This is a genomic window from Serratia sp. CY31944 (assembly GCF_052169175.1).
In the GTDB taxonomy this organism is placed as follows: domain Bacteria; phylum Pseudomonadota; class Gammaproteobacteria; order Enterobacterales; family Enterobacteriaceae; genus Serratia; species Serratia sarumanii.
Genome location: NZ_JBJNLG010000021.1, coordinates 1 through 56,720 on the forward strand (window position 1 = coordinate 1; position 56,720 = coordinate 56,720).

At 60.6% G+C, this 56,720-nt stretch carries 54 protein-coding genes (1 of these 54 running past the window's edge); 28 read left to right on the forward strand and 26 right to left on the reverse strand.

Annotated features, from left to right (window positions below):
- Positions 1–1,158, forward strand: a 1,158-nt coding sequence (locus ACJ8IN_RS19690) for an ATP-binding cassette domain-containing protein (protein ID WP_442519517.1), incomplete at its 5' end; no start/stop codon positions are given.
- A gap of 77 nt (positions 1,159–1,235) precedes the next feature.
- Here ACJ8IN_RS19690 and ACJ8IN_RS19695 read toward each other — a convergent pair.
- Both ACJ8IN_RS19695 and pepT read right to left on the reverse strand, forming a co-directional pair.
- Positions 1,236–2,324, reverse strand: coding sequence for a malate/lactate/ureidoglycolate dehydrogenase (locus ACJ8IN_RS19695; RefSeq protein WP_308325672.1), 1,089 nt, complete (start codon positions 2,322–2,324; stop codon positions 1,236–1,238).
- 90 nt (positions 2,325–2,414) lie between these two features.
- Positions 2,415–3,644 (reverse strand): peptidase T, encoded by a 1,230-nt coding sequence (gene pepT / locus ACJ8IN_RS19700; RefSeq protein WP_004941154.1) that lies wholly within the window; start codon positions 3,642–3,644, stop codon positions 2,415–2,417.
- Between the two features lie 57 nt (positions 3,645–3,701).
- Between pepT and ACJ8IN_RS19705 the strand changes: the two genes are divergently transcribed.
- From ACJ8IN_RS19705 to ACJ8IN_RS19730, 6 genes are all read left to right on the forward strand, one after another.
- The gene (locus ACJ8IN_RS19705; RefSeq protein WP_101456414.1) at positions 3,702–3,974 is read left to right on the forward strand and encodes a hypothetical protein; all 273 of its coding nucleotides are present in this window, start codon (positions 3,702–3,704) and stop codon (positions 3,972–3,974) included.
- A gap of 25 nt (positions 3,975–3,999) precedes the next feature.
- Positions 4,000–5,115 carry a spermidine/putrescine ABC transporter ATP-binding protein PotA gene (gene potA, locus ACJ8IN_RS19710; RefSeq protein WP_033653862.1) on the forward strand — a complete coding sequence of 372 codons (1,116 nt, stop codon included), beginning with the start codon at positions 4,000–4,002 and terminating at the stop codon, positions 5,113–5,115.
- Positions 5,099–5,959, forward strand: coding sequence for a spermidine/putrescine ABC transporter permease PotB (gene potB / locus ACJ8IN_RS19715; protein WP_033646379.1), 861 nt, complete (start codon positions 5,099–5,101; stop codon positions 5,957–5,959). The genes potA and potB overlap by 17 nt, the downstream gene beginning before the upstream one ends.
- Positions 5,956–6,738: a spermidine/putrescine ABC transporter permease PotC gene (potC, locus tag ACJ8IN_RS19720; RefSeq protein ID WP_033638190.1), complete on the forward strand. Its 783-nt coding sequence runs from the start codon at positions 5,956–5,958 to the stop codon at positions 6,736–6,738. The genes potB and potC overlap by 4 nt, the downstream gene beginning before the upstream one ends.
- Positions 6,739–6,956: 218 nt before the next feature.
- Positions 6,957–8,516 (forward strand): PTS transporter subunit EIIC, encoded by a 1,560-nt coding sequence (locus ACJ8IN_RS19725; protein ID WP_033638189.1) that lies wholly within the window; start codon positions 6,957–6,959, stop codon positions 8,514–8,516.
- 24 nt (positions 8,517–8,540) lie between these two features.
- Positions 8,541–9,926, forward strand: a complete 1,386-nt coding sequence (locus ACJ8IN_RS19730; protein WP_033646380.1) for a family 4 glycosyl hydrolase — start codon at positions 8,541–8,543, stop codon at positions 9,924–9,926.
- Between the two features lie 17 nt (positions 9,927–9,943).
- On the opposite strand, the gene ACJ8IN_RS19735 is transcribed toward ACJ8IN_RS19730, so the two are convergent.
- Entirely contained in the window at positions 9,944–10,645 is a 702-nt protein-coding gene (locus ACJ8IN_RS19735) for a MurR/RpiR family transcriptional regulator (RefSeq protein WP_033638186.1), read from the reverse strand.
- On the opposite strand from ACJ8IN_RS19735, the gene ACJ8IN_RS19740 reads away from it, so the two are divergent.
- Entirely contained in the window at positions 10,635–10,952 is a 318-nt protein-coding gene (locus ACJ8IN_RS19740) for a hypothetical protein (protein WP_146042026.1), read from the forward strand. The genes ACJ8IN_RS19735 and ACJ8IN_RS19740 overlap by 11 nt on opposite strands.
- Positions 10,882–11,925, forward strand: coding sequence for a spermidine/putrescine ABC transporter substrate-binding protein PotD (gene potD, locus ACJ8IN_RS19745; protein ID WP_033638184.1), 1,044 nt, complete (start codon positions 10,882–10,884; stop codon positions 11,923–11,925). The genes ACJ8IN_RS19740 and potD overlap by 71 nt, the downstream gene beginning before the upstream one ends.
- Positions 11,926–11,973: 48 nt before the next feature.
- Here the strand turns inward: potD and cobB are convergent, their stop codons facing one another.
- The 5 genes from cobB to lolC are packed head-to-tail and all read right to left on the reverse strand — an operon-like array spanning position 11,974 to position 16,942.
- Entirely contained in the window at positions 11,974–12,810 is an 837-nt protein-coding gene (gene cobB, locus ACJ8IN_RS19750; protein ID WP_033638183.1) for a Sir2 family NAD+-dependent deacetylase, read from the reverse strand.
- A gap of 11 nt (positions 12,811–12,821) precedes the next feature.
- Positions 12,822–13,742: an N-acetylglucosamine kinase gene (nagK, locus tag ACJ8IN_RS19755; protein WP_041034741.1), complete on the reverse strand. Its 921-nt coding sequence runs from the start codon at positions 13,740–13,742 to the stop codon at positions 12,822–12,824.
- A 53-nt stretch (positions 13,743–13,795) separates the two neighbouring features.
- Positions 13,796–15,043, reverse strand: coding sequence for a lipoprotein-releasing ABC transporter permease subunit LolE (lolE, locus tag ACJ8IN_RS19760; RefSeq protein ID WP_047567953.1), 1,248 nt, complete (start codon positions 15,041–15,043; stop codon positions 13,796–13,798).
- Complete coding sequence (gene lolD, locus ACJ8IN_RS19765; protein ID WP_033638178.1) at positions 15,043–15,747, reverse strand: lipoprotein-releasing ABC transporter ATP-binding protein LolD; 705 nt, start codon at positions 15,745–15,747, stop codon at positions 15,043–15,045. The genes lolE and lolD overlap by 1 nt, the downstream gene beginning before the upstream one ends.
- Entirely contained in the window at positions 15,740–16,942 is a 1,203-nt protein-coding gene (gene lolC, locus ACJ8IN_RS19770; RefSeq protein WP_047567957.1) for a lipoprotein-releasing ABC transporter permease subunit LolC, read from the reverse strand. Before lolC ends, lolD begins: the two co-directional genes overlap by 8 nt.
- A 38-nt stretch (positions 16,943–16,980) precedes the next feature.
- Between lolC and ACJ8IN_RS19775 the strand changes: the two genes are divergently transcribed.
- From ACJ8IN_RS19775 to dauA, 4 genes are all read left to right on the forward strand, one after another.
- Entirely contained in the window at positions 16,981–17,229 is a 249-nt protein-coding gene (locus tag ACJ8IN_RS19775; RefSeq protein WP_047567959.1) for a hypothetical protein, read from the forward strand.
- A 22-nt stretch (positions 17,230–17,251) separates the two neighbouring features.
- Entirely contained in the window at positions 17,252–20,725 is a 3,474-nt protein-coding gene (mfd, locus tag ACJ8IN_RS19780) for a transcription-repair coupling factor (RefSeq protein WP_308325671.1), read from the forward strand.
- 138 nt (positions 20,726–20,863) lie between these two features.
- On the forward strand, positions 20,864–21,349 hold the full coding sequence (locus ACJ8IN_RS19785; protein ID WP_060424983.1) for a heme-degrading domain-containing protein: 486 nt from the start codon (positions 20,864–20,866) through the stop codon (positions 21,347–21,349).
- Between the two features lie 232 nt (positions 21,350–21,581).
- Complete coding sequence (gene dauA, locus ACJ8IN_RS19790) at positions 21,582–23,270, forward strand: C4-dicarboxylic acid transporter DauA (protein WP_049211444.1); 1,689 nt, start codon at positions 21,582–21,584, stop codon at positions 23,268–23,270.
- A 48-nt stretch (positions 23,271–23,318) separates the two neighbouring features.
- On the opposite strand, the gene kdsA is transcribed toward dauA, so the two are convergent.
- Genes kdsA through hemA form a run of 6 tightly spaced genes read right to left on the reverse strand, consistent with a single transcriptional unit; the run spans position 23,319 to position 28,693 of the window.
- Positions 23,319–24,173 carry a 3-deoxy-8-phosphooctulonate synthase gene (gene kdsA / locus ACJ8IN_RS19795; RefSeq protein WP_004941087.1) on the reverse strand — a complete coding sequence of 285 codons (855 nt, stop codon included), beginning with the start codon at positions 24,171–24,173 and terminating at the stop codon, positions 23,319–23,321.
- Positions 24,174–24,231: 58 nt separating this feature from the next.
- Entirely contained in the window at positions 24,232–25,041 is an 810-nt protein-coding gene (gene sirB1 / locus ACJ8IN_RS19800; protein WP_060424985.1) for an invasion regulator SirB1, read from the reverse strand.
- Positions 25,038–25,439 (reverse strand): SirB2 family protein, encoded by a 402-nt coding sequence (locus tag ACJ8IN_RS19805; RefSeq protein ID WP_170310367.1) that lies wholly within the window; start codon positions 25,437–25,439, stop codon positions 25,038–25,040. Before ACJ8IN_RS19805 ends, sirB1 begins: the two co-directional genes overlap by 4 nt.
- A gap of 41 nt (positions 25,440–25,480) precedes the next feature.
- Positions 25,481–26,314, reverse strand: coding sequence for a peptide chain release factor N(5)-glutamine methyltransferase (gene prmC / locus ACJ8IN_RS19810; protein ID WP_033646390.1), 834 nt, complete (start codon positions 26,312–26,314; stop codon positions 25,481–25,483).
- Complete coding sequence (gene prfA, locus ACJ8IN_RS19815) at positions 26,314–27,399, reverse strand: peptide chain release factor 1 (RefSeq protein WP_033638166.1); 1,086 nt, start codon at positions 27,397–27,399, stop codon at positions 26,314–26,316. Before prfA ends, prmC begins: the two co-directional genes overlap by 1 nt.
- A gap of 31 nt (positions 27,400–27,430) precedes the next feature.
- Positions 27,431–28,693, reverse strand: a complete 1,263-nt coding sequence (hemA, locus tag ACJ8IN_RS19820) for a glutamyl-tRNA reductase (RefSeq protein ID WP_308325669.1) — start codon at positions 28,691–28,693, stop codon at positions 27,431–27,433.
- A gap of 469 nt (positions 28,694–29,162) precedes the next feature.
- On the opposite strand from hemA, the gene lolB reads away from it, so the two are divergent.
- The 3 genes from lolB (at position 29,163) to prs (ending at position 31,771) form a co-directional block, all read left to right on the forward strand.
- Positions 29,163–29,786, forward strand: a complete 624-nt coding sequence (lolB, locus tag ACJ8IN_RS19825; RefSeq protein WP_047567968.1) for a lipoprotein insertase outer membrane protein LolB — start codon at positions 29,163–29,165, stop codon at positions 29,784–29,786.
- Positions 29,783–30,649, forward strand: a complete 867-nt coding sequence (gene ispE, locus ACJ8IN_RS19830) for a 4-(cytidine 5'-diphospho)-2-C-methyl-D-erythritol kinase (protein WP_047567969.1) — start codon at positions 29,783–29,785, stop codon at positions 30,647–30,649. Before lolB ends, ispE begins: the two co-directional genes overlap by 4 nt.
- Positions 30,650–30,823: 174 nt before the next feature.
- Positions 30,824–31,771, forward strand: coding sequence for a ribose-phosphate diphosphokinase (gene prs / locus ACJ8IN_RS19835; RefSeq protein WP_004941061.1), 948 nt, complete (start codon positions 30,824–30,826; stop codon positions 31,769–31,771).
- A gap of 185 nt (positions 31,772–31,956) precedes the next feature.
- Here the strand turns inward: prs and ychH are convergent, their stop codons facing one another.
- Positions 31,957–32,235 carry a stress-induced protein YchH gene (gene ychH, locus ACJ8IN_RS19840; RefSeq protein ID WP_025302491.1) on the reverse strand — a complete coding sequence of 93 codons (279 nt, stop codon included), beginning with the start codon at positions 32,233–32,235 and terminating at the stop codon, positions 31,957–31,959.
- 301 nt (positions 32,236–32,536) lie between these two features.
- On the opposite strand from ychH, the gene pth reads away from it, so the two are divergent.
- Positions 32,537–33,127 carry an aminoacyl-tRNA hydrolase gene (gene pth, locus ACJ8IN_RS19845; RefSeq protein WP_004941053.1) on the forward strand — a complete coding sequence of 197 codons (591 nt, stop codon included), beginning with the start codon at positions 32,537–32,539 and terminating at the stop codon, positions 33,125–33,127.
- A 37-nt stretch (positions 33,128–33,164) separates the two neighbouring features.
- Here pth and ACJ8IN_RS19850 read toward each other — a convergent pair whose 3' ends face one another.
- Positions 33,165–34,694, reverse strand: coding sequence for a SulP family inorganic anion transporter (locus tag ACJ8IN_RS19850; RefSeq protein ID WP_033653847.1), 1,530 nt, complete (start codon positions 34,692–34,694; stop codon positions 33,165–33,167).
- A gap of 334 nt (positions 34,695–35,028) precedes the next feature.
- On the opposite strand from ACJ8IN_RS19850, the gene ychF reads away from it, so the two are divergent.
- Complete coding sequence (gene ychF / locus ACJ8IN_RS19855; RefSeq protein WP_033646394.1) at positions 35,029–36,120, forward strand: redox-regulated ATPase YchF; 1,092 nt, start codon at positions 35,029–35,031, stop codon at positions 36,118–36,120.
- A 128-nt stretch (positions 36,121–36,248) separates the two neighbouring features.
- Here ychF and ACJ8IN_RS19860 read toward each other — a convergent pair whose 3' ends face one another.
- Entirely contained in the window at positions 36,249–37,193 is a 945-nt protein-coding gene (locus ACJ8IN_RS19860) for an amidohydrolase family protein (RefSeq protein WP_047567976.1), read from the reverse strand.
- A 181-nt stretch (positions 37,194–37,374) separates the two neighbouring features.
- Between ACJ8IN_RS19860 and ACJ8IN_RS19865 the strand changes: the two genes are divergently transcribed.
- Positions 37,375–38,256, forward strand: a complete 882-nt coding sequence (locus ACJ8IN_RS19865; RefSeq protein WP_047567978.1) for a LysR family transcriptional regulator — start codon at positions 37,375–37,377, stop codon at positions 38,254–38,256.
- Between the two features lie 3 nt (positions 38,257–38,259).
- Here the strand turns inward: ACJ8IN_RS19865 and ACJ8IN_RS19870 are convergent, their stop codons facing one another.
- Positions 38,260–38,595: a tautomerase family protein gene (locus tag ACJ8IN_RS19870; RefSeq protein ID WP_230200399.1), complete on the reverse strand. Its 336-nt coding sequence runs from the start codon at positions 38,593–38,595 to the stop codon at positions 38,260–38,262.
- A 187-nt stretch (positions 38,596–38,782) separates the two neighbouring features.
- Here ACJ8IN_RS19870 and ACJ8IN_RS19875 point away from each other — a divergent pair, with 187 nt between their 5' ends.
- On the forward strand, positions 38,783–39,253 hold the full coding sequence (locus tag ACJ8IN_RS19875; RefSeq protein WP_202394097.1) for a winged helix-turn-helix transcriptional regulator: 471 nt from the start codon (positions 38,783–38,785) through the stop codon (positions 39,251–39,253).
- 7 nt (positions 39,254–39,260) lie between these two features.
- Here ACJ8IN_RS19875 and ACJ8IN_RS19880 read toward each other — a convergent pair whose 3' ends face one another.
- Positions 39,261–39,944, reverse strand: coding sequence for a helix-turn-helix transcriptional regulator (locus ACJ8IN_RS19880; RefSeq protein WP_230200400.1), 684 nt, complete (start codon positions 39,942–39,944; stop codon positions 39,261–39,263).
- 375 nt (positions 39,945–40,319) lie between these two features.
- Here ACJ8IN_RS19880 and ACJ8IN_RS19885 point away from each other — a divergent pair, with 375 nt between their 5' ends.
- From ACJ8IN_RS19885 to ACJ8IN_RS19910, 6 genes are read left to right on the forward strand one after another with little or no spacing between them, the layout of a single operon-like run.
- Positions 40,320–40,853: a fimbrial protein gene (locus ACJ8IN_RS19885; protein ID WP_015377562.1), complete on the forward strand. Its 534-nt coding sequence runs from the start codon at positions 40,320–40,322 to the stop codon at positions 40,851–40,853.
- Positions 40,854–40,912: 59 nt separating this feature from the next.
- A complete protein-coding gene (locus tag ACJ8IN_RS19890; protein ID WP_223182005.1) occupies positions 40,913–41,665 on the forward strand; it encodes a fimbrial biogenesis chaperone in 753 nt (250 codons plus the stop codon).
- A gap of 20 nt (positions 41,666–41,685) precedes the next feature.
- Positions 41,686–44,220, forward strand: coding sequence for a fimbria/pilus outer membrane usher protein (locus tag ACJ8IN_RS19895; RefSeq protein WP_308325668.1), 2,535 nt, complete (start codon positions 41,686–41,688; stop codon positions 44,218–44,220).
- Between the two features lie 28 nt (positions 44,221–44,248).
- Positions 44,249–45,589, forward strand: coding sequence for a fimbrial protein (locus ACJ8IN_RS19900; protein WP_161765114.1), 1,341 nt, complete (start codon positions 44,249–44,251; stop codon positions 45,587–45,589).
- Positions 45,589–46,338: a fimbrial biogenesis chaperone gene (locus ACJ8IN_RS19905; protein WP_161765116.1), complete on the forward strand. Its 750-nt coding sequence runs from the start codon at positions 45,589–45,591 to the stop codon at positions 46,336–46,338. Before ACJ8IN_RS19900 ends, ACJ8IN_RS19905 begins: the two co-directional genes overlap by 1 nt.
- A 44-nt stretch (positions 46,339–46,382) precedes the next feature.
- Positions 46,383–47,249, forward strand: a complete 867-nt coding sequence (locus ACJ8IN_RS19910) for a hypothetical protein (RefSeq protein ID WP_033638145.1) — start codon at positions 46,383–46,385, stop codon at positions 47,247–47,249.
- Positions 47,250–47,254: 5 nt separating this feature from the next.
- Here ACJ8IN_RS19910 and ACJ8IN_RS19915 read toward each other — a convergent pair whose 3' ends face one another.
- From ACJ8IN_RS19915 to ebgR, 7 genes are all read right to left on the reverse strand, one after another.
- Entirely contained in the window at positions 47,255–47,848 is a 594-nt protein-coding gene (locus ACJ8IN_RS19915) for an ATP-dependent Clp protease proteolytic subunit (protein WP_033638144.1), read from the reverse strand.
- Between the two features lie 43 nt (positions 47,849–47,891).
- Positions 47,892–48,221 (reverse strand): SRPBCC family protein, encoded by a 330-nt coding sequence (locus ACJ8IN_RS19920; RefSeq protein WP_033646406.1) that lies wholly within the window; start codon positions 48,219–48,221, stop codon positions 47,892–47,894.
- On the reverse strand, positions 48,218–48,532 hold the full coding sequence (locus tag ACJ8IN_RS19925; RefSeq protein WP_161765118.1) for an ArsR/SmtB family transcription factor: 315 nt from the start codon (positions 48,530–48,532) through the stop codon (positions 48,218–48,220). The genes ACJ8IN_RS19920 and ACJ8IN_RS19925 overlap by 4 nt, the downstream gene beginning before the upstream one ends.
- A gap of 102 nt (positions 48,533–48,634) precedes the next feature.
- Positions 48,635–50,137 carry an amino acid permease gene (locus ACJ8IN_RS19930; RefSeq protein WP_041034703.1) on the reverse strand — a complete coding sequence of 501 codons (1,503 nt, stop codon included), beginning with the start codon at positions 50,135–50,137 and terminating at the stop codon, positions 48,635–48,637.
- A 58-nt stretch (positions 50,138–50,195) separates the two neighbouring features.
- Positions 50,196–50,648: a beta-galactosidase subunit beta gene (locus ACJ8IN_RS19935; RefSeq protein ID WP_033646409.1), complete on the reverse strand. Its 453-nt coding sequence runs from the start codon at positions 50,646–50,648 to the stop codon at positions 50,196–50,198.
- A complete protein-coding gene (gene ebgA, locus ACJ8IN_RS19940) occupies positions 50,645–53,734 on the reverse strand; it encodes a beta-galactosidase subunit alpha (protein WP_308325667.1) in 3,090 nt (1,029 codons plus the stop codon). Before ebgA ends, ACJ8IN_RS19935 begins: the two co-directional genes overlap by 4 nt.
- Positions 53,735–53,900: 166 nt before the next feature.
- Positions 53,901–54,881 (reverse strand): transcriptional regulator EbgR, encoded by a 981-nt coding sequence (ebgR, locus tag ACJ8IN_RS19945; RefSeq protein ID WP_033646411.1) that lies wholly within the window; start codon positions 54,879–54,881, stop codon positions 53,901–53,903.
- 337 nt (positions 54,882–55,218) lie between these two features.
- On the opposite strand from ebgR, the gene ygjJ reads away from it, so the two are divergent.
- Both ygjJ and ygjK read left to right on the forward strand, forming a co-directional pair.
- The gene (gene ygjJ / locus ACJ8IN_RS19950) at positions 55,219–56,289 is read left to right on the forward strand and encodes a protein YgjJ (protein WP_047568003.1); all 1,071 of its coding nucleotides are present in this window, start codon (positions 55,219–55,221) and stop codon (positions 56,287–56,289) included.
- Between the two features lie 17 nt (positions 56,290–56,306).
- Positions 56,307–56,720 carry the 5' end (the start) of an alpha-glucosidase gene (gene ygjK, locus ACJ8IN_RS19955; RefSeq protein WP_308325666.1) on the forward strand. 1,962 nt of this gene lie beyond the right edge of the window, so 414 of the gene's 2,376 nt are visible here — the first part of the coding sequence; its start codon is at positions 56,307–56,309; its stop codon lies off the right edge, out of view.

Sequence of the window (56,720 nt, forward strand, 5' to 3'; positions counted from 1 at the left end):
GTAAAAAAATACAGCATCATCACTGACAGCGTTAAGAACATGGAGGCTGCCAGAGTTTGCAATACATATGATTTTTTATTTAACAGATACAAAACACTCCTTAACAAGATTGAAGATAAGCATGAGGCATTACTCAAAACAGACTTCAAACTCTTACTTATTGAAGCATTACTAAGTATCTTTTTCTTCGGCTCATCGTTTTTACTTTCTCTTTATTTTGTTATAAGCAAGGGGATTACCTTAGGTCACTTTGTCATGATAGCCTCTTACATCATGTTATTGGCGACTCCCTTAGAGAACATCGGTTCCATGTATACGGCGATGCAAAAGTCCACAGCATCCTTATATACATTTATTACATCAATCAAGCCGCCGACAACTCAAAACTCACACACCACCGATTTACAAGACACGGCAGCTTCGATCACGCTAAGAGATGTGCAATATTCATATGATAAAAACGGGACATATGCCATTAAAAATATGAACATTGAATTCTCGCACGCTGGCTTTTTCACTTTAACGGGACCTAGCGGAGCAGGAAAAAGCACGTTAGCAAAATTGATTTCAGGTGAACTGGAACCTGATGCGGGAAGGATATATTTAAACAGCAGTGAAATAAATGCACTCTCAATTAAGCAGCGGGCTGAAATAATTTTCCACGTCGCTCAAAATGACTATATATTTATGGATACACTCCGATTTAACCTGCAAATTGCGTGCCCAGATGCCTCTGATGAAAAACTCCTTATGGCTTTGAAGCACGCACAGCTCAATGACCTTCCACTTAATAACTCAACCTCGTTATTGGATCTCAGAATTGGCGACAATGGCATGACATTATCCGGAGGGCAGCGCCAGCGATTATCTTTGGCTCGACTGTTTTTACGTCAACCTAAAATCATCATTTTGGATGAAGTGACTTCATCTCTTGATATCATTAATGAAAGAGAGGTACTGGAAAACATCAAAGCCGCTTATCCATCTTCTATCGTGATTAATATCAGCCATCGACGTTCCACCTTCGATTACTCAGATGAAATCATCGTGCTGGATCAACAAGGCATTGCAGATAGGGGGGAGCTGTCCTCATTGGCTGATAGAAACATCTATATTCAATCCATTCTGCATAAAAATACATTGGACGCCGCTGTCTGAAAGAATCAATACCAAACGCCCCGACAGCATCAGTAGCGTAACCAGGCTCGTCATCCAATGTACCAATCATAAAGTTTTTATCCCTGGCGCGCCTGCGCGCGGTAATCCGCCAGTTCCCCCGCCGTCATGCCCGCCTGCTCCGCCGCCGCGCAAATCTGCCGCCAGGTATTGGCGTCTATCGGTATGCCCTGCTCCAGCCGCGCCGCGCGGTTGGCCTCTTCCCATTCTCCCGGCACCGCGATCGGCTGTTCGCCGTTCGGCGGCGAAGCCTTCACCCAACCGATAAACGCTTCGGCCTCGGCCTGCATTTGCGGGGCGTCGAAGGCAAGAGGATCGAGGATCAGGGTGGTCATGCAGTTGAAGATGGCGTCGCTGTCGGCTTTCAGCGTGGCGGCGTGGGTGGTGCGGCCGCCGGAGAGCGCGCCGCCGAGGATTTCGCACATCGCCGCCAGCGCATAGCCTTTGTGCAAGCCGAACGGCAGCAGCGAACCGAACGGCGCTTCGTGCATCACCTTCGGCTCGGTGGTGGGCTGCCCGTGTTCGTCGATCAGATAGCCCGGCGCCACCGACAGCCCTTTGTTATAGGCCACCCGGGTTTTGCCGAAGGCGATACCGCTGGTGGCGAAATCCAACAGCAGCGGCGTGCGGCCCGGCCGCGGGAAAATGGCGCAGAACGGGTTGGTGCCGAAGCGGCGATCGCTGCCGCCGAACGGCGCCACCATCGGATCGCCCACCACGTTGACGAAGTGAATCGAGATGAAACCGGCGCGGGCGCACTGCTCCGCCCAATGGCCGATGCGGCCGATATGGTGTGCGTTGTGCAGCGCCACCGCCGCCAGCCCCAGCTTGCCGGCGCGTTCGATGCCCAGCGCCATTGCTTCGCTGGCCACCACCTGACCGAAACCGCGCGCACCGTCGAGCGTCAGCACCGCGCCGGCGTCGCGCACCACTTCGGCGTGCTGATTGAGCTGCAATTGCCCCTGCGCCAACGACGCCATGTAGCTGGGGATCATGCCGACGCCGTGCGAGTCGTGCCCGGCCAGATTGGCCTGCACCAGATGATCGGCCACCAGCTCGGCTTCGCGCGCCGTACTGCCGGCCTGGCGCCAAATCGCCTGAACGAACTGCGCCAAATGCGGGCTGGCGATACGGTATTCGGTGCTCATCATGCGGTCCTTATGCGTGGGAAATGAGCTTCCACACTATGAGCAACGCCTTGTTGCGGCAAGCGATTATGCCGATCGCAAGCGTCCCGTTTACCGCGCCCGCTCGGCGGCCAGCGCCGCGATGCGCATGATCACCGCCACCGCTTGCTCCATGCCTTCCAGCGTCACGAACTCGTGCTTGCCGTGGTAGTTGTAGCCGCCGGTGAACAGGTTCGGGCACGGCAGGCCGCGGAACGACAGCTGCGCGCCGTCGGTGCCGCCGCGGATCGGCTTCATCACCGGTTCGATGTCGCAGTCGCGCATCGCCTGCTGCGCCAGCGCAATCACGTGCGGGTGCTCCGCCACCTGTTCGCGCATGTTGTAATAGCTGTCTTCGATGCTCACTTCGATATAGCAATCGCGCGGCAGGCCTTTGCCGACCTCGCGGGCGATGTCCACCATCTTGCGCTTGCGCGCCTCGAACCCTTCGCGCTCGAAGTCGCGCAGGATATAGTGCATTTCGGCGCGCTCTACGCTGCCCTTGATGCTGCTGAGGTGATAAAAGCCCTGGTAGCCTTCGGTGGTCTCCGGCGCTTCGTCCGCCGGCAGCGCCTGATGAATGCGGGTGGCCAGCGACAGCGCGTTGACCATCACGCCCTTGGCGCTGCCGGGGTGCACGCTGTTGCCGAGGATTTTGATCGTCACCGAGGCGGCGTTGAAGTTCTCGCACTCCAGCTCGCCGACGCCGCCGCCGTCCACGGTATAAGCCCATTCGGCATTGAAGGCCGCCACGTCGAACAGCTGCGCCCCCTTGCCTACCTCCTCGTCCGGGGTGAAGGCTACGCGGATGTCGCCGTGCGGGATTTTGCGCGCGCGCAGGCGCACCATGGCGGTGAGGATCTCGGCGATGCCGGCCTTGTCGTCGGCGCCCAGCAGCGTTTTGCCGTCGGTGGTGATCAGGGTCTGCCCCAGCATCTGGTGCAGGATCGGGAACATCACCGGCGACAGCACTTCATCGCCGATGCCGAGCGCGATGTCGCCGCCGCGATAGTTCTCGACGATCTGCGGATTGACGTGTTTGCCGCTGAAATCCGGCGAGGTATCCAAATGGGCGATAAAACCGACCGCCGGCACCGGCCAGGCGACGTTGCCCGGCCAGGTGCCCATCACGCAGCCGTGTTCGCTGAGCGACACCCGCTCGAAGCCGAGCGCGATCATTTCCTGCTGCAACGCGCGCGCCAGCTTCAACTGCCCGTCGGTGCTCGGCACATGCTTTACGTTCGCTTTGGACTGGGTGTCGAAAGAGACGTAGTTGAAAAAGCGGTCAAGTAATTTGTCCATGGTAGCGGCCCCTCAGAATATCGCGTTTCATTATGCGGAACCGATCAGGATCAAATATTGCGTCAGGTCATTTTTAACCAGAATTCGCCAATATCATTAATCTTTGTGATGATTTCTGAGGGAAATAACACTGTCATCACAGGGTCATTTGTCGCTATCATGATGAAAAACGCGGCATCTGGGCCGGATCGGCTTTCAATTCCGGCATTCAGCGTCTATCATGCGCGCTCGAAAAATTTCCATTGGCGCAACTGGTTTGAGCTTCATTTGATCAGCGGGCATCCCGCAAGCTCCGGCAGTCTTTTCCAGTTGCGGTTCTATCTGCATTAGCCCACGGGATAGAGTAATACGATAAATGACTGAGACATCCTCTCGAGCACCCCTTGTTGAACTGCATGCCCTGAGCAAAGCGTTCGATGGCAAAACCATCATTGCCGATCTCGAACTGACGATTAACCACGGCGAATTCCTCACCATTCTCGGCCCCTCCGGCTGTGGCAAAACCACGGTGCTGCGCCTGATCGCCGGTCTGGAAGACGCCGATTTGGGCCGCATCGTGCTCGACGGCCAGGACATCACCGCCATTCCGGCCGAGCATCGCCACGTCAACACCGTGTTTCAGAGCTATGCGCTGTTTCCGCACATGTCGGTGTTCGACAACGTCGCCTTCGGCCTGCGCATGCAAAAGGTGCCGGCGGCGGAACTGACGCCGCGCGTCGAAGAGGCGCTGCGCATGGTGCAGCTGGATGCCTTCGCCCAGCGGCGGCCGGGCCAGCTCTCCGGCGGCCAACAGCAGCGCGTGGCCATCGCCCGCGCGGTGGTCAACAAGCCGAAGGTGCTGCTGCTGGACGAATCGCTGTCGGCACTGGACTATAAGCTGCGCAAACAGATGCAGAACGAGCTGAAGGCGCTGCAGCGCAAGCTGGGCATCACCTTCGTGTTCGTCACCCACGATCAGGAAGAAGCGCTGACCATGTCGGATCGCATCGTGGTGATGCGCGAAGGCCGCATCGAGCAGGACGGCACGCCGCGCGAGATCTACGAAGAGCCGAAGAACCTATTCGTCGCCAGCTTTATCGGCGAGATCAACATTTTCGACGCGGTGGTCTTGCAGCGCCTCGATCCGCAGCGGGTGCGCGCCAACGTCGAGGGCCGCGAGTGCGACATCTACGCCGATCTGCCGGTCGAGCCGGGCCAAAAGCTGAAGGTGCTGCTGCGCCCGGAAGACCTGCGGGTGGAAGAAGTGAACGACAGCGCGCAGCACGACGGGCTGATCGGCTACGTGCGCGAGCGCAACTACAAAGGCATGACGCTGGAATCGGTGGTCGAGCTGGAGAGCGGTAAAACGGTGATGGTCAGCGAGTTCTTCAACGAAGACGATCCGGACGTCGATCACTCGCTCAATCAGAAGATGGCGGTGACCTGGGTTGAAAGCTGGGAGGTGGTGCTGGCCGATGAAGAAATCGCGTAAAGTCTTCCAGAATGTGGTGATCGTCGGCGTCGTCGCCTGGCTGCTGCTGTTCGTGTTCATGCCGAACCTGATGATCATCGCCACCAGCTTCCTGACCCGCGACGACGCCAATCTGGTGCAGATGGTGTTCACGCTGGACAACTACCGGCGCTTGTTCGATCCGTTGTATGCCCAGGTGCTGCTGCACTCGCTGAACATGGCGCTGATCGCCACCCTGTGCTGCCTGGCGATCGGCTACCCGTTCGCCTTTATCCTGGCGCGGTTGCCGCAGAAGGTGCGGCCGCTGCTGCTGTTTCTGCTGATCGTGCCCTTCTGGACCAATTCGCTGATCCGCATCTACGGCCTGAAGCTGTTTCTCAGCACCCGCGGCTATCTCAACGACGCGCTGCTGTGGATCGGCGTCATCGACAAGCCGCTGCGCATCATGTACACCTCGGAAGCGGTGATCCTCGGCCTGGTGTATATCCTGCTGCCGTTTATGGTGATGCCGCTCTACTCCAGCATCGAAAAGCTCGATAAGTCCTGCCTGGAGGCGGCGCGCGATCTCGGCGCCGGCAAGCTGCAGACCTTTATCCGCATCATCGTACCGCTGACCATGCCGGGCATTATCGCCGGCTGCCTGCTGGTGGTGCTGCCGGCGATGGGGCTGTTCTTCGTCGCCGATCTGATGGGCGGCGCCAAGAATCTGCTGATCGGCAACGTGATTAAAAGCCAGTTCCTCAATATCCGCGACTGGCCGTTCGGCGCGGCCACCAGCATCTGCCTGACGCTGGTGATGGGGCTGTTGCTGCTGGTCTATTACCGGGCCGCCCGCCTGCTGAACAAGAAGGAGGATCTGGCATGATCGGACGTCTGCTGCGCGGCGGCTTTATGGCGCTGGTATACGCTTATCTGTATATCCCGATCGTCATCCTGATCGTCAACTCCTTCAACGCCTCGCGCTTCGGCATCAGTTGGCAAGGAGCCACCACCCAGTGGTACAGCACGCTGCTCAACAACGACAGCCTGCTGCAGGCCGCCGGCCATTCGCTGACCATGGCGGTGCTCTCCGCTACCTTCGCTACGCTGATCGGCTCGCTGACCGCGGTGGCGCTGTACCGCTACCGCTTCCGCGGCAAGCCGTTCGTCGGCGGCATGCTGTTCGTGGTGATGATGTCACCGGACATCGTGATGGCCATCTCGTTGCTGGTGCTGTTCATGCTGCTGGGCATTTCGCTCGGCTTCTGGTCGCTGCTGTTCTCGCACATCACCTTCTGCCTGCCGTTCGTGGTGGTGACCGTCTACGCGCGCCTGAAAGGCTTCGACGTGAAGATGCTGGAGGCCGCGCGCGATCTCGGCGCAAGCGAGTTCACCATTCTGCGCAAGATCATCCTGCCGCTGGCGATGCCGGCGGTGGCGGCCGGCTGGCTGCTGAGCTTCACCCTGTCGATGGACGACGTGGTCGTCTCCTCCTTCGTTACCGGCCCGAGCTACGAGATCTTGCCGCTGAAGATCTATTCGATGGTGAAAGTCGGCGTCTCGCCGGAGGTCAACGCGCTGGCCACCATTTTGCTGCTGCTGTCGCTGGTGCTGGTGATCGCCAGCCAGTGGGTGATGCGCGATCGCGCGCCCAAGGCCGAATAATCCTCCCCGCCGGGCGCTGCGGCGCCCGGTTGTGATCCCCTTCACAACCGGCACCGGTTGTCACTCCCTGACCATCGGTGCCTATTTCCGCCCCGCCGATTGCAGCGGCGAAAACTTCCCCCTATAACTGAACCCAGGCAAGGTGCCTTATTTTTTTCTCGCTTCCAGGGAGTTTATTCAGCAACGTCGTCATCCATTAAAATATAAAAGGAACTGCCATGAAAGGTATTATCGATAATATCTTAAGCAAGCTGCAGCTTTTCTCCAAAGCCATGATGGGGCCGATATTTTTCCTGCCAGTGATCGGTCTGATTCTGGCGCTCAGTTCTATTCTCACCAATGCCACACTTATCAATGAACATTCCGCCGTGTTCTCTATCGGTAAAATGATCGGCGATACCTTCTGGCCGTTATTCGGCAATCTCGGGCTGATTTTCTGCATCGGCATCACCTACGGCCTGGCCAAAGACAAAAAAAGCGAAGCGGCGCTGGTTGCGGTGATGTGCTTTATCATGTTCCTCGGCGCCAATTCGTCTTATCTGCAGCTCAGCGGCCACGTCGCGGCCAAGATCAACGGCGAATATTACGGCACCGGGCAGACGGAACTGCTGGGCTTTACCGTGGTGGATATGGGCATTTTTCTCGGTCTTATCCTCGGCGTCACCATCGCCTGGGTGCACAACCGCCTGTGCAACGTCGAGCTCAACGGCGTGTTCTCGGTCTACGGCGGCGCCAAACTGGTGCTGATCGCCATGACGCCGATCATCATGCTGTACGCCGTCGCCTTCAGCTACCTGTGGCCGGCCATCTCACAGGGCCTGATCGCGCTGACCGGCTTTATGAAAAGCTCCGGCTCGCTCGGGGTTTTCGTCTACGGCTTCTTCGAAAAATTCCTCATCCCCACCGGGCTGCACCACTTTATCTGGTCGCCGTTCCAGCTCACCAGCATCGGCGGTTCGATCGTGCAGGACGGCCAGACCGTCTCCGGCTCGCAGGCAATTTTCCTGGCCTATATGCGCGACCCGAGCATCTCGCCGCTGATGAACGAGGCGCTGCGCTTCTCGCAGCAAGGGATGGTGACCATCTTCGGCCTGTCGGGCGCGGCATTGGCTTTCTATCACACCGCCAAACCGGAAAAGAAAATGCTGGCCAAGGCGATTCTGATCCCGGCCATCACCACCTCGATCCTGGTCGGCATCACCGAGCCGATAGAGTTCACCTTCCTGTTTATCTCTCCGCTGCTGTGGGTGATCCACGCCGTGTTGACCGCGCTGTCGCAGGTGGCCTGCAACCTGTTCCAGGTGCGCCCCTGGGGCGCCAGCGGGCTGGTCGAGTTCCTGGCCTACAACCTGCCGCTGCCGGTCTCCCTCACCCGCTGGCCGCTGTATGTGGTCATCGGCCTGGTGCAGTTTGCGGTGTATTACCTGGTGTTCAAAACGCTGGTGCTGAAGCTCAATCTGAAGACGCCGGGCCGCGAAGATGATCAGGACGTCAAACTCTATTCCAAACAGGATTACCGGAACCGCAAAAATAACCCGGACGAGCTGAGCGGCATCATTATTCGCGCGCTGGGCGGCAAGGAAAACATTATTTCCGTCGACAACTGCTTCACCCGGCTGCGGGTGGAATTAAAGGATATGGCGCGGGTGGATGAAGCCGCGTTGAAAAGCACCGGCGCCAAAGGCGTGGTGAAGAATCGCCGTGAAGTGCAGGTGATTTACGGCGTCACGGTCGGCAAGGTCAAAAATCAGGTAGAGAAATATTTAGCGGCACTCTAACGCTTTATTAATGGGAGATATCGAATGAAATTAACCGTTCTCGGCGGCGGCGGCGTGCGTTCCCCGTTCCTCGCAAAATCCATCGCCTATAACGCCCATCGCATCGGCATTACCGAAGTGGTGTTTATGGATACCGATGAGCGCCATCTGGCGATCTACGGCGCCCTCGCGCAGGGCGTATTCCAGCGCATTCGCGGCGACATTGCTTTCAGCCTCAGCAGCGATGCGCGCCAGGCGCTGCAAGGCGCCGACTACATCATCACTACCCTGCGCATCGGCGGCGAGGAAGGCCGCATCCATGACGAGCGCATCGCGCTCAATCACCAGTTGCTTGGGCAAGAAACCACCGGCGCCGGCGGCTTCGCCATGGCGATGCGTTCGATTCCGGCGATCCTCGACTATTGCCGCCTGATCGAGCAGCTTTCCTCGCCGGACGCGGTGTTGTTCAACTTCACCAATCCTTCCGGCATGGTGACCGAGGCGATCATCAAATCCGGCTTCCAGCGCCGGGTCTACGGCATCTGCGACGCCCCCAGCGAGTTCATCCGCGAACTGGCCGAGCTGCTGGACTGCCGCGAAGACCAGCTGAGCGTCGACTGCTTCGGCCTCAATCACCTTTCCTGGTTCCGCAATGCGCGCGTCAACGGCGAGCCGGTCACGGAACGGCTGCTGGCGGATCCGCGCCTGTATCGCGAAACCTGCATGAAATACTTCTCGCCGGAGCTGGTGGCGCTGTCGGACAACCTGATGCTCAACGAGTATCTCTACTATTACTACTACCGTGAGCAGGCGATCGCCGCCATCGTCGAGGGCGGCGAGACCCGCGGCGAACAAATCGCGGCGATCAACCGCCAAATGCTGTCGGCGTTGGGCGAGCTGGACATCCCCCGTCAGTTGGAGCATGCTTTCTCTGTCTATTTCAGCCATTACCTGCAGCGCGAAAATTCCTATATGCAGCGCGAGTCCAGCCAGGGCAAGGTGAAAACGCGTGAGATGCTGACGCTGCAACAGTTTATCGAACAGCCGGACAGCGGCGGCTATGCCGGGGTGGCGATCGATATTCTGGAGGCGGTCAACAGCGGCCGGCAAAAACGCGTGGTGGTATCGATGCAAAACCGCGACACGCTCGATTTTCTGCACCCGGAAGACGTGATCGAAATCAGCTGCGAATTGAGCAGCGCCGGCATTCAGCCGGTCAAAATGCGCGATATTCCCGACACCCAGAAGAACCTGATTTCGCAGGTGAAAGAGTACGAACGGCTGGCGGTGGCGGCGATCCTGACCGGTAACCGCCAGTTGGCCATCAAGGCGCTGATGGTGCACCCGCTGGTCAACTCCTACTCGCTGGCGAAAACGCTGGTGGAGGAGTACCTGCAGGCTCACCGTCAGTATGCCGGGCACTGGCGCTAAACGGCGCGGCGCGGCCGTCAGCGGCCGCGTCGTTCAAACCAGGCGGTGATCACATTCTCGAATCCCAACAGACAGTGGCCGAAAAACGGATTGGGATAGTAGATATCGTGATCGTATTTTTGCCGGTCCTCAAACAGAAAGGTCATGTCGGCCTGCTGCGCCAGCGGGCTGTCGCCGTCGCCGCAGAAGGCCGCCAACAGGATGCGGTTACGCTTCACCGCCTCGCTCCAGCTCAGCGCCGAGCCGCTGTTGCCCGACTTTGAAATCACGATCACCATATCGAAGCGAAAGCGCGTCTCACGGTCAAGAATGTCGAAATCCGGCCACAGCGACAGGTAACTGTCTACGCCCAGCGTCATAAACTTGTTGTACATATACTGCGCCACCAATTGCGAAAAACCGCTGCCGTGGATCAGGATTTTGCCGCTGTCGAGCAGATCGAGAAACTGCGCCGGCGGTGCCGCTGGCGTAGCGCGCTCCGCCTGATAGGCCGGCGCCATCGTCAGGTTGAATTTGATGAAATAGACCAGTTCGAGATAGCCGCGAAAGCCCAGCTTTTTAGCCAGCCGCACCAGCGTCGAGGGGGAACTGTAGCAGCGTGCGGACACCGCGCGGATGCCGTCGTCGATGCAGGCGTCCGGATTATCGAGAATGCAGTGCAAAATCGTCAGATCCGTCTTGCTGAGCTCCGCCTGGCTGAAGACCTGTTTGAAATTCATCGCCGCCCTCGTTTATTCGCCAAAATTATTGTTTCGCACGCGCTTCACCGCCTGTCCAGCGCGAGACAATCAAATTGTGATGCGCTTTAAGCCGCCAAACCCCTTGATTTGCCTGCGGGATAACCGCCTTTACCCACCCCGCCCCTCCCCCTATAATGGCCCCTTTCTGGGGTATGGCGCGGCCGAAAACGGCGGCTCATACGGGTTCGGCTCACTACTGCTGAAGGATACGCTGCATGAAAAAGTGGTCACATCTGCTCGCAGCCGGGATGATGGCGCTGAGTATCTGCTCTGCAAACGCCTCTGACGGCAAAACACTGTACTTCTATAACTGGACTGAATACGTCCCGCCGGGGCTACTGGAGCAGTTCACCAAGGAAACCGGCATCAAGGTGATTTATTCCACCTATGAATCCAACGAAAGCATGTACGCCAAGCTGAAGACCTATAAAGACGGCGCGTACGATCTGGTGGTGCCTTCCACGTACTTCATCGCCAAGATGAGCAAGGAAGGCATGCTGCAAAAAATCGACAAGAGCAAGCTCAGCCACTTCAAGGATCTCGATCCTACCCTGCTGAACAAGCCGTTCGATCCCAACAACGACTACTCCATCCCCTACATCTGGGGCGCTACCGCCATCGGCGTCAACAGCGACGAGCAGGATCCCTCTACCGTTACCGCCTGGGCCGATCTGTGGCAGCCGCAGTACAAGGGCCGCCTGCTGCTGACCGACGACGCGCGCGAAGTGTTCCAGATGGCGCTGCTCAAGCTGGGCTATTCCGGCAACACCACCGACCCGAAAGAGATCGAAGCCGCCTATCACGAACTGCAGAAATTGATGCCGAACGTGCTGGCCTTCAACTCCGACAACCCGGGCAACCCGTTTATGGAAGGGGAAGTCAACGTCGGTATGGTGTGGAACGGTTCGGCCTTCGTGGCGCGCCAGGCCGGCACGCCGCTGGAGATCGTCTGGCCGAAGGAAGGCGGGATCTTCTGGATGGACAGCCTGGCCATTCCGGCCAACGCGCGCAACGTCGAGGGGGCGCTGAAGCTGATAGACTTCCTGCTGCGGCCGGAAATCGCGGTGCAGGTGGCGGAAACCATCGGTTACCCGACGCCGAACCTGGCGGCGAAGAAACTGCTGTCGCCGGAGATCGCCAACGACAAGTCACTCTACCCGGACAAGGCGGTGATTGAGCACGGCGAGTGGCAAAACGACGTCGGCGACGCCAGCACGCTGTATGAAAGCTACTTCCAAAAGCTGAAAGCCGGGCGCTAATACGCCCCGCCATCCCATCAGGGCGCGCAGTGCGCCCTGATGCCTTTCTCAGGGCCTGTCGGCCCGCGCCACCTTGCCCACCAGGAACTTGTGCACAAAGCGCGGCACCACTTCGCTGGCCAGGCCATAGTGCTTCTCGTCGAACTGGCTCTCCACCTGGCTTGGCTCCAGGTTCAGCTCCATCGCGTAGGCGCCGCCCAGCCGCGCCTCATGCACGAAGCCGGCCGCCGGGTAGACATGGCCGGAGGTGCCGATGGCGACGAAGAAATCGGCCTTGCTCAGCGCCTGGTAAATGTCGTCCATGCCCAGCGGCATCTCGCCGAACCATACCACGTGCGGCCGCAGCGGCGCCGGGAACTGGCAGCAGTGGCAACGGTCGTCAACGCTGAGATCGCCGGGCCATTCGAACACCTGCCCCGACTGGGTGCAGCGCACCTTCAGCAGTTCGCCGTGCATGTGCAGCACCCGCTTGCTGCCGGCGCGCTCATGCAGGTTATCGATATTTTGCGTGACCAGCAGGAAGTTTTCCCCCAGCCACTCTTCCAGATCAGCCAGCGCGCGGTGCGCGGCGTTCGGGGCGATCTCCTCCGTCTGCAGCTGGCGGCGGCGTTCGTTGTAAAACGCCTGCACCAGCGCCGGATCGCGCTGAAAACCTTCCGGCGTGGCGACGTCCTCCACCCGGTGCTCTTCCCATAGCCCATCCGCGGCGCGGAAGGTGCGAATGCCCGACTCGGCCGAAATGCCGGCCCCGGTCAACACCACCACAAACGGCTTTTTCAGCTCGGCCGCCGCCATGGTGTCACGGTGAAAAATGCGTGAACGAAAGCGCTGATGCAGCACATGCTTACTCTTGCGAAACTGACACAGCCGATGGCGAGTGTGCATTAACTCTCTCCTTACTTTTCCCTGTTTACCAAATTGAGGAACGCTGCGCCGCGCACGCCGCCGGCGTCGCCATAGCGCGCCTTCTCGATGCGCGGCAGCCGGGCCACCCGCAGCAGGTGCGCCGGCAACCGCTGCGGCAACGCCTGGTAAATGGCGTCGAAGTTCGACAGCCCGCCGCCGATCACCACCAGGTGCGGATCCAGCACCGTCAGCAGGTTGCCCAGGCAGATCGCCAGCACGTCCATAAAGCGGTCGACGTGAGCCACCGCCTGCGCCTCACCCGCCTGATAATGCGCAATGATCTCGGTGGCGGGCAAGTGCCGGCCATAGAAATGGGCGTACATCCATTCGAAACCGCGGCCCGATATGTAATTTTCAATGCAACCCTGATGGCCGCACCCGCAGGCGACGCGAGGCACATCACGCCCCAAGACCTCGAGCGCGTCCACCGGCAGGCGCAAATGGCCGAACTCGCCGGCGATATAGTTGCGCCCAGGCACCGTCTTGCCGTCGACGATCAGCCCCCCGCCTACGCCGGTGCCGAGGATGATGCCCAGCACCGTCGGGTAGCGGCGAAACTCGTCGTCCCAGGCCTCCGACAGCGCAAAGCAGTTGGCGTCGTTGTCGACGCGCACCTCGCGCCCGATCAGCGCCGCCAGATCGCGCGGCAACGGCCGCCCCATCGCCGCCGGCACGTTGGCGGTAAACAGCGTGCCGTCATCGTCGTTGGGCAGGCCCGGAATGCCGATGCCGACGCTGCCGCGCCGGCCACAGAACGCATCCGCCTCGAGGGTCAGATCGCCCAGCGTGGCCAGCAGTTGCCGGTAGTCTTCACGCGGCGTCGGCACCCGTTTTTGCCAAATGCGCTGCAGGTTGTCGTCGAATACCCCCAGCTCAATCTTGGTGCCGCCCATATCGAAACCGTAGTACATAACCCATCCCCAGGCTAAAAAAACGGGGCGGCATCGCTGCCTCCCCGTAGGTTTTATTGTCCGCTGAGCACCCGCGCCGGATCGATGCGGCTGGCGCGCCTCGCCGGATACCAACTGGCCAACAGGCTCAGCACGATGGCGGTCGCCAGCACGATCAGCACATCCAGCCAGTGCAGCTCGGAAGGCAGAAAATCGATGAAGTAGATATCGCCCGACAGGAAGGAGTGGCCGACCAGTTTCTCGATGCCCCGGATAATGTTGGTCAGCTGCAGCGAGGCGATCACCCCGATCACCACGCCGCTCAGGCTGCCCAGCAGCCCGGCCAGCAGCCCGTACCAGATGAAGATGGCGCGGATAAAGCCGTCTTTGGCGCCCAGGGTGCGCAGCACCGCGATGTCGGCGCTTTTGTCTTTCACCGCCATCACCAGCGTGGAAACGATGTTGAAGCAGGCCACGCCGATCACCAGCACCATCGCCAGGTACATGATGGCGCGGATCATCTGGATATCGCGGTACATGTAGCCGTACTTGCCGATCCAGCTCTTGATGTAAATGTAGGCGTTGGTCACTTCGCCGGCGTCGCGCACCAGTTTGTTGGCGGCAAACACGTCGTTCATCTTGAGGGCGATACCCGTGACGCTGTCACCCATGTCGAGATACTGCTGCGCATCGGCCAGCGGCACCAGCGCCAGGCTGTGATCGAGCTGGCCGCTGAGCTGCAAAATGCCGGTCACGTGCAGACGGATGCGCTTCGGCTGCAGCAGCTTCATGTCCGGGTCGCTGTTGGGGATCATCACCGTCACATAGGCGCCTTGCTTCACGCCCAGCGCGTCGGCCACGCCCTTGCCGAGGATCACCTGCTGTTCGCCGGCCTTGAAGTTGGCCCAGGCATCACCCTGCACATACTGCGGCAGCGCGCTCAGCCGGCTCTCCTGCTGCGGATCCACGCCTTTGACTTCCACCGCGCGCAGCTGCGCGCCGTTCTCCATCAGGCCGGTAAAGTTGATGTACGGCGCGGCGGCCACAATGCCCGGCACCTTCTCCACCCGCTGCAGAATCGACGGCCAGCCGCTGAACGGCTGATTGACCGGCTCGAGCTCGCCGTGCGGCACCACCGCCAGAATGCGGTTTTTCAGCTCGCGCTCAAAGCCGTTCATCGCGCTCAGGCCGACGATCAACACCGCCACCCCCAGCGCGATGCCGATGGTGGAGATGACCGAAATCAGCGACACCATGCCGCCGCGTTTACGGCCGCGGCTGAAACGCAGGGCCGTCAGGAAGGACAGTGAGGCTCCCGCCATTACTCGGCCCCCATCAGGGTCAGCTGCGCCTGCAGGTGGCCGTCGGCCATTTCCAGCTGGCGGCTCAGGCGCTTGGCCAGTTGCAGATCGTGCGTCACCACCAGAAAAGCGGTGCCCTGACGCACGTTCAGCTCGCCCAGCAGATCGAAGATGCTGTCCGCGGTGCGTTTGTCCAGGTTGCCGGTCGGTTCGTCCGCCAGCACCAGCGCCGGATTATTGACCAGCGCGCGCGCGATCGCCACGCGCTGACGCTCGCCGCCGGAAAGCTCGGACGGGCGGTGCTTGCTGCGTTTTTCCAGCCCGACCGCCGCCAGCATCTCCCGCGCCTTCTCCTGCGCCTGCGCCGGCTTGGCGCCGCCGATCAGCAGCGGCATGGCGGCGTTTTCCAGCGCGGTGAAGTCCGGCAGCAGATGGTGAAACTGATAGATGAAGCCGAGCTGGCGGTTGCGCAGCTCGGCCTTGGCCGCCGAAGACATGGCGTTCAGCGATGCGCCCTTGAAGATCACCTCGCCGGAGGTCGGCGAGTCCAGTCCACCCAGCAGGTGCAACAGGGTACTCTTGCCGGAACCCGAGCTGCCGACGATCGCCATCATCTCGCCCTGCTGCATGGCAAAGCTGACGTTGCGCAGCACGTCGGTGTGCAGATTGCCTTCCTGATAGGTCTTGCACAGGTTGTCACACTGCAGCAAAAGATGGTTACTCATAACGTAAAGCCTCAGCGGGTTGTACGGCGGCAGCGCGCCATGAAGGATAAAGCGTGGACAACAGGGAAACCGCCATCGCCACCACGGCGATGATCGTCACCTGCAGCGGATCGACCGCCACCGGCAGCGAAGCGCCGTCGATCAGGGCGCCGAGGATCGGCATCAGGTTATTCAGGTTGGTGGCCAGCAGCACGCCGAGCAGCGTGCCGAGCAGCGAGCCGATGATGCCGGCGCTGGCGCCCTGCACCATAAACACCGACATGATCTGGCGGCGGGTCAGCCCCTGGGTCTGCAGAATGGCGACCTCGCCCTGCTTCTCCATCACCAGCAGGCCGAGCGAGGTAATGATGTTAAACGCCGCCACCGCCACGATCAGGCTGAGCAACAGCCCCATCATGTTCTTCTCCATGCGCACCGCCTGGAACAGCTCGCCCTTGCGATCGCGCCAGTCTTTCCAGATCGTGCCCGCCGGCAACGGCTGTTGGCTGAGGGTATCGACCGCCAGCGGCTGTTGCAGGAACAGGCGCCAGCCGGTGATGTTGCCGGCCGGGTAGCGCATCAGGCGCGAAGCGTCCTGTTGGTTGACCAGCAGCTGATAGCCGTCCACCTCGCTGTTGGCATGGAAGGTGCCGATGAGGGTGAACAGGCGCTGGCTGGGAATGCGGCCCATCGGCGTGAACTGGCTGGCGCTCGGCACCATCACGCGCAGCGAATCGCCGCGTTTGACGCCGAGTTGCCCCGCCAGCTGTTCGCCGATGATGATGTTGTATTGGCCCGGCTGCAGCTGCTGCTGCTTGACGTTGACCAGATACGGGGTCAGCGGATCGGCCTCGTCGGGATTGACGCCGAGCATCACCCCGACCGCCACGCTGCGGGCGCTTTGCAGCACCACGTCACCGGTGGTCAGCGGCGCAACGCGCGTGACGCCCTGCAGCTTCTGCACCTCGGAGGCCGGCAGCTGCTGCGGGTTGACCGATCCTTGCGGGCTGGTGATCAACGCCTGCGGCATCAGGCCGAGGATGTTGTTCTCCAGATCCTTTTCGAATCCGTTCATCACCGACAGCACGGTGACCAACGCCATCACCCCCAGCGTAATGCCGATGGTGGAAAGCCAGGAAACAAACCGCCCGAAGCGGTCTGAGGCTCGCCCGCGCATGTAGCGCAGGCCAATGAATAACGCGACAGGTTGATACATGAAATCCGTTTGATAGCCGTGGCTTAAGCAAAGTGATCATGGATGATAAAGGCTCTCCCTCGTTTAGGGAACACCCGACGGCCTTTTATTGCGTGGCGCAGAGGAGAACGGCGGCGGCAGATGAGCGCAATATTGCCCCGTTGCCGCAAAAAGCCGACGGCGTCAACCGGTTAAATAATCGGCAAAAAAGCGATGAGCAGCGCTTTTTGCTGTGTCAGTTTGCCGGCCGCTGGGCTACTATAAACAGCATAAAGGCGCTGGGTTATCCGTGCCGGAACGCCCTCTAACACATTGATTAAAGATACCTGAATGAGCACTTCCGATAGCCGTAACCGTTCCTCATCCCCTCGTTATTCTCTGCCCGATCGCGCAGGCGATCTGCGCCAGCTGGGGCAACTGACCGGCGCGGCCTGCGCCGTGGAGTGCGCCGAGATCGTCGAACGTCACCCTGGCCCGGTGATGCTGATCGCGCCGGACATGCAAAACGCCCTGCGGCTGCGCGACGAGATCCAGCAGTTCACCGACCAGATGGTGACCACGCTGTCCGACTGGGAAACCCTGCCGTATGACAGCTTCTCGCCGCATCAGGAAATCATCTCGGATCGTTTGTCGAGCCTGTATCATCTGCCGACCATGGCGCGCGGCGTGATCATTTTGCCGGTCAATACCCTGATGCAGCGCGTCTGCCCGCACGAGTTCCTGCACGGCCACGCGCTGGTGATGAAGAAAGGCCAGCGCCTGTCGCGCGACAAGCTGCGCGCGCAGCTGGAACAGGCCGGCTATCGCAGCGTCGATCAGGTGATGGAACACGGCGAATTCGCCACCCGCGGCGCGCTGCTCGATCTTTACCCGATGGGCAGCGATGAGCCTTACCGCATCGACTTTTTCGATGACGAAATCGACAGCCTGCGCATCTTCGACGTCGATACCCAGCGCACGCTGAGCGAAGTCGAGGCCATCAATCTGTTGCCGGCCCACGAGTTCCCCACCGACAAGAACGCCATCGAGCTGTTCCGCAGCCAGTGGCGCGAGCAGTTTGAGGTGCGCCGCGACGCCGAACACATCTATCAGCAGGTCAGCAAAAGCGCCTGGCCGGCCGGCATCGAATACTGGCAGCCGCTGTTCTTCAGCCAGCCGCTGCCGTCGCTGTTCAGCTACCTGCCGGCCAACACGCTGATCGTCAATACCGGCGATCTGGAGGGCGCCGCCGAGCGCTTCTGGCAAGACGTCAACCAGCGTTACGAAAGCCGCCGCGTCGATCCGATGCGCCCGCTGCTGGCGCCGGATACGCTGTGGCTGCGCGTCGACGCGCTGTTCGGCGAGCTGAAGGCCTGGCCGCGCATCGCGCTGAAAACCGATGAGCTGCCGGCCAAGGCCGGCAATACCAATCTGGACTACCATGCCCTGCCCGATCTGGCGGTGCAGGCGCAGCATAAATCCCCGCTGGATAACCTGCGGCGCTTTATCGAAGGCTTCGACGGCAGCGTAATTTTCTCCGTCGAGAGCGAGGGGCGGCGTGAAACGCTGCAGGATCTGCTCGGCCGCATCAAGCTGGCGCCGGCGCTGATTCAGCGCCTCGATCAGGCGGAAACGGTGGGCCGTTACATGATGGTCGGCGCCGCCGAACACGGCTTCCTCGACGGCCTGCGCCGGCGGGCGCTGATCTGCGAAAGCGATCTGCTTGGCGAGCGCGTCAGCCGCCGCCGGCAGGACAACCGGCGCACCATCAACACCGATACCTTGATCCGCAACCTGGCGGAGCTGCATCCCGGCCAGCCGGTGGTGCACCTGGAGCACGGCGTCGGCCGCTACGTCGGCCTGACCACGCTGGAGGCCGGCGGCATCAAGGCCGAATACCTGATCCTCTCCTACGCCGGTGAGGACAAGCTGTACGTGCCGGTTTCTTCGCTGCATCTGATCAGCCGCTACGCCGGCGGCGCGGACGAAAACGCGCCGCTGCACAAACTGGGCGGCGACGCCTGGACGCGCGCGCGGCAGAAAGCGGCCGAGCGGGTGCGCGACGTGGCGGCGGAGCTGCTGGATATCTACGCCCAGCGCGCCGCCAAGGCCGGTTTCGCCTTCAAACACAACCGCGAACAGTATCAGCTGTTCTGCCAGAGCTTCCCGTTCGAAACCACGCCGGATCAGGAACAGGCGATCAATGCCGTATTGAGCGACATGTGTCAGCCGCTGGCGATGGATCGCCTGGTGTGCGGCGACGTCGGCTTCGGCAAAACCGAAGTGGCGATGCGCGCCGCCTTCCTGGCGGTGGAAAACGGCAAGCAGGTGGCGGTGCTGGTGCCGACCACCCTGCTGGCGCAGCAACACTTCGACAACTTCCGCGATCGCTTCGCCACCTGGCCGATCCGCATCGAGATGATGTCGCGCTTCCGCAGCGCCAAAGAGCAGCAGCAGGTGCTGGACGACGCGGCAGAAGGCAAAGTGGACATCATCATCGGCACCCACAAGCTGTTGCAGAGCGATCTGCGCTGGAAAGACCTGGGGCTGCTGATCGTCGATGAAGAACACCGCTTCGGCGTGCGCCATAAAGAACGTATCAAGGCGATGCGCGCCAACGTCGATATCCTGACGCTGACCGCCACGCCGATCCCGCGCACCCTGAACATGGCGATGAGCGGCATACGCGATCTGTCGATCATCGCCACCCCGCCGGCGCGCCGGTTGGCGGTGAAGACCTTCGTGCGCGAATACGACAGCCTGGTGGTGCGCGAGGCGATCCTGCGCGAAGTGCTGCGCGGCGGCCAGGTTTACTACCTCTACAACGACGTCGAAAACATCGAGAAAGCGGCGCAGCGCCTGGCGGAGCTGGTGCCGGAAGCGCGCATCGCCATCGGCCACGGCCAGATGCGCGAGCGCGATCTGGAACGGGTGATGAACGATTTCCACCACCAGCGCTTCAACGTGCTGGTGTGCACCACCATCATCGAAACCGGCATCGATATTCCCAGCGCCAACACCATCATCATCGAGCGCGCCGATCGCTTCGGCCTGGCGCAGCTGCACCAGCTGCGCGGCCGCGTCGGGCGCTCGCACCACCAGGCTTACGCCTATCTGTTGACGCCAAACCCGAAAGCCATGGGCGCCGACGCCCATAAACGGCTAGAGGCCATCGCGTCGCTGGAAGATCTCGGCGCCGGTTTCGCGCTGGCGACCCACGATCTGGAGATCCGCGGCGCCGGCGAACTGCTGGGCGAAGACCAGAGCGGCCAGATGACCACCGTCGGCTTCTCGCTCTACATGGAGCTGCTGGAAAGCGCCGTCGATGCGTTGAAAAACGGCCGCGAACCGTCGCTGGAAGATCTCACCAGCAGCCAGACCGAGGTGGAACTGCGCATGCCGACGCTGCTGCCGGAAGATTTCATTCCCGACGTCAATACCCGCCTGTCGCTGTACAAGCGCATCGCCAGCGCGAAGAGCGACGGCGAGCTGGATGAGCTGAAAGTCGAGCTGATCGACCGCTTCGGTCAGTTGCCGGACGCGGCGCGCAACCTGTTGCAGTGCGCGGCGCTGCGCCTGCATGCGCAGAAGCTGGGCATCAAACGCATAGAGAGCAACGAGCGCGGCGGCTTTATCGAGTTCGGCGACAACAACCGCGTCGATCCCGGTTATCTGATCGGCCTGTTGCAAGGCAATCCGCAGGTTTACCGCCTGGACGGCCCGAGCAAGCTGAAGTTCACGCTCGATCTGGCCGATCGCCAAAAACGCCTGACGTTCACCGAAGAGCTGCTGGACGCCTTCCGCGAACACACGCTGGCGGCCTGAAGCCACGCGCCCCGCTCGCCGGGGCGCACGCTCCCATCCCCGGCAGCGGCCGGGCGGTTCTATCTTATCGCCAAGCCTTCTATCCCTCCCCAGGCGCTTCAGGCTACTCTGTGCCCTGTGTTATCGGGGGAGAACCGCATGAATATCGACGATGAACTGCAGGCGCTCAGCGAACAGGAAGCGACGCTGGCCTTTACCCATTTTGATGCCGCCACCGCCTGGGAACTGGGCGCGGCGCTGAAAACCGCCGCCGAGCGGCGCGGCCTGAGCATCGCCATCGAGATCCAACTGGCCGGGCAAACGCTGTTTTATTACGCCATGCCGGGCGCCACGCCGGACATTGCCGACTGGGTGCGGCGCAAGCGTAATCTGGTGAATCATTTTCACAAAAGCTCTTACGCCATCGGCCTGCGCCTGCAGCAGCGGCAAACGTCGCTGGAGGAACGCTACGGGCTGAACGTGCGCGACTATTCGGTGCACGGCGGCGCCTTCCCGCTCACTCTGACCGGCCTCGGCTGCGTCGGCAGCATCAGCATTTCCGGCGCGCCGCAGAAGGAAGATCACCAGCTGCTGGTAAGCACTTTAGCCCACTTTCTCGGCTTATCCCTGCCCGTACTCCACTAGCCGTTAAAACCTTGATTATTCCTTTCCTTTTCAGCCGCAGAATCTGCGGCTGACTTATCTGTTATTCGCATTTAGCGCCAAACAAAAGGGCGACTCTCCGATTTCCTGCGCCAAATTGACACAGGTCTGGTAATCCGCTGAACAAAAGGCGTATGGTATCTGTCACGTGACAAGACGGACCTCATCGGGCCCGCCATTCCTTTCACTTTTGAAGATTTGGTACGCACCGTAGATGAAAACGCATGAAATAAACAAAATTCGCCCCTTCAGCGCGCTGATAGACGCCTGCTGGCGGGAACCTTATAGCCTGGCGCGGTTGCTGAAAGACGCTATCGCCGGGGTGACGGTCGGCATTATCGCCATCCCGCTGGCGATGGCGCTGGCGATCGCCAGCGGCGTGCCGCCGCAGTACGGCCTGTATACCGCCGCCATCGCCGGCATCGTCATCGCCGTCAGCGGCGGTTCGCGCTACAGCGTCTCCGGCCCCACCGCCGCCTTCGTGGTGATCCTGTATCCGGTTTCGCAGCAGTTCGGCCTGGCCGGCCTGCTGGTCGCCACGCTGATCTCCGGAGTATTTCTGCTGCTGATGGGGCTGGCGCGCCTGGGCCGGCTGATCGAGTACATTCCGCTGCCGGTGACGCTCGGCTTTACCTCCGGCATCGCCATCACCATCGCCACCATGCAGATCAAGGACTTCTTCGGCCTGCAGCTGGCGCACACGCCGGAAAATTACGTCGGCAAACTGCACGCCCTGCTGCAGGCGCTGCCAACGCTGGATTTCGGCGATACCCTGATCGGCGCGGTGACGCTCCTGATCCTGATCTTCTGGCCCAAGCTCGGCCTGCGGGTGCCTGGCCACCTGCCGGCGCTGCTGGCGGGCACCGCGCTAATGGGGCTGCTGGCGCTGTTTGATCACCCGGTGGCGACCATCGGCTCGCGCTTCAGCTATCTGCTGGCCGACGGCAGCAGCGGACAGGGCATCCCGCCGATCCTGCCGCAGTTGCTGCTGCCCTGGGATCTGCCGGGCGGCGGCGGGCAGCCGTTCACCCTGAGCTGGCAAACCGTTTCCGCCCTATTGCCGGCGGCGTTTTCGATGGCGATGCTCGGCGCGATCGAATCGCTGCTGTGCGCGGTGGTGCTCGACGGCATGACCGGCAAGAAGCACAACTCGAACAGCGAACTGATCGGCCAGGGCGCGGGCAACATCATCGCGCCGTTCTTCGGCGGCATTACCGCCACCGCCGCGATTGCCCGTTCGGCGGCCAACGTGCGCGCCGGTGCCACCTCGCCGGTGTCCGCCATCATCCACGCGCTGCTGGTGCTGCTGGCGCTGCTGGTATTGGCGCCGTGGCTCTCTTACCTGCCGCTGGCGGCGATGGCGGCGCTGCTGCTGATGGTCGCCTGGAACATGAGCGAGGCGCACAAGGTGGTTTACCTGCTGCGCCGGGCGCCGAAGGACGACATTCTGGTGCTGCTGCTGTGCATGTCGCTGACGGTGCTGTTCGACATGGTGATCGCCATTACCGTGGGCATCGTGCTGGCGTCGCTGCTGTTTATGCGCCGTATCGCCCGTATGACAAAGCTGAGTGAGCTGAGCGCCGACCACGGCCGCCTGGTGCTGCGGGTGAACGGCCCGCTGTTCTTCGCCGCCGCCGAGCGCATCTTTACCGAACTGCTGGCGCGCAGCGAAGGCTACCGCACGATCGTGCTGCAGTGGGATGCGGTGCCGGTGCTCGACGCCGGCGGCCTGAGCGCCCTGCGGCGCTTTATCGACGAGCTGCCGGCGGACAAAAAGCTGGTGATCACCGACGTGCCGTTCCAGCCGCTGAAAACCCTGGCGCGCGCGCGGGTGCAACCGATCGAGGGCCGCCTGCAGTTCTACCCGACGCTGCCGGAAGCGCTGGCGGCCACCGGCGCCTAAACGTAAAAAAGCCCGACGAGTCGGGCTTTTTTTTATGGTGACGAGCGCTTAGTTGCTGGTATCCAGCTCCGGGAAGCTCTTCACCAGGTCGTCGATGGCTTTCATCTGCGCCAGGAACGGCTCCAGCTTGTCCAGCGGCAGCGCGGACGGGCCGTCGCACTTGGCGTTGTTCGGATCCGGGTGCGCTTCGAGGAACAGGCCGGCCAGGCCGACCGCCATGCCGGCGCGCGCCAGCTCGGCCACCTGAGCGCGACGGCCGCCGGACGCGGCGCCGAACGGATCGCGGGTCTGCAGCGCGTGGGTCACATCGAAGATCACCGGATGGCCGCCGGTCACGTTTTTCATCACGTTGATGCCCAGCATGTCGACCACCAGGTTGTCATAGCCAAAGTTGCTGCCGCGATCGCACAGGATCACCTGGTCGTTGCCGCCCTCTTTGAACTTGTCGACGATATTGCCCATCTGCCCCGGGCTGACGAACTGCGGCTTCTTGACGTTGATCACCGCGCCGGTTTTCGCCATCGCTTCCACCAGATCGGTCTGGCGCGCCAGGAAGGCCGGCAGCTGGATCACGTCAACCACTTCGGAAACCGGCTGCGCCTGCGCCGCTTCATGCACGTCGGTGATGATTTTCACGCCGAAGGTTTTTTTCAGCTCTTCAAAGATCTTCATCCCTTCTTCCAGGCCCGGACCGCGGTACGAGTGGATGGAAGAGCGGTTGGCCTTGTCGAAAGAGGCCTTGAATACGTAAGGAATGCCCAGTTTTTGCGTCACGGTGACGTAGTGTTCGCAGATGCTCATCGCCAGATCGCGCGATTCCAGCACGTTCATACCGCCAAACAGCACAAACGGCAGATCGTTTGCTACGTCGATATCGCCAATGCTAACCACTTTCTGTTTCATGCTTTCGCCTTTGTTAAGGTTGTAACCGTCGCCTTGCACACTGCGCGGAGTCATTGAATTAATGCAGCGTCACCTGTTTCGGCTCAATCGAATGGATCTGCACTTTGATCACTTCGCTGACCGGGTCTTCAGGACACTGCTCGACAAAATAGTTGAGATCGGAAATCGCGATATGGTTGCACTCCAGCTGGGCGTAAATCAGCCCGCGGTCGCGGATCTCGTACGGATCTTCAGGATCGAAGCACAGCACCGTTTCGCTGGTGCGCAGCGCCATTTCCAGCTGTTTTTCTTCCATCAGGGCGGCCTTCAGCGTATCGAGCATCTTGCGCACCACCATGATGTTCTCCGACTCGTCGAGGTCGTCGTCTTCCAGCTCGGCGCCCAGCCCCAGGTTGCCCTTGATCCACACTTCCAGCTGGTGTTCGCTCAGGGTTTCGCCGTTAAGCGGGTTGATCAGCCACAGCTCCTCGTCCAGCCAGTCGGCGCGCAGGATCAGCTGAGTGGGGAAAATCACCGGCAGCAGCGGCAGATCCAGCGCGTTGGCGATGTGCAGGAAAATGGTGCCCAGCGAGACCGGCGTGCCCTGCCGCCCTTCCAGCACCTTGTCCAGCCAGATGGCGTCCGACAGGCGGTACACGCCGCTGGCGCCGCCGAAGCCCCAGGTCTTGTAAAACAGCTCGATGAGCGCATCCAGTTGCTGCTCCTGAGTGATATCGACCGGCACCGCCGCGCGCGCTTCGTCTACCAGCTGTTGCAGCTTGCGCTCCACGTCGGCAGCCGGGAAATCGCGCCGCACCGACTGCGACACCAGGATCACCCCTTCGCTCAGCGGCGAGGCGTTAAATTCAAAATCAGCAATGCTACTCATAGGTATCCCATCAGAAACGGTATTTTCGTCGTGGCAAGTTTAATTATCAGGTACAGGCAGCCCAACGCCAGCACGAACGCCACGGTTCGCAGCCGCTGACTTTTGGTCTTCTTGCCCAATGCGACGTAGCCAAGCAGGATATAGATAATAACGCCAAACAGCTTCTCGGTCAGCCATGAGTCCATACCCAGCAGCGGATAAAACCCGAACGTCACCACCAGCGCGATGCCGCTGACGAACAGCAGCGTGTCGTTCAGGTGCGGCGCTACCTTGACCCAGCGGCGGCCCATGATCGGCGAGCGGCGCCACTGCCAAAAGAAACGCAGCACAAACAAGGTAATACTGATGGCAACCGTCAGCAAATGGAAATGTTTCAACGCGGTGTATGCAGTCATGATGCTCCCTTAAATGGCCCGGGCGTCGTTATTATCAGTGGCGATTATCCCGGCCATTGGCCGAGCGTCACGCGGTCGTTGTCGCCGTAATCGCGGTGGGTGGCGACAGCGGAAAATCCGGCGGCCTGCAGCAGCGCGCGCACGCTCTCGCCCTGCTGCCAGCCATGTTCCAACAGCAGCCAACCCTGCGGCTGCAAATGGTGCGGCGCCTGGCCCACGATGGCGGCCAGATCCGCCAGCCCATGATCGGCGGCGACCAGCGCGCTGCCCGGCTCGAAGCGCACGTCGCCCTGCGACAAATGCGGATCGGCGGCGTCGATATAGGGCGGATTGCTGGCGATCAGCGCGAAGCGTTGCCCCGCCACCGGCGCAAACCAACTGCCCTGTAGAAATCGGACGTTGTCGATCTTCAGCTTGCGCGCATTATGCTGCGCCAGCGCGACCGCCTCCGGCTGCACATCGACGCCGATTGCCGAACAATCCGGGCGCTCGCTGGCCAGCGCCAGCGCGATGGCGCCAGTGCCGGTGCCGAGATCGAGGAAATGGCAGGGTTGCGGCGGCAGGCGCGCCAGCGCCAGTTCCACCAGGCATTCGGTATCCGGGCGTGGGATCAGCGTTGCGGGCGAAACCGACAGCGGCAGCGACCAAAACTCGCGCTCGCCCACCAGATAGGCCACCGGCTCACCGCGTTCGCGGCGCGCCAGCAGCGTCTCCAGTTGCTGTTGCTGCGGCGGCGTCAGCAGGGTTTCCCCGAACGCCATCAGGAAAGTTCTGGCCTTGCCGGTCACGAAACCCAACAGGATTTCCGCGTCGCGCCGGGCGCTGTCACTGTGGGTCAAACGCGCGGCGGCGGCTTTCAGCCAGTGTTGATAGTCCATCACTCTTGCTCGGCGGACAGCGCAGCCAGCTGGTCGGCCTGATACTCCTGCACGATCGGCTGGATCAGCATGTCCAGTTTGCCTTCCATCACCTCGTCCAGACGGTAGAGCGTCAGGTTGATGCGGTGGTCGGTCACCCGCCCCTGCGGGAAGTTGTAGGTGCGGTTACGGTCGGAACGATCGCCGCTGCCCAGCAGGTTGCGGCGAGTGGACGCCTCGGCCTGCTGGCGCTTGGCCATCTCGGCGGCGCGAATGCGCGCGCCCAGCACCGACATCGCCTTGGCTTTGTTTTTGTGCTGTGAACGTTCGTCCTGGCACTCCACCACGATGCCGGTCGGCAGGTGGGTGATGCGGATCGCCGAGTCGGTGGTGTTAACGTGCTGGCCGCCGGCGCCGGAGGAGCGGAAGGTGTCGATTTTCAGATCGCCCGGGTTGATGTCCGGCAGCTCGGCTTCCGGCACTTCAGGCATCACCGCCACGGTGCAGGCGGAGGTGTGGATGCGCCCCTGGGATTCGGTTTCCGGCACGCGCTGCACGCGGTGGCCGCCGGATTCAAACTTCAGCTGACCGTACACGCCGTCGCCGGAGACTTTGGCGATCACTTCTTTAAAGCCGCCGTGCTCGCCTTCGTTGGCGCTCATCACCTCGACGCGCCAGCGGCGGCTTTCCGCATAGCGGCTGTACATGCGGAACAGATCGCCGGCGAAGATCGCCGCCTCATCGCCGCCGGTGCCGGCGCGCACTTCGAGGAAGCAGCTGCGCTCATCGTCCGGATCTTTCGGCAGCAGCAACACCTGCAGTTGCTGCTCCAACTCTTCGCTGGCCGCCCGCGCCTGTTTCAGCTCTTCCTGCGCCATCTCGCGCATCTCCGGATCGTCCAGCATCATTTCCGCCGTCTCCAGATCCTCCTGCACCTGACGCCATTCCAGGAAGCAGCGGCTGACGTCAGTCAGCTGCGCGTATTCTCGCGACAGCGCGCGGAACCGGTCTTGGTCGGCGATAACGCCGGCATCGCCGAGCAGCGCCTGCACTTCTTCATGGCGCTCTTGTAACGCTTCCAGTTTGGCAACAATAGAAGGCTTCATGCGTGGTAATAAACCCTGTTAATAGAGAAAACTAATGCTGATCCAGCCCGAGGCTGTCGCGTAATAACTGCAACCGCTCCACGTCGCCGTCGCCGGCGGCCTGCTGGAGGGATTTGGTGGGGGCATGAATAAGACGGTTGGTCAGTTTATGGGCCAGCTCGTGTATCACCTGCTCCACGTTGGCGCCCTGCGCGATGGCGGCCAGCGCTTTGGCCTCCATCTCTGCGCGAATTTGGTCGGCCTGCGAACGGTAGTCGCGGATGGTTTCCACCGCGCCCTGCGAGCGCAGCCAGGCCATGAAGTTGGTACTTTCCTGCTGCACGATCGATTCCGCCTGCACCGCCGCCGCTTTGCGCTGCGCCAGGTTGCTTTGAATGATGGCGTGCAGATCGTCCACGCTGTACAGATAGGCGTTGGCCAGTTTGCCGACCTCCGGCTCGATGTCGCGCGGTACGGCGATATCCACCAGCAGCATCGGCTGGTTGCGGCGCGCCTTCAGCGCGCGCTCCACCATCCCCTTGCCGATGATCGGCAGCGGGCTGGCGGTGGAACTGATGATGATGTCGGCGTCCGCCAGACGTTCGTCGATCTCAGGCAGGGTGATCACCTCCGCGCCGACCTCGTCCGCCAGCAGCTGCGCGCGCTCGCGGGTGCGGTTGGCGATGATCATGTGCCGCACTTTATGCTCGCGCAGGTGGCGCGCCACCAGCTCGATGGTTTCGCCGGCGCCCACCAGCAAGACGTTGAGATCGGCCAGCGATTCGAAGATCTGGCGCGCCAGCGTACAGGCGGCGAACGCCACGGAGACCGCGCTGGCGCCGATGTCGGTTTCGGTGCGCACGCGCTTGGCGACAGAGAAGGATTTCTGGAACAGACGCTCCAGCTCACCGGACAGCGACTGGCCGCGTTGCGACTCGGCGAAGGCCTTTTTCACCTGGCCGAGGATCTGCGGTTCGCCGAGTACCAATGAGTCCAACCCGCTGGCCACACGCATCAGATGGCTGACCGCGTCGTTGCCCTGATACCAGTACAGGCTTTTCTTCACCTCTTCCGGACGCAGGTTGTGGTAGGCGCACAGCCAGGCGACCAGCTGCTCGTGCATGTGTTCCTGCTGCTCTACGCTGAGGTACAGCTCGGTGCGGTTGCAGGTGGACAACACGACGCCACCCTGCACCAACGGTTGTTGGAGCAAGCTGGTCAGCGCCTCATCGATGGACTCTGGCGAGAAGGTCACCCTTTCACGCAGAGAAACCGGAGCGGTTTTGTGATTTATACCTAACGCCAGCAGGGTCATTGCTTCGAGTAATACTTATCTTGGTACGGGTTCTCGTTGAACGGCATTCTACTTGATGCGCGGGATCAATAAAAGTAACAACCGCATCTTCCGTTCAATCGCTGTCATAGATGACATCAATTAATGAATAAGCAATAAATACAGCAGGATAAATAGCCATGAGGTAGGTCGATTGCTTAAATTTTAGCGCAGTTTGCGATAACGCGCACGCTATTCGGCGTACACAACGGCGGCGTTTGCGCAACGAAGGCACCGCTTATCGGGCGCGCCTCCCCCGCCTTCAGGCGATTGTGTTACGCTTAATGGCGACCCCGACGGCGCGTGCCGGGTTGGCATTGCGCCGATAAAAGCGGCAAGATTCAACGCGATGCAGCAAAAAATTGACGCGCCGCCGCCGCCCCGTTAGCGTGAGCGCTGAATCCGGGTTTCGTCGCGCATGCCCGCAAGGACAAAAGGACAAGAGAAAGTTATGCCAATACGCAAAGTTAGTTTGCTCCGTCTGATCCCGCTGGCCAGCCTGGTGCTGGCCGCCTGTACCACCACCAAGCCGACCGGCCCGGCCACCAGCCCGACCTCACCGCAGTGGCGCGCCCATGAGCAGGCGGTGCAGCAGCTCAGCACCTATCAGACCCGCGGCTCCTTCGCCTACTTGTCTGATCAGAAAAAAGTCTACGCCCGCTTCTTCTGGCAGCAGTTCTCGCCGGAGCGCTACCGCCTGCTGCTGACCAACCCGCTGGGCAGCACGGAAATGGATCTCAACGTGCAGAAAAACGTGGTGCAGCTGACCGACAACCAGGGCAAACGCTACGTCAGCGACAATCCGGAAGAGATGATCCGCAAGCTGACCGGCATGGCGATCCCGCTGAACAACCTGCGCCAGTGGATGCTCGGCCTGCCGGGCGAAGCCGGCGATTTTGCGCTGGATGACCAATATCGCCTGAGCAAGCTGACCTACCAGCAAGGCGGCCAGACCTGGAAAGTGGATTACCAGGGCTACAGCAACGCGGTGCAGCCGACTCTGCCGAATCGCCTGGAGCTGCAGCAGGGCGACCAGCGCATCAAGCTGAAAATGGACAACTGGACGCTCAAATGATCCGCCAGTGGCCCTCCCCCGCGAAACTCAACCTGTTTCTGTACATCACCGGCCGTCGTGAAGACGGCTATCACCTGCTGCAGACGCTGTTCCAGTTTTTGGACTACGGCGACACTCTGACCATTGAGCCGCGCCAGGACGATCGCATTCATCTGCTGACGCCGGTCGACGGCGTGCCGGACGAGCAGAACCTGATCGTGCGCGCCGCCCGCCTGCTGCAGCGCTATTGCGATGAACGCGGCCTGCAGACCGCACCGCGCGGCGCCGACATCAGCATCGACAAGCGCCTGCCGATGGGCGGCGGTTTGGGCGGCGGCTCCTCCAACGCCGCCACCGTGCTGGTGGCGCTGAACGAACTGTGGCGCTGCGGTCTTGGCGACGACCAATTGGCCGAGCTGGGGCTCAGCCTCGGCGCCGACGTGCCGGTGTTCGTGCGCGGCCACGCCGCCTTCGCCGAAGGCATCGGCGAGCGCCTGCAGCCGGCCGAGCCGCAGGAAAAGTGGTATCTGGTGGCGCATCCCGGCGTCGGCATCCCGACGCCGGTTATCTTCGGCGATCCCGAATTGAAAAGAGACACCCCGGTTCGCTCCTTAAGTGAGCTGTTGCAGGCACCGTACGCAAATGATTGCGAACCGATCGCAAGAAAACGTTTTCGCGAGGTTGAACAGCTTCTTTCATGGCTGTTAGAATACGCCCCGTCACGCCTGACTGGCACAGGTGCTTGTGTGTTTGCTGAATTCGACACAGAAATCGCCGCCCGTCAGGTGTTAAATCAAGCCCCGGAGTGGTTGTGTGGTTTTGTAGCGCGCGGCGTTAACGTCTCCCCACTACATCGCATTCGTTCCGGGCGGTTTGAGTCGTAGCTCAACGTTTCGCTGCGCAGGGTCATGCACACCTGGCCCTGTTATCCCTGCGCTGCCTGCGGTCTCAATTTTAGTTTTACATACCCGTATGTATATTGCGCCGGCGTCGCCGACTGCCCCTTGGCGATGTCGTATGACAATATCTTCTCTGGACGCAAGCCTGAGGTTCTTCTCGTGCCTGATATGAAGCTTTTTGCTGGTAACGCCACCCCGGAACTAGCACAACGTATTGCCAACCGTTTGTACACCAGCCTTGGTGACGCCGCTGTAGGTCGTTTTAGCGACGGCGAAGTGAGCGTGCAAATCAACGAAAATGTACGCGGCGGTGATATTTTCATCATCCAGTCCACCTGTGCCCCGACCAACGACAACCTGATGGAACTGGTTGTGATGGTCGACGCCCTGCGTCGCGCCTCCGCAGGTCGTATTACCGCCGTTATCCCTTACTTCGGCTATGCCCGCCAGGATCGCCGCGTGCGTTCCGCGCGTGTGCCAATCACCGCCAAGGTGGTTGCCGATTTCCTCTCCAGCGTAGGGGTTGACCGCGTTCTGACGGTGGATCTGCATGCTGAGCAGATTCAAGGCTTCTTCGACGTTCCGGTAGACAACGTGTTCGGCAGCCCGATCCTGCTGGAAGACATGCTGCAGCAGAACCTGGAAAACCCGATCGTGGTTTCCCCGGACATCGGCGGCGTAGTGCGTGCCCGCGCCATCGCCAAACTGCTGAACGACACCGACATGGCCATCATCGACAAACGCCGCCCGCGCGCGAACGTTTCTCAGGTGATGCACATCATCGGTGACGTGGCAGGCCGCGACTGCGTGCTGGTCGACGACATGATCGACACCGGCGGTACCTTGTGCAAAGCGGCTGAAGCGTTGAAAGAACGCGGTGCCAAGCGCGTATTCGCCTACGCGACGCACCCGATCTTCTCCGGCAACGCCGTGGACAACATCAAGAACTCGGTGATTGATGAAGTGATCGTCTGCGACACCATTCCGCTGTCGCCGGAAATCAAGGCACTGAAAAACGTTCGCACTCTGACCCTGTCCGGCATGCTGGCTGAAGCCATTCGCCGCATCAGCAACGAAGAGTCGATCTCTGCAATGTTCGAGCATTGATGCGTCGTCTTTCCGGTGCGGCGCCCACCGCGCCGGAAAGATAGCGTGCCCGACAGCAGAAAAAGAAAAACCCGTTGGTGCGTAAGCAACAACGGGTTTTCTACTCGTAGTCCAACATGACCTCAAACCTTAATGCACGGCAGATTTTCCCTTGCCCTGCTCTCGCTTCCCTTCTGATTTTTTAATCAATGCGACGAACGATGTTGGTCGTTACGGCACCGTTTATCAAAGTGTTTTACCCACCAGTAGCGATCCGCCACCTGCTCGCGGCCGCCGATACGCGCGCCCACCAGCCACAACAGCGCGCCGACGAAGATACTCATGATGGCGCCGTGGGCGAAAAATTGCGGTAAATTGAACTGGGATACTTCAGCAATAATGGAGTATCCGACACCGCCGATCATCACGACCAGCCCCAGCCCCATAAAAAAGTTGCCCATTCTGTCCGCGCTTCTACGTTTCATATGCCACCTCCATGATTGCCATGTGCCAACCGGGATAACGCTGCAACTTGTTAACCCACTTTGATAAGTTAAGTATAGTCCTTGTTGCGGCAAGGGGATTGCGGAGGCGATCACAAATGGTAAAGAATTATTGACACTTCTTAACGCGCCGCTGAAAATTAGCGGACAAATTGAATTATTCAGCTAATGAATCATTCGTCTTTCTTACCTAAGGCGACGGCGGGGATCGGATTTTGTCATTCGCCGCCCCGGCAGGTAGACTAAGGCCCTTTCCATTACCCTGATCATAGTGAATCTCCCAGTGAGCAGTATTAAATTGATAGTTGGCCTGGCCAACCCGGGCGCGGAATATGCCCAAACGCGCCACAACGCCGGCGCCTGGTACGTCGATCTGCTGGCCCAGCGCCACAATCAGCAGTTGAAAGAAGAGAGCAAGTTCTTCGGCTATACCGCTCGTTTGAACCTGGCGGGCAACGACGTGCGCCTGCTGGTGCCGACCACCTTCATGAACCTGAGCGGCAAAGCGGTGCTGGCGATGGCCAACTTCTACCGCATCGAACCGAACGAGATCCTGGTGGCGCACGACGAGCTGGATCTGCCGCCCGGCGTCGCCAAAATCAAGCTCGGCGGCGGCAACGGCGGCCACAACGGCCTGAAGGACATCCAAAACAAGTTCGGCAACAACCCGAACTTTTACCGCCTGCGCATCGGCATCGGCCATCCGGGCGACAAGAACAAGGTGGTGGGCTTCGTGCTCGGCAAGCCGCCGGCCAGCGAGCAGAAGATGATCGACGAAGCGATCGACGAGTCGCTGCGCTGCACCGAGATGCTGATGAAGGACGGGCTGGAAAAAACCGTTCAGCGCCTGCACAGCTTCAAGGCGCAGGCCTGAACCTTGCCGCAGCGGGCGCCCTGCCCGCTGCCTGCTTCTAGCCGCGCGGGTTGAAGGTCTCCTCGCTCACGCGGCGGTCATCGGCGGTGAAGCCCTCTTCCGCCACGTAATACTGCGGATCGTCCAGCTCATGGCTGCAAAACGGCCCGGCGCGCTTAAGTAAACGCACGCAGTCGCCGCTCAGGTGGCGCAGCCGAATGCTTTTCCCCGCCGCCAGGTAACGCGCCGTCAGCTTATCGATCGCCTCTACGCCGCTGGAATCCATCACCCGGGTGCCGGCAAAATCCAGCACCACGTTCTGCGGATCGCTTTGCGGCTCGAACAGCTCGGCGAAAGCGGCGGCAGAGCCGAAGAACAGCGGGCCATCGAGCTGATACACCGCCACGTCGCCCGTTACCTGCCGCTGGCGCACGCGAATGCGCGCCTGCTGCCAGGCGAACACCAGCGCCGAGATAATCACCCCGCTGATCACCGCCACCGCCAGATCGGTAAAGATGGTGATCAGCGTGACGGCGAGCATCACCAGCGCGTCCGCCTTCGGCATACGGCGCAAACGGCGCAGCGAACTCCACTCGAAGGTGTTGTAACACACCACCAGCATCACCCCGGCCAGCGCCGCCACCGGCAGCAGGCCGATATAGCGCGACAGGCTGACCACGAACAGAATCAGCAGGATGGCGCCCACCGTGCCGGAGAGGCGCCCGCGCCCGCCCGAGGTGAAGTTGATGATCGACTGGCCGATCATCGCGCAGCCGGCGAAGCAGCCGAACAGGCCGCACACCGCGTTACCGGCGCCCTGCGCGATGCTTTCGCGATTGCCGTTGCCCTTCTTGCCGCCCATTTCATCCAGCACCGTCATGGTCAGCAGCGATTCAATCAAACCGACCAGGGCAATCACCACCGCATAGGGCAGCACCACCCGCACCATTTCCAGGGTGAACGGCGCCGTCGGCAGGCTGAAGTGCGGCAGCGCGCCGGAAATATCCGCCAGATCGCCCACCCGCAGCGTGTGCAGATTGAGGCCGATCGCCAACGCCGAAACCACCAGCAGCGCCGCCAGCGAAGACGGAATGGCTTTGGTCAGGCGCGGGAACAGCACCACCACCGCAATCGCCAGCGCCACCAGGCCGTACATCAGCGGCCCCTGCCCGGCGATCATCTTCAGCTGCGCCAGCATGATGACGATCGCCAGACCGTTGACGAAGCCGTGGATCGCCGGCAGCGGCACCAGACGAATGAACTTGCCCAGCCGGAAGGCGCCGATCAGGATTTGAATGCCCCCGGCAAACAGCGTGGCCCACAGCACGTAGCCCATGCCATACTGCGCCGCCAGGCTCATCAGCACCACCACAATGGAGCCGGCGGCGCCGGAAACCATGCCCGGCTTGCCGCCGAACAGCGCCGTGACCAGGCCGATAATAAACGCGGTATGCAAACCGACGATCGGCGAAAGACCGGCGACCAGCGAAAAGCCGACCGCCTCGGGGATCATCGAAACCGCCACCACAAAGCCCGCCAGGACTTCATTTTTAACGTCCGCGATCCTGACGTTACTCAGGTTAAACATGCATTATTCACTTATGACAGATGACATCATCTCCCCGCGTAGCGGGTATGGGGTACCGCAAGGTGCGGCAGACTGCAGGCGGGCACAGCTCAGGGTGGCGTAGGCAAGAAATACATCCGGCGCGTTTCCTGTCGGTTAATCGGAACGGCCAGTATGGGTAAATGTGATCCAAATCTCAATCAAAAACCGGCCGCGGGCGCTGCGCTCGCCCCGGCCAAACAAGTCTGATCGAGATAAACGCTCATTACGTGTATAATGGCGGCATTATTTTGCCCTTTATGCAGTTGGTTAAATCTAACCAACTGATAGTTAAGATATTTAAGGTGATTACAACATGGGATTCAAATGCGGTATCGTCGGCCTGCCTAACGTAGGCAAATCCACCCTGTTCAACGCGTTGACCAAAGCGGGCATTGAAGCAGCCAACTTCCCGTTCTGCACCATTGAACCGAACACCGGTGTGGTGCCGATGCCCGATCCGCGTCTGGATAAGCTGGCCGAGATCGTCAAGCCGCAGCGCATTCTGCCGACCACCATGGAATTCGTCGACATCGCCGGCCTGGTGAAAGGCGCGTCCAAGGGTGAAGGCCTGGGCAACCAGTTCCTGACCAACATCCGCGAAACCGAAGCCATCGGCCACGTGGTGCGCTGCTTCGAGAACGACAACATCATTCACGTCAACAACAAGGTCGATCCGGCCGAAGACATCGATGTGATCAACACCGAGCTGGCGCTGTCTGACCTCGACACCTGCGAGCGCGCCATCCACCGCGTGCAGAAGAAAGCCAAAGGCGGCGACAAAGACGCCAAGGCCGAGCTGGCGGCGCTGGAGAAATGCCTGCCGCACCTGGAAAACGCCGGCATGCTGCGCGCGCTGGATCTGAGCGACGAAGACAAAGCGGCGATCAAATACCTGAGCTTCCTGACCCTGAAGCCGACCATGTACATCGCCAACGTCAACGAAGACGGCTTCGAGAACAACCCGTACCTGGACACCGTGCGTAAAATCGCCGACGCCGAAGGCTCCGTGGTGGTTGCCGTGTGCGCCGCAGTGGAATCCGACATCGCCGAGCTGGAAGACGAAGAGCGCGACGAGTTCATGGCCGAGCTGGGCCTGGAAGAACCGGGCCTGAACCGCGTGATCCGCGCCGGTTATGAACTGCTGAACCTGCAGACCTACTTCACCGCCGGCGTGAAAGAAGTGCGCGCCTGGACCATCCCGGTCGGCGCCACCGCTCCGCAGGCGGCCGGCAAGATCCACACCGACTTCGAGAAAGGCTTTATCCGCGCGCAAACCATCTCTTATGACGACTTCATCACCTACAAGGGTGAGCAAGGCGCCAAAGAAGCCGGCAAAATGCGCTCCGAAGGTAAAGACTACATCGTCAAAGACGGCGACGTGATGAACTTCTTGTTCAACGTCTAAGCCCTTCCCCGCAGCATTGCTCTCGGCTGCCGGAAACGGAAAAATCCACGCTTCAGCGTGGATTTTTTATTTTAGGGAGGGAACGCGCCGGCACTTAAAGCAATGCGGCATCATCCCAGCAGAAACCTTTATTTATTTAACCGCGGGAAAAGCGCGAGACCGTTATTCCGATTGAAGTTTACTTTCTGCGCATCGGTCAGGTTTGTCTCGGCGTCGAGAATATGATTAAACTTAGCGGCGACGGGCTCAGGTGCATAAGGATAATCGCTGCCGAACAGAATATTATTATGATTCGCAAACGCCAGCAGGCTGGAGAATGCATTAGGGCCGGAAGACAATGCGGTATCAAAATAAAAGCGCTTAAATTTACCGTTCAACTCCTGAGCTGATGCCCCATTTGGATTAAGTGACTCTGCCAGCAGAGTAAAGCGCAAAACGGCATAAGGCAAGAAACCGCCGGCATGCGAAAGAATAATTTTCACATTAGGATAATTATCCATAACGCCGTTCAACACCATATGGACGGCATTGCGGGTAGTATCAAACGGATAATCAACCAAGGGGCCCGGTACGCCATCCAGCAAATCCATGATGGGATGACCCGGGTGAATGAAAACAACGGCAGAGCGTTGGTTAAGCGCAGCCCAAAGCGGAGCCCACTTTTTATCACCTAAATAGACCCCTTCATAATTGGTTAATAACACCACACCATCGGCTTTCAGCACATCCAGTGCATACTCAACTTCACGCACCGCCCCCTCAACGTCCGGCAACGGCACGGTCGCGAAGTGACCAAACCGCGTGGGGTATTTCGCCACCAGATCCGCCGTATATTCATTGACTTTCCTGGCCATATCGCGGCGAGCCTGACCTTCCCAGCCAACCACGCTTGGCGCGGTTAACGATAGGACGCTGGTCGCTATTTGCTGTTTGTCCATATAGCGAAGATGGTCGTCCGCCGTCCATTTGGGCAAGGTCCAGCCGGACGGATCGCCGCCGTGGCTCGGCAGCGCGCTGCCCCAAAAGGGCGGGACCAGGTGAGTATGAACGTCGATTCTGGCTAATGAATTCATTTAGCGCCTCCACTATGCATATATTTGATCGTTGAAATATATAGCAACACGCTGAGTGTTGTTGACTAGCCCGCATTTAAGAAATAACCTACACTTTAACGCGAGCTCTATTAGAGGGTATTTTCATGGAAGCTATATATCCAATTCATTTTTTTGAACGACTGATACAGGAATCCAATCCATGAATTTTCGCCATATCCAGGCATTTCTGGCCCTCGTCGAAGAAAAACATTTTGGCAAAGCGGCCAAGCGAATTCATATTACGCAGTCGGCTTTCAGCATGCAGATAAAAGCGCTAGAAGAAGAGATCGGCGCACCACTCTTTATTCGCAACAACCGCAATGTCGAACTAACTGAGGTGGGAGAGGTATTTTTAAAAAACGCGCCGGATATTTATGAGAAAATAAAAAGTACGCTTGACGAAACCAAAGCGGCGGCGAAAGGTGAGAATGGCAATGTGCGCATCGGATTTGTCGGCAATGCCGTGGCGTCAGGATTAGTCACCGCCGATATTCATCGATTTAAAGCAGAGCACCCCGGCGTTAACTTCCGCGCCAAAGAGATGCCTTACTGGAAACAAATCGATGAGATCGTCAACGGAAGTATCGACGTCAGCTACTGCCCCAATCTGGATCTCAATATCCCACCGGAGCTCGGCTTTATACCCATAAAAAAACTTGACTGGGTCGTCGTGATTCAGGAAGACTCCGATCTGGCGAAAAAAGAGGCCTTGAAAAAGGAAGACCTCTCTGGACGCGACTTTATCATTTACTCGGAAAACAGCAGAGACGATGGCCAGCTTCGTATCCTGAACGCCATTATTGAAGAAGACATCAAGGTGGCCTATCGGTTAGACAGCACATTAAGCGTGCTCGGCATGGTGGCCTCCGGCCTGGGCATCGCCATCGTTCCCTCTTCGCTATCCTCAATCAAACTGCCCAACATCACCTACAGGCCAATCCCCGCCGTCGATAACGCAACTGAGGTGTTTTTCATCTATCGTAAGAATGAAAAATCCGCCATCGTAAATGCATTCATATCAGATGTACAACATAGCCTATGATGCCTACCGGGTTACCCTCGCAGCCCCCACGCGGTGATGCCGACTTTGTTTAAGCGAAGATAAAAATCGGCGTTCATCGTCGCTTTTAAGCATTGGGAATTCCGCCAGCGCCGCTCCCCCACACACCGAAGGCCGGTTCTCGCTACGCCATTTCTCACCCGCCGCCGTCCCCGGCAACGGTGGCTTCAAACCTTCGATAGTCCACAGCGAGAACGGCGTTTCGCCCACGTGCAGCCCGCGCGCGGCGAGGTAGGGTTGCAGGATGCGGGTACAGCCCGCCAGGAATTGCTGCTGCTCCGCGTCGCTGCCCATGGCTCGGGCGATTTGGTCGATGGTCACCCGCACGAAGTCATCGGCCTGTTCGCCGCCGGGTTACACCGTACCGGGCGGCAGCCGGTATCAAAAAACTCCAATAATAAGAGTAATAACTCCAATCATTGAAGTGATCAAGCCGAGGAGATAAAATTATCCGCATTAGGGCGGCAAACGGAGGCAAGGCAAAGTGAAAGCAAAAGGGTTTGAAGGCATGACGTGCTCGGTGGCCCACGTGCTGTCGGCATTGGGCGATCGCTGGGGCGCGATTCTCATGCGCGATCTGTTGCTGGGGCTCTCGCGCTATGACGATCTGCGCCAGTCGACCGGCATCACCAACAACACGTTGGCCGATCGGCTCAAGGCGCTGCAAGGCAGCGGCCTTATCGAAAAGCGGCAATATCAGGTGCGCCCCGATCGCTACGAATATCTGCCGACGGAGAAGGGGAAAGATCTCGGGCTGCTGGTGATGGCGATGATCCAGATCGGCGACAAATGGAACCTGTCCGAGCTGGCCGGGCCGCCGCTGCGCGTGGTTGACCGCGCAACCGGCCACCCCACCACCCTGCGCGTGGTCGATGCCGTGACAGGCGAATCGCTGCCGCCGCAAAACCTGGCGCTGGCCGCCGGGCCTGGCGCCGATGAGATCACGCGATGGCGGCTGGCCGTCGGCAAAACCCGCTAACGGCACGCTACAACAGCGCAATCATCTTCAGCAGTTCCATCCGATTGCGGGTGCCGAACTTCTTCCCGGCATTGTTGAGGTGCGAATAAACGGTTTTCGGGTGCAGGTTCAACCGCCGCGCGGTCAGGCGAATATCTTCGGTGCGCGCGGTTTCACACAGCACCGCCGTCTCGCCAGGCGTGATCGCCGCCACCCGATGCCGGTTCATCACGCGCCGCTCACCTTCCTCCTCACGGCAGACCAGCGCCGCGCAGGTTTCCCGCACCACCTGCAGCGTTTCCCGTTTGTGCAAAATCGCATCCGGCTGCGCCGCAGCGATAAACGCCAAGATCAGCGGCGAAGTCTTATCGATAAAGAACAGTAACCGGACATCTTTATATTCACCACGTGAATATTTAATGAAATTTAAATACGCCTCGAACCGGTAAATCTCCTGAGGAAACTCCGTAATAATTAAATCAGGCGCCGGAATTATATTTTTAATAATATTCATATTGGGTGAGGATAGGGTTATCACCCCGCCGCCCAATAATGTTTTCATGCCCAGCCGGCAAAGCGGTGAACCGTCGATATAAATCACTCTCACTTTAAGTCTCCTTATCAGCATGAAAGCATGCTTCCACACCTCAGGCGGCTTGTCGCTGCTCTTTTTTGGGGTAATTCGCCTGCAAAGCACACCGATATAAAACATCTTGATAACATGTTTTTCAAATAATCAGGCAACCGTCAGCACGTTGATTAATACGCAAAAAAGGCATAAATGTTTCAAATTATTTCCACAGGAAAAACTGACGATCCAATAAAATCGCAACGCAATGATATAGATCTATTTTCTATTTTGTATGATATAAGCACAAATGAAAAAAAATGTAACAGCAGGCCTTCTTGTCTTATTGCCTTATTCAAAACACCTATAGGGAAAATTCTTAGTTTGTTAGGATGAAAATCCATGTTTGCCGACGCGTTTAAAAAACAATTGCGCAACATGATTAATCAACAACCGCACGTCAGTAATTTATTACTGTCAGGAAAGCTTTTATCTAAAGTAAATTAAAGGGCATTTCACATGAATGTTAAATTAGTCGCATTATCCATGCTGGCTCTCTCCGGCGCCTGTGCGGCCGCTTCGTCCAATACGGTGCAATTTAAAGGCGAAGTCAGCACGCAAACCTGCTCGGTGAATATTAACGGTAACCAATCCAACCCGGTCGTTCTGCTGCCGACCGTCGCCGCCAGCAAACTCGCCACCAAAGGCGCCACCGCCGGTGACACCACCTTCACCGTCAACGTGACCGGCTGTGCGGCGGCAACCAGCGATACGGCGATCAAAACCGTGCTGGCGGGCAACAACCCGACCACCAACGGCAACCTGGGCAACGCGGGCGATGCGGCCAAGGTGTCCATTCAACTGCTGGACAGCGACGCCACTACGCCGCTGTCGTTCGCCAGCGGTTCGACCGTCACCACGTCGGCGATGACGCTGGCCAAAGACGCCACCTCCACCTCGCAGAACCTGGTGGCCCGCTACTACGCGGAAGACACCGGCGTGGCGGCCGGATCGGTGATCGCCACCGCACAGTTCGCCATTAGCTACAAATAAGCCGGCGTCAGGCGCCATACCTGTTGATGCCAGCGCCGCCCTTCGCCGGGCGGCGCTGAATGACTCGCTCCCTTTATCGGTTCACGTTTATGCCGCAGATAACCCGCTCCGCCCGCCGATGGGCCGCCCTGTCGCTTTGCCTGATGAGTTTTGCCGCTACCCACGCCTCGGCCAGCGTGACGCTGCTCGGCAACCGCGTGATCTACCCCGCCGAGGCGCGGGAAAAAACGCTGCAGTTCACCAACGACGACGGCACCCCGGCGCTGATGCAGATCTGGCTCGACATCAATAACCCCAAATCCACGCCGGAAAACGCCGATGCACCTTTCGTCGCCTCGCCGCAGATCTTCCGCATGAATCCGCACAGCGGGCAGATGGTGCGGCTGTCGTTCGTCGGCCAGCCGCTGCCGCGCGATCGCGAATCGCTGTTCTATCTCAACTTCCTGCAGGTGCCCGCCGTGCGCCAGACGGACAGCGACAAGAACAAACTGCTGCTGGTGGTCACCAATCGGCTGAAGGTGTTCTATCGCCCCGCCGGGCTGGCCGGCGACGCCAACCACGTCATCGATCGGCTCAGCCTGCGCCAGGCCGGCAACGCGCTGCGCGTCGACAACCCGACCGGCTACTACGCCAACGTCAGCCAGGCCGCGATCCTGAGCGGCGCGAAGCGCATCGCCATCCCGCAGGCGGATCTGATCCCGCCGTTTTCACAGGCCAGTTGGCCGGTGAACGGGGAGGTGCGGCAGGTCGCACTGCGCGTCATCAATGACTATGGGGTGGAAATCTCACGCACCCTGAACGTCGCGCGCTGAAACCAGACAGGGAGGTATTCATGTTCGATGCTCGCAAGGCGACGCCGCTGCCCACACGCTGGTGTTGCGCGCTGCTGGCGCTGCCGCTGGGCTGCGCCGCCGCCGACGGCTATACCTTCGATCCCGCGCTGCTGCGCGGCAGCGTGCTGAGCAACAGCGCCCTGAGCCAGTTCAACCAACAGGACGCCGTCGCTCCGGGCAGCTATCAGATCGATCTGTACCTCAATGGCCAGTTTCTCGAACGCGATCAAATTCGCTTCGTACGCGCAGGCAAGCAGGTGCTGCCCTGTTTCGATCGGGCGCAGCTGGCGCGCTTCGGGCTGAAAAATCCGCCGGCGGCCGCCGAAGCGGAATGCCTGCTGCCCGGCCGGGATCTGAAGGACATCACGGTGAACGCCGATATCTCGCGGCTGCGGCTGGATCTGAGCATTCCGCAGGCGCTGTTGAACGGCCGGCCGCGCGGCAGCGTCAATCCCGCCAGCCTGGACAGCGGCGAATCGATGGCCTTCGTCAATTACAACCTCAACCAGTACCACGTCAGTTACCGACAGGGGCAAACCCGCAATCTCGACTCGACCTACGCCAACCTGAACGGCGGCTTCAACCTCGGGCTATGGCGCTACCGCCAGCAGTCCAGCTACCGCTACGATCGGGAGTTCGGCGGCCATCTGGACACCAGCCGCCGCTACGTGCAGCGCGCCATCTTGCCCTGGCGCAGCGAAATGCTGTTGGGCGAAGGCTTTACCGACGGGCACTTCTTCTCCGGCCTGGGCTTTCGCGGCATTCAGCTCAGTTCGGACGACCGCATGCTGCCGGATTCGCAGCGCGGCTATGCGCCGGTGGTGCGCGGCGTGGCGAAAAGCAACGCGCGCGTGACGGTGCTGCAGGGCAAAAGCACGCTGTATGAAACCACCGTCGCGCCGGGGCCGTTCGCCATCAACGATCTGTACGCCACCAACTACGCCGGCGATCTCACCGTGGTGGTCACGGAAGCCGACGGCAGCGTCAGCACCTTCACCGTGCCGTTCGCCGCGGTGCCGGAATCCATCCGCCCCGGCCAGTCGCGCTACTCGGCGATCGTCGGCCGTTCCCGCTACGTCGGCGACAACGATCTGTTCAGCGAAGTGACCTGGCAGCACGGCCTGACCAACGCCCTGACCTTCAACCTCGGCAACCAGCTGGCGGACGGCTATCAGGCGATGATGCTGGGCGGCGTGTACAGCAGCTGGCTGGGCGCCTTCGGCATGGATACCACCTATTCCCACGCCAGCCTGCCGGACGGCGGCGCCGCCGGCTGGATGCTGCACCTCTCTTACAGCCGAACCTTCAGCCCGACGGACACCACCTTGTCCATCGCCGGCTACCGCTACTCCACCGAAGGCTTTCGCGATCTCAGCGACGTGCTCGGCGTGCGGCGCGCCGCCGCCACCGGCCAAAGCTGGCAGTCCGACTCTTACCGCCAGCGGTCGCGTTTCGAGGTCGCCGTCAATCAGGGAATGGGCGCGTTCGGCAGCCTGACGATGTCCGGCTCGACTCAGGACTACCGCGATCAGCGCGGCCGCGACAATCAGCTCCAGCTGGGCTGGGGAAAAACCTTCGGCAACGGCGTGGCGCTTAACCTCTCCGTCACCCGCACCCGCAGCCTGGGCTACAGCAACGGCGACTACCGCGGCTACGGGCCGCTGGATAACGTCTACAGCGCGCCGCTGGCGCAAAACGCGCAGACCGTCACCGCCCTGTCGCTGAGCTTCCCGCTCGGGCGTTCATCATCCGCCCCCAGCGTCTCGCTGTTGGCCAACCACAGCCAGGGCCAGGGCGGCAACTATCAGGCCGCGCTGTCGGGCAGCGTCGGCGACGAACAGCCGGTCAGCTACGGCCTGAACTTCACCACCGATGACGATCGCCAACAAAGCATCTGGGGCGGCAACCTGCAAACCCGTCTGCCTTACGCCAACGTCACCGGCTCGTTCTCCACCGCGCGCCAGTACCGACAAGGCTCCCTGTCGTTGCAGGGGGCGGTGGTAGCTCACCGCGGCGGCGTGACATTAGGGCCGTATGTCGGCGACACCTTCGCCCTGATCGAGGCGCCCGGCGCCAGCGGCGCACGGGTGATGGACGGCCAGGGCGCGCGCGTCGATCGCTTCGGCTATGCCCTGGCACCGTCGCTGGTGCCCTATCACTACAACACCGTCGCGCTGAACCCCGAGGGCATGAACGACAAAGCGGAGCTGGAAGACGGCCAGCGACGCGTCGCCCCGTACGCCGGCGCCACGGTGCGCCTGCGCTTCAACACCGTGCGCGGTCAGGCGCTATTGATCACCGCGCAGCGGCCCGATAACGCGCCGATCCCTATGGGCGCCAACGTCCTCGACGCCGCGGGCAACAGCGTGGGCATGGTCGGCCAAGCCAATCAGGTGTATCTGCGCAGCGACCGGAATGCCGGTGCGCTGACGCTGAACTGGGGCGACGCGCCCGGCCAACAGTGCACGCTGCATTACCGCCTGTCTGCCGGGGAAGACGGCCCGATTCAACGGCTCAGCGCCCCGTGCCGCTAGCCCGTTAAACTTATTTTCAGGAGAGACGATGAAACGCATTTTTTACCCGATCGCCGCCCTGGCGCTGCTCGCCCTGTCGCTGTTCGGTGCGCCCGCCGCGCTGGCGCAATGCACCCGGGTCGCCCCCTGGATCGATTCCGGTTGCGATCCCTGCGGGGTGGGCACGGCGCTGGGCCGGGTTAACCTGACCAGCACTTACCTGCAGCCCGTCGGCACGCCGCTCGGCACCAGCGTGTTCGATCTCACCTCCGGCACGCGCTATCCCGACCCCAACAAGGTGTTGTATGAATGCGACGCCGGCGACGCGGGACAGATCTATGAAGTCTTCGCCACCAACGGCGACGATCGCGTCGGCGGCTATTACGATCTGGGCGCCCAGGACGGTAACCCCAACTACTACGCCACCTACTTCCCCTACGTCGGCATCCGCCTGACCCATCTGGATTCCGGCAAGGTTTTTACCCGCTACTGGCAGTCGGCGCCGATTACCCGCTACGCCACCGTCGGCAGCAAAATTCAGATCCGGGTGAAAGACTTCAGCGCCATCCGCGCCGATCTGATCCGCATCAGCTCGCTGCCGGGCGCGGGCGCCAGCAACTACTGCGGCTACAGCGCCAGCAACCCGCTGGTGGGCATGGCCTCGACCACCGGCAATTCGAACTATACCTGCACGCAGCCGAACGGCTATGTCACCTTTCAGGGGCCCGGCATCGCCTCGGATCCTATCGGCAGCGACTCCGCCACCAACTACGCCACCTGGGGCACCGGGCGCTGGAACGCGATGGGCATGGGCACCGCACCGATTTCCTCATTGACCTATACCGCCACCTGCGTGGCGCGCAACGTCACGCCGCTGGTGATCCTGCCGACCATATCCGTCAGCCAGTTGACCGCCGGGCAAACCTCACAGGCGCAGTTCACCATCAATATCGAATGTGACAATGCCGCCGTGTCCGGCGTCAGCAGCAACAATACCGCCCTCGGCCTGCAGGTGCCGTATGAAAGCTATGTCGCGGCGCAGCAGCTCGGGCTGGTCAGCGCCAACGGCGGCGTGAGCTACCTGCTCTCCAGCGGCTACGGCACCGACAGCAGCGTCGCCACCGGCGTGGGCATCGCGCTCGCCAACGCCGGCAACGGCGCGCCGATGAACTTCGTCGGCTGGGCGCGCTGCAGCGCCGGGCAATGCCCGCAGGGCAACGACGCCGGCTGGTATCCGGTGCTCAACGGCGCCAGCGGCGGCGGCAGCACCGCGGCGGGGTTCACCCACTACACCACCCAGCTCACCGCCACGCTCGCCCGGCTGCCCGGGCAAACCGTCACCGCCGGCAAAGTGGACGCCAGGGCCTACGTCTGGGTTAAGGTGCAATGATGAGAAAGAAATATCTGACGATGGGATGCGCCCTGCTGCTGGCGCTGGCGGCCATGGGCGCGCAGGCAGGCATCATCGCCTCCGCCACCCGGGTGATTTTCCGCGAGGGCGACACGGAAAAAACCCTGATGTTGCTCAACACCAACGGCTATCCGATCGTGGCGCAAACCTGGGTCGATGACGGCGACGTCAACGCCGCCCCCGAGCTGTCACGCGCGCCGTTTGTCACCCTGCCCAGCGTTTTCGCCCTGCCGCCTTCGGCGCTGAAAGGGCTGCGGATCCTGTTTGCCGGTGCGGCCCTGCCCACCGACCGGGAGTCGGTGTTCTGGCTTAATCTGTATGAGATCCCGCCCAGCCAGCCGACCACGCCGCCGCTGACGTCGCGCGTGACGCTGGCGATGAACACGCAGATGAAAATCTTCTACCGCCCCAAAGCGCTAAAGGGAAACGCCGAAAACGCGGCCGAGGCCGTCTCGTTCTCGCTGCAAAAATCGCCTGGCGGCTATCTGCTGCGCTGTCACAACCGGTCGGCGTTTTATCTCTCCTTCGCCCGCATCGCCGTGCAAACCGGCAGGCGCGATTACCCGGTGCGGCAAGAAAGCGACATGATGACCGCACCGTTCAGCATGCGGGATTATCACCTCGACGGCGTTGCGGCGCCGACGCTCCCTTCTCAGATCACCGTTCAGGCCACCTTCATCAACGACCAGGGCCAGCAGATCGTCAAGTCATACACAGCAACCCCATAACGATAAAAAGCAGTACATTTTTTAAGTACAGGAAATAGGGAAAAATGAGTCTAAGCAGATTCCAGCTACAGTTTCACCTGGAGAAACAGGCCAACAACATCAGGCAGTCACCGGCATTTCATACCGCCATCGTCAAACACGGGGAATTATTGAAGGAGACCTACAAGAAGCATCCGCTGTTTTACAAAATCATCTTCAGGAACAGCCGGTTCATCATTTGTTCCACCATCCTGTCCATTTACTACCACCAGCCCGCCGCCGGGCTGAAAGACATCAAAGCCTTTTTTAAAGGGAAGAACATCATCAGCGAGAACTCCCTGGACTCCTTTCTGTTCTTTTTGCGGGTCGGCCGCCGGCTGGAGGTCAAACCCTGTGAACATGACAAGCGCCAGCTGCGCTATAAACCTACGCCGCACGCGCTGGCGGAAACCCAGGCGCTGATCGCCTCGATGGCGCGGCCCTATCAGGCGCTGGCGCCACAGATGCCTATCGCGGCGCTGCTGGCGGCGCCCGACTTTCTGCCCACCTTTTTCGCCGCCTACGGGCAACTGATGCTCAAGGAGATTTACCTGATCGATCTGGTGCCGCAATCCGGGCTGTTTATCAGCAAGGACGCCGGCCACATGGTGCTGCTGATGCTGCATATCGAAAGCATCCGGCAGGACTCCCCCTTTCTGCTGCTCTCCTCGGCGAAAATCGCCAAGTCGTGCTCCGTCTCACGCGCGCACGTGAATCGCATTCTGCAGGCGGCGGAAAAATCCGGCCTGCTGACCACCACCAATAACGTGGTGATCGAACTCAACAGTTCGTTCTTTATCATGGCGGAGCGCTATTTCAGCCTCTATTTCGCGATGGTCGAATTCGGGCTTGAACGAGTTTGGCACACGCCGCAGGCCGCCGAGCCCCGCTGAGCCGTTTACCTTTCCCGCAGCACCCGATCGATCAACCCCCAAGCCGCCGCTTCGTCGGCGGTCATAAAGCGATCGCGATCCAACACCCGCTCCACCTCTTCGTAGCTGAGGCCGCAATGTTTGGCGTACAGCCGGATCACCGTGTCTTTGGTGCGTTTCATCTCTTCGGCATGAATCAAGATGTCGGAGGCCTGCCCCTGAAAGCCGCCCAGCGGCTGGTGCACGTGCAGGCTGGCGTTGGGCAGCGCCATGCGGTGGCCCGGCTCGCCGGCCATCAGCAGAAACGACCCCATCGAGCGCGCGGTGCCCATGCACAGCGTATGCACCGGCGCGCGGATATACTGCATGGTGTCGTAAATCGCCAGCCCGCTGGTGATCACCCCGCCCGGCGAGTTGATGTACAGGTGGATCGGTTTCTCCGGGTTTTCCGCTTCCAGAAACAGCAGTTGGGCGCACAGCATTTCGGCCACGTCGTCGTTGACTTCGCCATTGAGGAAAACGATCCGGTCGCGCAGCAGGCGCGAATAAATATCAAAGGAACGTTCTCCCCGGCTGGTCTGTTCCACCACCATCGGGACGAGCATCATCTTCTCACGCATCGGTGAACTCCTGGGTTGGCAAAAGGGAAATGAATTTAACGCGTCAGGCGGCGAGCATCATCGTCACCGAACCGTCATTGGCGGCGTCGAGCTGGTGGATAATCCGCAGCAGGCTGCCGCCAGCGGCGTCCGGCACTATCTGCAGCGTCACCACGCTTTCAAGGAACGGCGGCCGGTCGTCACGCAGACGGTAGCTCACCGCTTCGCCCGGCGTGGCGGCCAGCGGTTCGGCCTGCGCCAAATCCCCCGGAGGCAGCCACTGCTCGCGCAGCTCGGGAATGCTGAGCGCTCGCCACACTTTTTCCGGCGGCGCATCGAGCGAATACTCCAATATCAGCCGATCGCGCGGCGGCTGCTCAGCCTGTTTGTTCATTGATCCATATCCTTCAGCAAGGTTTGCAACGCGTCGATGCGCGCCGGCCACCAGGCGCGGTACTTCGCCAGCCAATCGGCGATCTGCGCCAGCCCTTCCGGGTCGACCTGGTAATTGACGAAGCGCCCCCGCTTCGTCTCGCGCACCAGCCCGGCATTGCGCAGCACCGCCAGGTGTTGCGACATCGCGGACTGGCTGATGGGCAGCCCTTCGCGCAGCGCGCTGGCGTTCATGCTGCCGACGGCGAGCTTGTCGAAGATGGTGCGGCGAGTCGGATCGGCCAGCGCCTTGAAGATGTCATTTTCGTTCATACAAACACATTAGTATTCACTTATGTATTATGCAAGCGCCAGGGCAGGATTTTTGCGCAAAGCGAGACTCCGCGCCGGGGCACGGAGCCGATAGAGGAGAAATTACAGCGGTTTATTGCAAACGGGCGTGGTCAACGCGGATTGCCCGGCCTGCGCCCCTTCCTGCGCTTCGAGCGCGAGGCGCGCCAACGGCATGTCTTCGTGGTAGCGCGCCTCGGCGCTCAGGCTTTTCGCGTAGCGGTTGTACTTCCACCAGGCGTAGCCGAGGAACACCACCAGCCCGCCGACGTTATAGAACACGATGGTCATGATGCTGGCGCCGGTCGGGAACGTCGAGGCAAAGAAGCCGACGGTGAAGATGGCGATCAGCACGCTGACGATGGCGATGCCCTGCAGGCGCGAGCCCATTTTGAAATCGCGCGCCACCCGGTCGTACTTCAGCCGCAGATTCAGGTAGGCCAACATGATGAACAGCGGCGGCAGCATCGAGGCCGCGGCGGTCATGTTGATCAGCGTGTTCATCAAATCCTGCACGCTGCTGGAACCCAGCGTTGGGATCAGCATCAGCGGGATGACGATGAAGAACTGGATCCAGGCGGCGCGAGTCGGCACGCCGTGCCGGTTCAGACGAATGGTTTTCTCGCCGAAAATGCCCTTCGGGATCTCGGTGAAGAAAATCTTCACCGGCGCCGCCGTCCACATCAGCAGCGAGCCGAACATGGCGGTGAAGGAGACGATGCCGACAAAGCGGTTCATCAGCACCGTCGGCAGGCCGAAGTGCGCCGACAGGCCTTCGAACACCTGCACCGTGCCGCCGGTGAAATGCAGGTCAGCGCGGTGGACGAACACGTTGATCAGCAGCGAAGACACCGAATACAGCACGCCGATGAACAGCCCGGAAACGATGATCACCTTCACGAAGGCGCGGCTGCCGCCTTTCACATCGTTCACGTACACCGCCACGGACTCCGCCCCGCCCGCCGCCTGGAAGATCCAGGCGGTAATGCCGAGGAACGCCCAGTTGAAGTTCGGCGTCATCGCCTGCACGTTGATCGGGTCGGCCGGCTCGATGCCGCCCAGCACCGCCGCGCCCGCCAGAACGATGTAGGAAAACGTCAGCAGCAGCATCAGCGACGAGGTCACCGAAGTCATCGGCCCCAGCAGTTTTGCGCCGCTGTTGGAAATGTAGGTCGAGAAGGCGAACAGGAAGATGCTGATGATCGCCGTGGTCAGCGGGGTAAACACGTAGTCATAGCCCAGGAACGCGTAAGAAGCGTAGGCGATGACGCGCGGCAGCAGCGCGGTGAAGAAGAACAGGTTCACGAACCAATAGGTGTAGGCGGTGATAAACGCCCAGCGCCCGCCGAGCGCGCTTTTCACCCAGGCATAAACGCCGGCCTCGGAGTTGCGGTTGAGCGAGACGAACTCGGCGATGATCAGGCAAAAGGGAATGAAGTAAATGATGGTCGCCACCAGGAACACCGGCGACGAGGCGACCCCGAGCTGAATATTGTTGTTAATCACGTTGTTGAAACTGAACACTGCCGCAAACGTCATCGACAGCAGGCCAAACTTGCCGATGGTGTTTCTGTTCGACGCAGCCATAGAGATTCTCCGAATGGTGTAGGGGACTTCGGTTTGTTGTTATCGATCGGCGAGCGCGCTATTTGTTAACGAAATAGCTGTCTTCCACCGTCACTTTTAAAATGACTTTTTTTACCTTGCCGCTTTCTGTGAAGCGGTGAGCCTGGTGATTTTCGAAGATCGCCACGTTGCCTTTGCCGACCCGGCGCCTCTCGCCTTCGCCGCTGAAAAACTCGCGGTCGGTTTCGTCCTGATAGGGCGCCACCGTCGTCAGCGCCCGCTTGTCGGCCACCTCGACGGTCTCTTCCCCCTCGAGGTAATAGTGCACGTCGAAGTAGCGGCGGTTGCCCTCCAGCCAACCGTGCTGGCGGCCGGCACCGACGCTCAGCCGATACGTCAGCGAGTCGCCGATCGAATGGCACACGTTCGGGCTGATGCGATCGACATTGGCGATCGCCTCCATGCAGCGCAGCCACTTCTTGCCGCTGTGATAGATGCGCTGAAACTCCGCCAGGGATTCGAGAATGATCATGCGTTTTCCTCCGCAGACTGCGGGTGGTGGTGAGCGGGCGCGAAGTCATAACCGGCGAGCGCGGCGCCCTGCGTTTGCCGCCCGTCGAACGGCACCAGCGTGAAACCGTAGCTGAACGGCGCCAGATAGACCCGGTGGGTATCCAGCACTTCGGAGCCCCAGGAGTTGGAGCCGAGGCCGAGGATCTGGTCGTCCAGGTTCAGCGTCAGGCAGTCGCTAGGCTCCAGCTCGTTGATGTGCTGGGCCTGGTGCAGCATCTCGGCGCTGTAGGGCCACAGGCTGAAATTGATCGGCCGCTGCGGCTGGATGAAGATCCCCTTGCCCGCCGCGTCCTGCAAACTCAGCCAGCGCACGTCCTGCCGATTGCCGTTGTCCTGCGGGAACGGATAGTGTTCGAACAGCGCGTCGGCGCGCTGCCGGTAGTGGCCGATCAGGTTGGCCCGGCAGCTGTCACGGTAGTTCTCGCCCGGCCCGCGGCCGTAGTATTCCACCTGTTCGAAACGGCGGCTGATGCCGAAATCGAGGCCGATTTTCGGGATAATCTGGCGGAAATCGCCGTAAGGCTCACCGGCCAGATCCAGGCTGACGTAGCCCTCCGGGGAGATGCGCCAGCGGTAGGTGCAGCGCATGCCGAAGTCGAACACCGGCGGTGCGATCAGGCTATGTACCTCGAGCAGCAGATCCTCGCCCTGCCATTGCCGATTGAGGCGGCGGAAGTGCTGCTGCATGATGGGGAAGTGATGCGGCAGCCAAATCCCCTCATATTCCTGTTTATGGTTATCGATCACCGGTTTGAAGAAGGTGATGCGCGGCGCGCGCCCCACCACTTCTTCATCGTCTACCCGCCACGACAGCAGTTCGCCGCTCAGCAGCGAGAACGCCAGCTGGAACCGGCCGCCGCTGACGATCAGCCGATGATTTTCCTCGCGGCATTGCAGCACCGGCGCATCGGCCGGTGGTGGAGCCGGTCGCCGCGTCGCCGCCCGGCGCAGATGCTGATAATGTCCCAGCCGCTGGCCGCTCTCGCTGTAGCGGGTGGCGCTATCCTTATGCACCGCCACGTCGATCAGCGTTTCCCCCTGCCCCAGCGCCAACACCGGCAGGTGCATGTCTTCGCTCTCGCCCGGCTGCAGGTGCGGCAGCTTGAATTCGTAACTCGCCACCTGGCGGCCGTCGGTCTTGACGCTGACCTTCAGCGTGATGTCCGCCAGCGAGCTGAACCAATAGCGGTTTTTCACCCGCAGCACGTCGCCTGCGCCTTCCTCCGCCGTCACCTCCACCGGGCACAGCACCTGCTGGTATTCACGCAGGCCGGGGCCGGGGCGCTGGTCCGGGTAGATCAGGCCGTCCATGCAGAAGTTGTAGTTGTTCGGGTAGTCGCCGTAATCGCCGCCGTACTGGTAGCGCTCGCGCCCCTGTTCGTCGTGGCTCAGCAGACCGTGATCGCACCACTCCCAGATGTAGTGCCCCTGCAAACTGGCGTGGCGGTTAAACACCGACTGGTATTCGAACAGCCCGCCGGGGCCGTTGCCCATCGCGTGGGCGTATTCGCACAGGATGCGCGGTTTGGGGTGCGGGTATTCGCCGAAGGCGTTCATCATCGCCACGCGGGAATACATGGTGCTGATCACGTCGGTCACTTCGGCGTCGCGATCTTCTTCATAGTGGATCAGACGGGTCGGATCGAGCGCCTTGCAGCGCCGGGCCATGGCGCGAATGTTGCAGCCGTAGCCGGACTCGTTGCCCAGCGACCAGATAATGATCGACGGGTGATTTTTCTGCGCCGCCACGTGGCGTTCGATGCGCTCGACGTAGGCCTGCTCCCAGCGCGGATCGTCGGTGATGCGGCTCAGATCGCCGACGTTGGCGAAGCCGTGGCTCTCCAAATCGGTTTCCGCCATCACAAACAGGCCATAGAGATCGCACAGCTCGTAAAAGCGCGGATCGTTGGGGTAATGGGCGGTGCGCACCGAGTTGATGTTGTGCTGCTTCATCAGCACGATATCGCGCTCCACCCGCGCCATATCGACGGCGCGCCCTTTGCGGTGATCGTGATCGTGCCGGTTGACGCCGTGCAGCTTGAGGTAGCGGCCGTTGACGTACATCAGCCCGTCGCGCACCGCAATCTCGCGGAACCCCACCCGCTGCGGCACCACGCCCAGCAGGTTGCCGGCGCCGTCATACAGACTGAGCAACAGCTGATACAGATAGGGATTTTCCGCATTCCACTGCTGCGGGCAGCTGACCGGCAGTTCGAAACGGCAGTTCAGCGCCCGCTCGATGCGCAGATCGTCGTGCCACTGCTCCGCCACGCAGCGATCGCCGTCGAACAGCTGCGCCTGCAGGCGGCAGCCCTCGGCGGCCTGCACACCGAGATGGCGCAGCTCGGCATCGATCGCCAACTGCGCGTCGCAATAGCGCTCATCGAAGGTGGTGACCAGCGTCAGATCGTGAAGGTGGGTAGCGCTCTGGCCGATCAGATAGACGTCGCGGAAAATGCCGGCCATCCACCACATGTCCTGATCTTCGATGTAGGTGGAGTCGGCCCACTGCATCACCCGCACCGACAGCAGATTCTCGCCCTGCCGCACATAGGGGCTGATGTCGAACTCGGCGCACAGTCGGCTGCCCTTGCTGAAGCCGACATAGTCGCCGTTGACGTACACCTCGAAGTAGGTTTCCACGCCGTCGAATTTGATCAGCACTTGCTGATCCTGCCAGCCGGCGTCGAGCGTAAAGTGGCGTTGATAGGCGCCGGTGGGGTTATTGGTCGGCACGTAAGGCACGTCGATCGGGAACGGGAAGCCCTCATCGGTGTACTGCAGGTGGCCGTGCCCTTCCAGCTGCCACATGCCCGGCACCGCCATATCGCCCCAGTCGTTCATCGGCTCCCGGTAAAATGCCGCCGGCACCTGCGCCGGGTGCTCGAAGAAGCGAAAACGCCAGCGGCCGCTCAGCAGTTGGAAACGCCGGCTGGCGTTGCGATCGAAGCTCAGCGCCTGCCCGGCGTCCGCGTAGCTGAAGAAGCTCGCGCGCGGTGCCAACCGGTGCTCCGACTGTTTTTCAATGTTTTCCCAATTATTCACGTCACGTCTCCCGACACCTGTGCAATGCGGAAACGATAGTAAATATTTAGTAAAAATTACAGTTGATATTTACCAAATGACGACAGGATCACAATAAATCTCAAAGGCCTTTTTTTATCATGACGTTAATTTTGAGCGCCAACGCCCCCGCCGAGGCGGGGGCCGGTCAGGCGACGGTGGTGTCGCGCAGCTGCAGCGAGCTGGGAACGAAGATCGACAGCGGGACGGCGCGCTCATCGCGCAGCCGCTCCGTCAGCAGGTTGACGGCCTGTGCGCCCATGGTTTCCGAAGGGATGCGCACCGTGGACAAGGCGGGGAAAATAAAGCGGGCGGTGGGAATATCGTTGACGCTGATCAGCGCGATCTGCCCCGGCACCTGAATGCCGTGTTCGTGCAGCGCGCGCAGCACGCCGATCGCGATCGAATCGGTCGCCACCAGCAGCGCCGGCGGATAGCCATTCTGGCTCTGCAACATCGCTTTCGCGCACTGGTAGCCCGACTGGCTGCTGAAATCGCCGTGGTAAATGTCCTGCGCTCGCACCACATTTTGCTGCCGGCCATACTCGACGAATGCCTGCTCGCGCTGGTCGATGCCGGCCGGATGGTCGCGCCCGCCGATAAAGCCGATGCGCTGATAGCCGCGGCCGATGAAGTAGTCGATCACCTTGCGGCTGATCTTGTACAGGTCGACATTGACGCAGTCGAACCGCTCATCCTCCACCACGCCGTCGATGAACACCACCGGCGTTTCCTGCTGCCTGAGCTGCTCATACAGCGCGGGCTGTGGCCGGCCGATCACCAGCAGGCCGTCGGCCGCCGGCAGCGCCTTGTCGCCGTTGAAGTCGTAACCGGCGCTCAGCGCGACGCCCAGCTTTTCGCACTGCGTCTCGATGCCGTAGCGCATCGCCAGGTAATAGGGATCGTTGATCTCCACGCCCTGCGTATAGGTGAACAGCGCGGCGAAATGCAGGCGTTGCCCGCTTTGCCGTTTGGAAGGCGCGATCTTGTATTCGAGGCGTTCCGCCGCTTCCAGGATCTTCTGGCGGGTTTGCGCCTTCACGCTCAGGGTGGGGTCGTCATTCAACACGCGCGAAACGGTGGCGACGGACACATTAGCGGCTTCAGCAATTTCCTTCAGTGTGGCCATAGAGTCCCAATGCACAGACGAAAAACGGTAGCTTAATCGGATAGCGATGCGGCGTACAGCGCCGCCCGCCTCCTCTCCTTCCCAGACCGGGCCAGAACACGCTCATGCCAGCCGTTGCCGGGCGCCTGCAGCGAAAGATACCCATTTCGCCCGCTGTGATCAAGTTAACGATTTACTGATTAAAGCATATTTTTTACTAAAAATTTTACTAATATACCTGCCGTTTACCGCCCCGTGAAGGCGGACTTTTTCTCTTCTCCCAGGGAGCCGGGAGCGACCTCGCGTGAGCCGCCGCTCGGCTGACGTTCCGATCCATCCAACATCAGGCCTATGCCCCATGAAACCACTAAGCCATCACGCCCTGTTGCCCTTGTTGCTGCTCGTTAACGCGCCCGCCTGGGCGGCGCAGGAACCGGTGACCCCGGCGGAGCGCAATCAGCTCCCACCGCCGCCGCTACCCGATAGCGCCGCGACCGCCCTGCGTTTTTACGGCGAGCTCGGCATCGGCGGCAGCGTCTATTTGAACGGCGAACATCAACATAAATACAGCGACGGCACCTATATCGAAGGCGGCCTGGAGATCAAACGGGGCCACTGGTTCGGCCTGATTTACGGCGAAGGCTGGACCGTGCAGGCGGACAGCCAGGGCCACGCCTGGACGCCGGGCCATGGCTGGGGCGGCTTCGAGGGCGGGTTGAACCGCTTTTACGGCGGTTACCGCACCGACGACGGCACCGAGATGATGCTCAGCGTGCGCAACGACTCGTCGCTCGACGACCTGCAATGGTGGGGCGACTTCACGCCGGAATACGGCTACGTGATCCCCAACACCCGCGATCTCAGCTACGCCGCCAAGCTGCAAAACCTGACCGGGCGCTTTCGCTACAGCGTGACGGCGGCGCCGGAAAGCCGCATTGACGAGAGCAAGGCGCTGCTGCACTTCGGCAAATACGATCGCTATTCCGACAAGTACACCTATCGGGCGATGATCAACGGCTACACCCAGTACGACCTGCAGGACAATCTGACGCTGCTGAACGGCCTGGAAGTGACCGACGGCCTGGGGCAGCTGTTTTTGCTGGGGCTGCGCGGCCAACACCTGGCCGGCCGCGTCTGGCACCACACCGGCAAAGGCGACAGCGGCGGCCATCCCGGCAGCGAATCGGGCCTGATGCTCAGCGCGATGACGGAAACCGCCAAAGGGCTGTATCTCTCCACCGCCTACAGCTACGCCCGCCACCGGTTTGATAATGCGGCGGATACCGCCACCTCATACGCCCAGTTCGGCGTCTGGTATGAATACGCCGGCGGCAAGCTGGCCACCGCGCTGGACAGCAAATTCTTCATGCGCAACGACAGCACCGGCGCCAGCAACTCGGTGTTCCTGATGCAATATTTCTATTGGTAACCGTTGAGGCTCCTACGATGAACATGACTCCCCTGACCCCGCTGGCCACTGCCCTCACCCTCGCGCTGACGCTGACGGGCTGCGCGCCGAAAACGCCCGACGCCGACGCCCCGTTGGCCGAGCGCTATAAAAACGTCATCGACCGCCGCGGCGCGCCGCACTTTATGCTCGATTATGATTTCGACGATCACCAGCGCTTCAATCCGTTCTTCGATCTCGGCGCCTGGCACGGCCACCTGTTGCCGAGCGGGCCGGAGGGCATGGGCGGTTTCCCCGGCCCGGCGCTGCTGACCGAAGAGTACATCAACTTTATGGCCAACAATTTCGATCGGCTCAGCGTCTATCGAGACGGTAAGCCGGTGCATTTCACCATGACGGCCTACAGCCTGCCCGGCGCGCTGGTGCAGCGGCTCAGCGCGCCGGGCGTGACC

What these genes read in the sequence shown, in the direction of transcription:
- ACJ8IN_RS19850 (WP_033653847.1), bottom strand. Translation starts at nt 34,694, where the DNA reads ATGTTTAACCTGAGTAACGTCAGGATCGCGGACGTTAAAAATGAAGTC.
- ACJ8IN_RS19885 (WP_015377562.1), top strand. Translation starts at nt 40,320, where the DNA reads ATGAATGTTAAATTAGTCGCATTATCCATGCTGGCTCTCTCCGGCGCC.
- ebgR (WP_033646411.1), bottom strand. Translation starts at nt 54,881, where the DNA reads ATGGCCACACTGAAGGAAATTGCTGAAGCCGCTAATGTGTCCGTCGCC.
- lolE (WP_047567953.1), bottom strand. Translation starts at nt 15,043, where the DNA reads ATGGCGGGAGCCTCACTGTCCTTCCTGACGGCCCTGCGTTTCAGCCGC.
- ACJ8IN_RS19730 (WP_033646380.1), top strand. Translation starts at nt 8,541, where the DNA reads ATGAAATTAACCGTTCTCGGCGGCGGCGGCGTGCGTTCCCCGTTCCTC.
- mfd (WP_308325671.1), top strand. Translation starts at nt 17,252, where the DNA reads ATGAGCACTTCCGATAGCCGTAACCGTTCCTCATCCCCTCGTTATTCT.
- lolB (WP_047567968.1), top strand. Translation starts at nt 29,163, where the DNA reads ATGCCAATACGCAAAGTTAGTTTGCTCCGTCTGATCCCGCTGGCCAGC.
- lolD (WP_033638178.1), bottom strand. Translation starts at nt 15,747, where the DNA reads ATGAGTAACCATCTTTTGCTGCAGTGTGACAACCTGTGCAAGACCTAT.
- dauA (WP_049211444.1), top strand. Translation starts at nt 21,582, where the DNA reads ATGAAAACGCATGAAATAAACAAAATTCGCCCCTTCAGCGCGCTGATA.
- potC (WP_033638190.1), top strand. Translation starts at nt 5,956, where the DNA reads ATGATCGGACGTCTGCTGCGCGGCGGCTTTATGGCGCTGGTATACGCT.
- ACJ8IN_RS19920 (WP_033646406.1), bottom strand. Translation starts at nt 48,221, where the DNA reads ATGAACAAACAGGCTGAGCAGCCGCCGCGCGATCGGCTGATATTGGAG.
- ychF (WP_033646394.1), top strand. Translation starts at nt 35,029, where the DNA reads ATGGGATTCAAATGCGGTATCGTCGGCCTGCCTAACGTAGGCAAATCC.
- ACJ8IN_RS19905 (WP_161765116.1), top strand. Translation starts at nt 45,589, where the DNA reads ATGAGAAAGAAATATCTGACGATGGGATGCGCCCTGCTGCTGGCGCTG.
- ACJ8IN_RS19915 (WP_033638144.1), bottom strand. Translation starts at nt 47,848, where the DNA reads ATGCGTGAGAAGATGATGCTCGTCCCGATGGTGGTGGAACAGACCAGC.
- ACJ8IN_RS19875 (WP_202394097.1), top strand. Translation starts at nt 38,783, where the DNA reads ATGACGTGCTCGGTGGCCCACGTGCTGTCGGCATTGGGCGATCGCTGG.
- ACJ8IN_RS19900 (WP_161765114.1), top strand. Translation starts at nt 44,249, where the DNA reads ATGAAACGCATTTTTTACCCGATCGCCGCCCTGGCGCTGCTCGCCCTG.
- ACJ8IN_RS19925 (WP_161765118.1), bottom strand. Translation starts at nt 48,532, where the DNA reads ATGAACGAAAATGACATCTTCAAGGCGCTGGCCGATCCGACTCGCCGC.
- nagK (WP_041034741.1), bottom strand. Translation starts at nt 13,742, where the DNA reads ATGTACTACGGTTTCGATATGGGCGGCACCAAGATTGAGCTGGGGGTA.
- ygjJ (WP_047568003.1), top strand. Translation starts at nt 55,219, where the DNA reads ATGAAACCACTAAGCCATCACGCCCTGTTGCCCTTGTTGCTGCTCGTT.
- kdsA (WP_004941087.1), bottom strand. Translation starts at nt 24,173, where the DNA reads ATGAAACAGAAAGTGGTTAGCATTGGCGATATCGACGTAGCAAACGAT.
- ychH (WP_025302491.1), bottom strand. Translation starts at nt 32,235, where the DNA reads ATGAAACGTAGAAGCGCGGACAGAATGGGCAACTTTTTTATGGGGCTG.
- potA (WP_033653862.1), top strand. Translation starts at nt 4,000, where the DNA reads ATGACTGAGACATCCTCTCGAGCACCCCTTGTTGAACTGCATGCCCTG.
- ACJ8IN_RS19735 (WP_033638186.1), bottom strand. Translation starts at nt 10,645, where the DNA reads ATGAATTTCAAACAGGTCTTCAGCCAGGCGGAGCTCAGCAAGACGGAT.
- ACJ8IN_RS19860 (WP_047567976.1), bottom strand. Translation starts at nt 37,193, where the DNA reads ATGAATTCATTAGCCAGAATCGACGTTCATACTCACCTGGTCCCGCCC.
- ispE (WP_047567969.1), top strand. Translation starts at nt 29,783, where the DNA reads ATGATCCGCCAGTGGCCCTCCCCCGCGAAACTCAACCTGTTTCTGTAC.
- ACJ8IN_RS19890 (WP_223182005.1), top strand. Translation starts at nt 40,913, where the DNA reads ATGACTCGCTCCCTTTATCGGTTCACGTTTATGCCGCAGATAACCCGC.
- ACJ8IN_RS19725 (WP_033638189.1), top strand. Translation starts at nt 6,957, where the DNA reads ATGAAAGGTATTATCGATAATATCTTAAGCAAGCTGCAGCTTTTCTCC.
- prmC (WP_033646390.1), bottom strand. Translation starts at nt 26,314, where the DNA reads ATGGACTATCAACACTGGCTGAAAGCCGCCGCCGCGCGTTTGACCCAC.
- pepT (WP_004941154.1), bottom strand. Translation starts at nt 3,644, where the DNA reads ATGGACAAATTACTTGACCGCTTTTTCAACTACGTCTCTTTCGACACC.
- cobB (WP_033638183.1), bottom strand. Translation starts at nt 12,810, where the DNA reads ATGCACACTCGCCATCGGCTGTGTCAGTTTCGCAAGAGTAAGCATGTG.
- prfA (WP_033638166.1), bottom strand. Translation starts at nt 27,399, where the DNA reads ATGAAGCCTTCTATTGTTGCCAAACTGGAAGCGTTACAAGAGCGCCAT.
- potB (WP_033646379.1), top strand. Translation starts at nt 5,099, where the DNA reads ATGAAGAAATCGCGTAAAGTCTTCCAGAATGTGGTGATCGTCGGCGTC.
- sirB1 (WP_060424985.1), bottom strand. Translation starts at nt 25,041, where the DNA reads ATGAGTAGCATTGCTGATTTTGAATTTAACGCCTCGCCGCTGAGCGAA.
- ACJ8IN_RS19880 (WP_230200400.1), bottom strand. Translation starts at nt 39,944, where the DNA reads ATGTTTTATATCGGTGTGCTTTGCAGGCGAATTACCCCAAAAAAGAGC.
- lolC (WP_047567957.1), bottom strand. Translation starts at nt 16,942, where the DNA reads ATGTATCAACCTGTCGCGTTATTCATTGGCCTGCGCTACATGCGCGGG.
- ACJ8IN_RS19785 (WP_060424983.1), top strand. Translation starts at nt 20,864, where the DNA reads ATGAATATCGACGATGAACTGCAGGCGCTCAGCGAACAGGAAGCGACG.
- ACJ8IN_RS19775 (WP_047567959.1), top strand. Translation starts at nt 16,981, where the DNA reads ATGGATGATAAAGGCTCTCCCTCGTTTAGGGAACACCCGACGGCCTTT.
- potD (WP_033638184.1), top strand. Translation starts at nt 10,882, where the DNA reads ATGAAAAAGTGGTCACATCTGCTCGCAGCCGGGATGATGGCGCTGAGT.
- ACJ8IN_RS19865 (WP_047567978.1), top strand. Translation starts at nt 37,375, where the DNA reads ATGAATTTTCGCCATATCCAGGCATTTCTGGCCCTCGTCGAAGAAAAA.
- ACJ8IN_RS19930 (WP_041034703.1), bottom strand. Translation starts at nt 50,137, where the DNA reads ATGGCTGCGTCGAACAGAAACACCATCGGCAAGTTTGGCCTGCTGTCG.
- ACJ8IN_RS19895 (WP_308325668.1), top strand. Translation starts at nt 41,686, where the DNA reads ATGTTCGATGCTCGCAAGGCGACGCCGCTGCCCACACGCTGGTGTTGC.
- hemA (WP_308325669.1), bottom strand. Translation starts at nt 28,693, where the DNA reads ATGACCCTGCTGGCGTTAGGTATAAATCACAAAACCGCTCCGGTTTCT.
- ACJ8IN_RS19910 (WP_033638145.1), top strand. Translation starts at nt 46,383, where the DNA reads ATGAGTCTAAGCAGATTCCAGCTACAGTTTCACCTGGAGAAACAGGCC.
- ACJ8IN_RS19935 (WP_033646409.1), bottom strand. Translation starts at nt 50,648, where the DNA reads ATGATCATTCTCGAATCCCTGGCGGAGTTTCAGCGCATCTATCACAGC.
- ACJ8IN_RS19695 (WP_308325672.1), bottom strand. Translation starts at nt 2,324, where the DNA reads ATGAGCACCGAATACCGTATCGCCAGCCCGCATTTGGCGCAGTTCGTT.